Genomic DNA, 57,671 nt, shown 5'->3' on the forward strand with positions numbered 1-57,671 from the left:
GCCAATCTGAAGTTTTGTTCGAAAAGCATTGTGGCTCTGTTGCTATGGACGGCAATAGATCGGCAAGAAATCCCACCTGTAGTCGAATTTCCTTGTTGGGAACTCATTTAGTTGAGAAAATATTCACCGAATTTACTTGCCACGTCGACCACACGGTTATCGTCAGTTTGAATGGAGTTCGCGGGATTGCCTCCTCCAAGTTCAGCCTTAGGGGAGGTCATCCAAAAAGCTCGTTGCCAGGGCGTCATATCGGCCGGCAGCGCCTTTAACACAGTTTCAATCAAGGGAAGCGGAGTTCCGTCTTCTGCGAACTGAAAAGATGGGTACGCGTCGATGCCTTCATATAGGACAGAAAAAACCTTTCCGGTCCTCTTCCAGATCTCACCTATTCGCGTGATTTGCCAGGAACCTTTCTTCCACTGCGCATGTACAGACCCATTGTCCAGCAACGGATATTTCCGGGCAAACTCATCTTTGCGGATGTCATCGACCGCGCAAAACGGTTCTTCGAATTTGGCAAAATACATCTTCTAACCAACAACACTTGTTGAAACACACAGGTCTATACTGTCAGAAACCCAACTTCTTGAAAGTAAGATTGTTCACACACTGTAATACGCTCTTTAGTGAGGGCGCAGGCTCACGTTATTGAATTTTAATAATTTATTTAAAATTCAGTTCGAGGGGAAATCGCCATCTGCTCAGCGTGAAAGTCCACAATGCCGCAGATCGGGGCGACAATCATTGCAACATGAACGTATTGATCACACATCATGTATGAGCCGCGTAGAGGTCTGCATCGAATGGGTTATACGAAGACTGCATTATTGATGGCCGCAATGACGGCCTTGTTCATGGGGTTGGGATACCTTCTGGCAGGAGCGGGCGGCATGCTGTTCGCATTGGTGCTGGCAGCAGGCATGAACCTGTTTACATGGTGGAACTCAGACAAAATGGTCCTTCGTTTGCACAACGCAAGGCCAGTTTCATCTGGTGACCATACGGGGTTGTCCCAAATGGTCGGGGATCTTGCAAAGAACGCGGGCATGCCAAAGCCCGCTGTGTATTTGATTGAAACACCCCAGCCCAATGCATTTGCTACTGGGCGCAATCCCAACAACGCTGCCGTTGCCGTCACTACGGGGTTGCTACAGACCCTCACAAGGGATGAACTGGCGGGAGTTGTCGCGCACGAACTTGCACATATCAAGAACCATGACACTGCGATTATGACCGTAACTGCCACGTTCGCGGGTGCAATTACGATGCTAGCAAACTTCGCACTGTTCTTTGGTGGAAGACGGGATAGTGCCGTTGGTCTAGTGGGGACCATTGCGCTGATGATCTTGGCTCCTTTGGCTGCGGGTTTGGTCCAAATGGCCATTAGTCGGACAAGAGAATACGCCGCCGATCGCGTCGGCGCCGAGATTTGCGGTCGACCTCTGGCATTGGCGTCTGCCCTCGAAGGTATTCAGCAAGGCGCTGCAAGCATCGACAACGATGCTGCCGAGCGAAATCCAGCGACCGCACATATGTTCATCATCAATCCACTTCATGCGCACTCACGTGACAAGCTGTTTTCAACTCACCCGTCGACGGCAAATCGGATAGCTGCGTTGCGAATGCTAGCCCAGCAGTCGAACGCAGCCGACGAAAGCAGCAACACTCGAAGCACTAAACCATCATCCAGGACTGGCCCTTGGGGGTGAAGGTCGCATGCAGGAACTGTTTCTAGTGGGCCTTGTCAGAAGAAGTCATCTTTAAGCGGACAGGGCTTTTCCTAGCCTTCGCCACAAACAAACGCTCTCCTTTGACGTAATTCAAAACCGGCCTCGATTTTTTCCCTTGATGTCACAGGGCGTTTTTTTGATCTGAAGGAACGTTCAGGCGATGCTGTCCGGCTGGGAGGATTGACCATAAGTGGGAAAGCGATCCACCACTGGCATCGTTTCGGTATACACACGGTCTCGGATAAGCGCGAATATCCAGAAGTCCGGAAGGGTTGTTGACGTGTATGAAGTAACGTCAGCGCTGCGCATGCCCTGAAGCACAACGTCGACCAGAAGCAATTCCGGTTGCGTGCGGTCAAGGACTTGCTTTGCTGTTTTCAAATTGTAGGCACGCAACAATTTCAACGCCTTCTGGGTGGGTCAACAGTTCTAAGACAGTCGAGCGAGCTTCGTCCGGCGCGACAAAAATCATATGAACTGAAACCATCGTTCCGAACTCCTGATTGTCGCTGTGAACGAGGTTTTGGGTATGCGGTTTCATAATGACCGATCGCAAAGCGGTTGGGCCGCTGATTGAAGTTCATAAGGTGGGAGAGGTGGTTTTGAGCGCCCGTGTATGAGCGTGCGCCCAATTAGCAAGGATACACTTCCCAAGGCCAATCCCAAGACGAGAGCATTGGCAAAGAAGACGCCGCCAAACAGGGATGCGGCGATGTTTCCGGGCTGCTGAACAGCCGTTCCTGTCACGATTTCCAACCAGTCATAAAGGTAAAACGCGAATAGAACAGACAGGCCCACAGGCGTAACGATGAGTGCCGTCCCAAGGCAAATCAAACCGCGACCGAGCAAGGCTCGTGGCGTCTGTCCTTTGAGCACGAAGGCAGCTATTGCCCCAAAAATGCCGAGAGCGAAGACTAAGTCCACTGGAAAGGCCAGGTCACCCGAGACAGAGCGTGCGGCGGCCGAGATGAGAGGCAACAGGATGAAAGTGACGAACCCCGCGGCAAGAAGTCCGGTGAATGTTTCAGGCAAAGAGCGCGAAGTCAAAAAGTTACCGCGTTCTTGTTGATGGATAGGAACAAGCCCGGCCGGAGAAACCTGACCGAACTGTGCTGACAGTTTGTTTGGACGAGATGGCATCATGGCCCCGAGTTTTGTTGATGTTACGGCGGTTCAATTGGCCGCTTGTGCCCCTGAATTTGGTGAGCAAGCGTTTTGTTTCTTTTGGCACCTGGTCAAATTCTTGTGGAAGTTGGACAAGTTGAGTTGGAAGGATTGTTTAGAGCGTTTGGCTGAACGCGGGACGGACACGGTTGGCCTGCTCGCACCGCGACACTGTCAGCCATGGTGCCTGTTGAACCTCTGTCGCACGCGTGTTGTATTGGAATATGGCCGATGGGTATCGATAGATGCGCTGATTTCGAAACCCAATAGTTGCAAACTACTGAAAACTGAGCGGCCCGTCCCTAAATCGGAAGGGTTAGATTTCCACCTGCATGTCAGGTCAAACCGACGGATCCACCGTGATATCAGGAGAGCACATGTCTGCTTTTGACCAAACCGCGTCGTCTTTCACCAAAGCCTCGGATTTGCTGGTCGCAGCGCTCGAGGCGGAGGGCGTTGAGTATATTTTCGCCGTCCCAGGTGAGGAAAACCTGGATGTGCTGGAGTCTTTGAGAACGTCCAAGATTGAGCTTGTCCTGACCCGTCACGAACAGGGCGCAGCGTTCATGGCGGCGACATGTGGGCGTTTGACAGGAAAAGCCGGCGTCTGCATGGCAACACTGGGCCCCGGTGCCACAAATTTTGCCACACCCGCCGCCTATGCGCATTTGGGTGGAATGCCGCTGGTTATGATCACGGGCCAAAAGCCGATCAAAAAATCGAAGCAGGGCCAGTTTCAGATCATTGATGTGGTGGGATTGTTCGACCCGATTTGCAAGATGTCCAAGCAGATTGTGCATGGCAACACCATCCCCTCGTTAATCCGCGAAGCGTTTCGCGTCGCGCAAGAGGAACGTCCCGGTGCCGTTCTGTTGGAACTTCCCGAGGATATAGCGGCCGAAGATACCACCGAGCCGGTCCTGCAACCTCATCCGCGCTACTACGCCGTGGCTGGTGACACAGTTCTGAATGAGGCGGCTGAGATGATCCGCTCGGCTAAAATGCCTTTGCTTTTGTTGGGGGCGGGAGCCAATCGAAAGCATGCTCGCAGCGCACTCAGCCAGTTTGTGAATGACACGCAGATTCCGTTCTTTGACACACAGATGGGCAAAGGCGTTGTGGACGAGCGCTCAGATTTGTTTTTGGGAACGGCCGCTCTCTCCGACGGTGATTACCTACATTGCGCCATCGAGCGGGCCGATCTGATTATCAACGTGGGTCATGACGTGGTGGAAAAACCGCCCTTCTTCATGAAAGAAGGTGGAACCAAAGTGATCCATGTGAATTACAAGGCCGCGCAGGTTGACCAAGTCTATTTCCCGCAGGTCGAGGTTGTCGGCGATCTGGCTCAATCCATCGAGCGGCTGGGAAAGAAGCTTGATGGCCCCTTGGAGTTTGATCGCAGCTACTTTGAGCGGGTCAAACAGGAAACCGATATGCACATCTCGGCAGGAGCAGATGATCCGCGTTTTCCAGTGATCCCGCAGCGCTTTGTTGCCGATACGCGCAAAGTCATGCGTGACTGCGATATCATCGCATTGGACAATGGCATCTATAAAATATGGTACGCGCGAAATTATCAGGCCTACCAGCCCAATACAGTCCTGCTGGATAACGCACTGGCCACGATGGGAGCCGGCCTTCCCTCAGCCATGATGGCGGCCAAACTCTATCCTGACCGTCGCGTCATGGCGATATGTGGCGACGGCGGCTTTATGATGAATAGTCAGGAGGTTGAGACCGCTGTTCGACTAGGGCTCAATCTGGTTGTGACCGTGCTGAACGACAGCTCGTACGGGATGATCCGCTGGAAGCAGTCTCACGCCGGGTTTGAAGACTGGGGGCTGGAGTTCAAAAACCCTGATTTTGTGCAATATGCCAGTAGCTATGGTGCGACCGGTCACCGGGTAGAGAGAACTGAGGATCTGGTATCCACCTTTGAGCAAGCGTTTGCAGCAGGTGGCGTCCATTTGATCGATGTTCCTGTCGATTACAGCGAAAACCAACGGGTACTGATCGATGAACTGGCCGAAAAAGTCTGTTTAATCTGATCCGTTTTTCCAAGGTTGGTCAGTGCAACGTGGCTTGAGGTGGGCAGGGCGGCATGTGACCACTCGCTTCTTTACATCGTCGGTTAGTGAAGCTCAGACTGTAAGTCTCTGGAGCTTTTCGTAGGCTGGGCCATTGTTTCGGGCAATGACCGTAAATCACGAACGCGTCTTTCTCTGCGGCCAGTTTCATCAAGCGTTCTGCGCTGGCATTTGCCGCGGCCTCGTTCCAAGCCCCCACGAACTTTTCGTCAAATTCCTCCACTCTTGAAATCGCGTCGCTGGTCAACATCACCGCTCGTGATGGCAGTTCAACCAACAGTGCGATTTGCCCCGGCGAATGACCCGGCGCTTCCAACACTGTCAGCCCCGGACCAACGCGCACATCGCTTTCAAGCAGTATATAACCGCACTCTGGCCAGTCTAATGGTTGCGCGTTACCCCAGTACAGCGGCTTGGCGAGTTTGCGTTCCTTGGCAGAGATCAGGATCGGCGCCTCTGGAAATGCATGCAACCCGCCCACGTGGTCGATGTGGGTATGCGTGCAAACATGAAGTGTGACATCTTCAGAGGTTAACCCCAGCTTTGCCAACTGTGCTGCAGGCAGGTTGTCTGGTGTGCACTCAAGCACCTCGCCAAACTCATCCAATCGATCTTCTTCAGAAGCAGATTGGGCATTCTTAGCGTATTTTTCCGGGAGGCCAGTGTCGACAAGGATCGTTTCATTTTCATCCGTCTGGATAGCAAAACCCGAAATGCCGATTATGCGACCGTTGGAGTGAACTTTGAACAAACCGTAATCCAACACGGCAAGGCTCACCGGACGACCTTTGATAAAACCTTCAGCTTGCACTCGGTCTCTCCTCCGTTGTCAGGCAAGAACTTGACGCACAGTTCGAAAGTCAGTGCACATACGCAATTACGATACCAAATGGATGGCGGGGTGCCTCCCTGGGTAGTCAATCTAGCCAACCCACATTTAGTACCACAGAAAGATTCAAAAGTGTTCTCTTGGCCGTGTGCCGTTGTTGGTAATGCGTGCTAGCTTTGCGGTAACGACGGGGCAACGGTATTGACCAACGACAAGAAACACGATCCGCTGGATGAATTATTGCGCGCTCGACTGCGCATTCCGGTTGGCGCCGACCTGAGGCTAAGGGCGCTATGCCAGTTAATGAAGGGTGTTGACTGGATCAGTCGCACCACGACCGGCCAAGCGTTTTTTGCATTGAACGAAACCGAACGAATTCTGTTGGAACTGGATGAACGTACTGGGCACGACTTGGTACGAGCGGTGCTTGCGATGAATGGGGGAACTGTTGTCAAAGCCCACGGTCTTGAAAACATTCCAGCCAGCGGCCCCGTCATCATTGGATCGACACATCCAATCGGCACTTTCGATTTTTTGGCACATGCGGGAGCTCTGCTTGACCACCGTTCAGACTTGAAAGTCGTCGCCGGTCGCGAGGCCGAGCGGTTTCTTGGGCGCGATTTGATCGTACCGGTGGACTTGGACCGACAGGACAAGGTGCTGACAGCGCGCCAAACTCGGGCCGGCATGTTGGCACATTTGGAACAGGAGGGTGCGTTACTGGTTTTCGGCTCGGGCCGCGTGCCAACGTTGAAAGACGGGCTTCTGATTGAGCCGCAATGGCGAACCGGGGTTACTCGTGTATCCGCAGAAAGTGGAGCGCCGATTGTTCCGGCCTCGGCGAACATGCGTAATTCGCGGCACTACTACCGAACTCGACGATTGGCTGCGCTACTCGGTGGGGGAAACGACGAGTTCGGACGCAGGGTGGCATCCTTAAGGTACGTGTCAGAGCTGATTGCCAAACTGGGTGGAACCTACAATGTGTATTACGGCTCAATACAGCCTGCGGGAACAGCACCGGACCTTCTGAAAGAGCTATCAGAAGGATTGGTTCCTGGTCTTTACAAATCCTAGGGCGCTACAGCAGGGCGAAAGAAAAGATCGGTCAGCACCCTGGGTTGTGGGTGTCATTGAGAGTTAGGTCGCGCGTTAGTTTTAGCCTAAGACTAAAACTGAGCTGGTAGGATATGCCTTGGTTCAGGTTTCGAAACCAATACCGAAATTCGCTTCCGTTCATTCCTCCATCTAAAACAACTTCAACCAGGAAAGATCGCTTGCCAGCAGAGATACACTCAAGCTGACACGCACCACCGCCTTCGCCGAGTGGCGCGAACTTAGTGCGGCGTAAAGGACAGCTATACTGGCTTAGCTGAGACTGGTTCGAATTTGTCTGACAGCACCCATTCGACATCGAAATTGGGAAGTGTCCCTCTGGTCACGGTTGTCCCCTGATCTATATGTGCCGAGATCAGGAAAGGGCCGGCCGCTACTAAAAATGTCTTCGGAAGAATGGGCGGAGAGCGGAAGTTCGCAGCAGCCGCACGGGGACTCAGATTGCAGGCGAAAGCCAGACCTTAAATTCGCAATACGATGATTGCTCTACATTGGAGAGAAAGGTCGCTTCAGCAAAAGGCCATCTAAACAATGCGGCATCAAAATACACTCCCGATCTTCTTACTTGGTGCTGTAAACTGGCTTGGTGATCAAAAAGCTGGCGGCGCAAGAAAAATGGTACTCGTGGAATTTCCTTGCAGAACTAACAGGACGGTGTTGAGATTGTTTCTGTCATTGGGAGGCTGGTCGGATATTGATTTGGCCAACGCAATTAGATCCACTAGCGACTTTGAGCGACCGCCCCTAACGACGAATTGACGAGTATCGCGCTGGGAATTTCGGCACGACACATAGGGGAGGAAAGAAATTGAAAAATCTGACGATAACGCTGGCGGGATCGCTGATAGCATTTGCGGCTTCGGTAAGTGCGGCCCAAGCTGAGAAGCTGACGTTTTACTGCTCGGCACAGGAAGATTGGTGTCAACTCATGGCGCGCAGTTTCGAGGATGCCACCGGCATAGACGTCAATATGACCCGCAAGTCGTCGGGCGAGACGTTTGCACAAATTCGTGCGGAAAGTTCTAACCCTAAAGGCGATGTATGGTGGGGCGGTACCGGTGATCCCCATTTGCAAGCTGCCGAAGAAGGCCTGACGATGGAATACGTGTCGCCGATGCGTGACCAGCTTCACGACTGGGCGATCTCGCAGGCAGAAAGTGCAGGTAACAAAACCATCGGAATTTATTCAGGCGCACTCGGCTACGGCTACAACTCCGACCTCTTGGCCGCGAACAGCCTGCCTGAGCCCGCATGTTGGAAAGACTTGCTGAAGCCCGAGTATAAAGGGCACGTGCAAATGGCGAACCCGAATTCCTCGGGCACCGCTTATACGACGCTTGCCTCGATGGTTCAGATATTTGGCGAAGACGACGGCTTTGAGTTCATGAAGGGCCTACATTCGAACATCAACCAATACACCAAGTCGGGTTCAGCCCCAATCAAGGCCGCCGGTCGGGGTGAGAACACCATCGGTATCGTCTTCATGCATGATGCGGTCAAGCAGGCCGTATCAGGTTTTCCGGTCAAGGTCGTGGCCCCATGCGAAGGCACAGGCTATGAGATCGGCTCGATGTCGATCATTGACGGCGCTCGAAATGAAGAAGAAGCCAAAAAGTTCTATGACTGGGCGCTCAGCCCCGAGGCCCAGAACCTTGCGCTTGAGGTTAACGCCTTCCAGGTTCCGTCCAACAAAAATGCGGAAACCTCGGAAAGCGCACCTGACATGAGCCAGATCAAGCTGATCGACTATGACTTCAAAAAGTATGGCTCGTCAGATGAACGCAAGCGTCTTTTGCAGAAATGGGACGAAGAGGTCTCTGTGCTGCCTCAGTAAGTGACTGAAACCACGTCAAAAACGAACCACCCGGTTCTAATCTTCTGGATTGCTGCCGGGTGGATTGGTTTCTGCCTGCTGCCATGGTTCATGGTAGAGGATGGCATTTGGTCATTCGTATGGCTGGTCGATGGATATCCGTTCGATGAAGATTATGCGCCCGCCGCTTTTCTGGTCGGACAAGGCGAAAAGCTGTGGCTTACGCCGCTTTTGGTCCCGCTTGCGTTGCCTTTGTTGGTACTCGGCAAACCGAAGTCCGATCCGCAATACGCGCGCATCCTGATTTTGGCTGGTGCCTTGGGTTTTGGCTGGCTGATTGCGCAAGGGTTCTCAATTGGCATTCGCGGGTTCAATTTCGACTGGATGAAGGCGCTGTTCGGAGAACCGAAGATCCGCCAGTTCGGCATGGGATACGGCGCGATGATCTGCGCCACAGCGTTCCTGTTCCTTTTAACTCAGGGTATTGCGGCGCGCGGCGCCATCAATGGCGACGTTTTCGTCGTCAGCGCTATTGGTGGCGTAATCACCATTGTTACAGTTTTCGTCTTCTTTCCAATTGCGAAGATGTTGTTTGCCGCCTTCGTTACTGAAGACGGTGCCTATTCAGTTTCGGTTTTTGCCTCGAAGTTCTTTGATGACCGACTTTGGGGCTTGGGTTGTTTTGCCGGTGCCAAATGCGGTGCCGCGTGGAACTCTCTGTTTCTTGCAATTCTTGTGGGTTTCATCACGACCGTGCTTGGCCTTTGTTTTGCGCTTGTCGTCACACGGTCGGGATTCCGCTTTAAACGCGGGATGCGCGCGTTGACAGTCTTGCCGATTATTACGCCGCCTTTCGTGATTGGTCTGGCACTGATCCTGTTGTTTGGGCTTTCCGGGTCGGTCACCAGATTTGTTGCCGAGATCTTTGGCGTGCAGCCGACGCGCTGGCTATATGGCATGCCCGGGGTGCTGATCGCTCAGACGCTGGCATTTACGCCAATCGCCTTTCTGGTCTTGATCGGGGTGGTAGAAGGGGTGTCACCATCGATGGAGGAGGCCGCCCAAACCCTTCGAGCCAATCGTTGGCAAACCTTCAAAACCGTGTCCCTGCCTCTGATGCGACCGGGCCTGGCTAATGCTTTTTTGCTGGGGTTCATCGAATCTATGGCCGATTTTGGCAACCCACTTGTCTTGGGCGGAAACTTCGATGTGCTTTCGACTGAGATATTTTTTGCCATCGTCGGTGCGCAGTACGATCAGGGCCGGGCTGCTGTTCTAGCCATGGTGCTCTTGTTCTTCACACTTTCTGCCTTCTATGCGCAGCGCGCGTGGTTGGGGAAAAAGAGCTATACCACCGTTTCCGGCAAAGGCGACGCGGGTGTACATCCCTTGATGCCAAGGGGCCTTGCCATACCGGTTCTGGGCATTGCAGTTGCCTGGGCGGTTTTCACTGCTGTGGTTTACGGGATGATCATCTACGGAAGTATTGTCGAACTGTGGGGCGTCGATAACTCGCTGACGTTCAAGCACTACGTCACTGCCTTTTCGGTCCGCTTCGAGGAAGAGGGTATTCGCTGGACCGGAGCCGCCTGGGACAGTTTCTGGACCACAATCACCATCGCCGGCATTGCCGCGCCTCTGACGGCCGCCGTGGGGTTGGTCACCGCCTATCTGCTAACGCGGCAAAGTTTTGCGGGAAAGAATGCGTTTGAGTTTGGCACGATGCTCTCTTTCGCTATTCCCGGCACCGTTATTGGCGTCAGCTATATTCTGGCATTTAATGTGCCCCCAATCGAGATAACCGGCACAGGCGTTATCTTGGTCGTCAGCTTTATCTTCCGCAATATGCCGGTTGGGGTTCGCGCGGGTATCGCGTCGATGTCGCAGTTGGACAAATCCCTCGACGAGTCCTCGCTAACGCTTGGTGCGAACTCGTGGCAGACATTCAGGCGAGTGATCCTCCCGCTTTTGCGGCCGGCAATCCTGGCTGCGCTGGTCTACAGCTTTGTCCGGGCAATGACGGCGATTTCGGCGGTGATATTCCTTGTTTCCGCCGAGTATGACATGGCCACCAGCTATATTATCGGTCGGGTCGAGAACAACGATTACGGTCTTGCAATCGCATACTCCACAACGCTGATCTTCGTGATGTTGGCGGCAGTCGGGATGTTACAAATCCTCGTAGGCCGTGTTCAGATTGGGCGACGTACACAACTCGGAGCAGAGAAAACGACATGACCGAAACGACTATAGCAAGTAAGGCCGCGCCTGTTCGTTTCGACGGTGTCTCGAAAGTGTTCGGCAAGGATGTGGTGGCCGTCGACAGCATCGATCTGCACGTCCAAGCGGGCAAACTGGTGACGCTTTTAGGCCCCTCAGGCTGCGGTAAAACGACGACGTTGCGCATGATCGCAGGTCTGGAAATGGCGACCTCGGGCCGAATTCTGATCGGCGACCGAGACGTGACCAAATTACCCGCTACCGACCGTGACGTGTCGATGGTATTCCAATCCTACGCGCTTTTTCCTCATATGAGCGTGCTAGAAAACGTCATGTATGGGTTGACCTTTTCCGGCTTCGACAAGCGCGAGTCCCGATCGCGCGCGCTGCATGGGTTAGACTTGGTTGGCCTGAAGGGCTTCGATAATCGTTTGCCAAGCGAACTTTCCGGTGGGCAGCAACAGCGCGTTGCCGTCGCTCGTGCATTGGTTTTGGAGCCACAGGTTTTGCTCTTTGACGAACCTCTCTCAAACCTCGATGCGAAACTGCGTCGCCAAGTGCGCGAAGATATCCGTGCCATTCAGCAAGATCTCGGTTTGACCGTCGTCTATGTGACACACGATCAGGAAGAAGCCCTTGCCGTTTCAGACGAGATTGTCGTCATGCGCAACGCTGCTATCGCTCAGATCGGAACACCGCGTAAACTCTATGATGCGCCGGTTGACCGGTTCGTGGCCGATTTCATTGGTGAGGCTAACCTGATCAATTGCACTATCCTTTCTGTTGAAGGCGGTTTAGCCACGATCGAAATCGAGGGCTATCAACATACGCTCCCCTCTCGTGGTCTAACGCCTGGACCAGCAACGCTGGCCGTGCGCCCGTCACGGATTTTGATTGGATCTGATACCGGCATCCCGGCCAAAGTTGCCAAGGCGACCTATGTTGGCGTGCGGATGGAGTACACTCTGGCCGGTGCCTTCGGGCAGGTATTTGCTGTGCAGGACGACGTGGACGAACCGCTGGAAATCGGTTCGGATGTCAAAATGTCTTTTGCCGGACGCGGCCCCGTTCTGTTGCCGGAAGGGTGATGTGGGTAAGCTTTTAGTCGTCTCTCACCCGGAGGTCGTAGTCGAACCGGAGACACCGGTCACCGAATGGGGTTTGAGTGAAATTGGCCGCGCCCGAGCCGGCACATTTGCACAAAGTCAGACCATGTCGTGCGTGACAGATATATGGTCCAGCACCGAGCAAAAAGCGTCCGAGACAGCGGCTATCCTTGCAAAGCCTTTGGGGCTGGTCGCGAAATCCGATCCTGGACTGGGAGAGAACGACCGAAGCACTACCGGATTCCTTCCTCCCTCGATATTCGAGTCCGCCGCTGACACTTTCTTCGGGGCACCCAATTCCAGCTTTCGTGGCTGGGAAACAGCCCATGCTGCGCAATTGCGCATCGTTCAAACAGTCCTGTCAATCGTCAAAAACCACGACGGAAGAGATCTGGCCATTGTAACCCACGGCGCGGTCGGGACACTGCTTTGGTGCCATCTGGCAGGGAAAGAAATCGACCGGCGGTTTGATCAATCTGGGCAGGGCCACTTCTGGCGCGCGGATATTAAAACTCTTCAACCCGAATTCGGGTGGCGCCCGATTGCCTGAAAGGCGTCATTCGTTCCAAGCGTCTTCGCAGATCATTTTCAAGGTCTCGAACACGGCTGGTGTACCAGCGATCACGCGACCACCATCCCTGATCATCCCGTCGGCGTCCTGATCCTCGATCTCGCCACCTGCTTCGGCAATCATCAACTGACCGGCGAGGCAATCCCAGGCGTTCATGTGCTCTTCAATGTACCCCAAAAGACGTCCCGCCGCGACATAGGCCAACGAAAGCGCACCGCTTGCATTGCGATGATAGAGAGCGCCACGTTCGATAAGGGCCGCAATCACCGGAATGACCTTTGATGCTTCGACCCGGTTCGAATAACCAATTGAGACGGTTCCACTTGCAAGTTCCACGCTTGAGGCAACTTGCATGGCGTGTCCATTCAAAGTGGCACCTTCGCCTCGGATCGCCACGTAAGTTTCACCAACGTTTGGCTCGAAAATCACACCGACCTGCGTCTGACTGTCTGAAACGCCCGCTAAGACAATCGTCCAGGCCGGTATGCCATTGACGAAGTTTGTTGTTCCATCAATCGGATCAATCACCCAGTCAAAACCGCTGGAGCCAGCTTTTTCGGCGTGTTCTTCGCCATAAATCCCATCATCGGGAAAAGAGTTCATAATCTTTTGACGAATGAAGGTTTCGACGTTGCGGTCCGCCTCGCTGACCCAGTCCTGGGCGCCCTTTTGATCAATGACCAAGGTGTCTCTGGCAGCAAAATACTCTAGCGCAAGCGCACCCGCCTCTTCGGCTACCGCGACGGCGAAGTTTCTTCTTGCAATGATGTTATGCATTGATCCGCTCACTTCCTGCTGAATGCATCACCACATCTAAGGGAAGGCGTGTCGGAAAACAAAACAGTGTTTGTCAGGCTAAAATCCACTTTCTTCGCGTCAAATGAGTTTCTGTCGAAAGAATACCCCTATTAAAGCGCTCATTCACTTCCACACTGTGGAGTCGCACGTTGCTCGTGACCAACGTCGGCTTTCTTTGGAGAACGCTGCATCGCAGCGATTGAAGTTGTAACGACTGTCCGCTTTGGGCCGTTCACACCTTAGCGAAGTGGGGCAGTCGAATAGATGCTAAGATTGCTCCAGCGTCTGCGTTGAGCCTCATTTTGATCGATCCCGCACCACGCACCTATGTCTGAACTAAGGTTCCAAAAAGTATGAAGAGGCACATACCCCTCCACTTGAACCTTGGCGCTATTCCTCCGGGTCAAAATGTACGTTCATTGGACCTTCCCATTGAATCAACAGAATTGTTGGTTCATCGGTAGGAAACGCGTCATTATGATACTCTCTCCCAGGTTGATACCAATAGTGGCCGAGGGTTTGCAGCGGCACTTCAGCTTCACTTTCGCCTTTAATGTAGTGCTTAGCTGCACCGGATACGACAAGGCCGTGATATCCATGGGTATGCGAGTGCATGGCCCCCGGGAAACTTGGGGGGAATTTCATAAAGACCGCCGACGGACCTTTCTGGGGATTGCCCCACAAGACGGCAAGCTCAAATGGAGCACCGACGGGCTGGAAGAATTCTGCCTCTTCCAAGGCAATTCTGTATCAGTTTTTTGCCGTTTCGGCGTTGACAGACAAAGTTACTGTGCTGACAAAAAGGCCAGCCACGCCAGCAATCTTAGCGATTGAATTGAACATGTTTCTTGCTTTCATCAAGATGTGTCTGCGACTGTTACGGGGCGACTTCACCACGCCATCCGTGCGAGAACCCGATAGTGAAATTGGCTGGCAGTATCGCTGTCCGAAGATCAATGATGGATTGATACTCATCACTCTTCCAGAAATCTTCCAGAATTTCGCGGGATGGAAACCGTATCATGGTAAGACCTGCGCCCTCTGGCCAGTCTCCTTCAAACTTAGATATGGAGGAATCTCGCGCACCTATAACGAGGAGTTCGCCTTCAAACTTTTCCAGAACGTAATTGGCAGCTTTTGCATATTCGCCAAAATTTTTCATATCTCCTTGTTCTGTGAAACTGAACATCAGATAGGCTTCTTTTCCTGATGGCATGTCTGGATTCCTCTTAAGTTTCTTAGATTAACTTCTGTTACCGCCCTTCACAGGGCAAAGCCGTTTAGCCGCCATGAAAAACGGACAGGGCCATCCGGCGAACGTAGCCGGGGAAGGCCGTGTCATAGTTCTTCCAATCGGAATACTCGGGCATTTCGATTTCGTCGGGGATGGTAAAGAGCAGCTCAACAGGCGCTGACGGATTGCCGCTTGCAAAAGCTTCCTGAAAGCGGGCCTCTACCTTTGCTTGCAACTCGGTCAGAAACTCGGCGTTTTCCTTAAGCGCTTCGACGCTGTTGCCGTTTGAATGCCCGTTGATCGCATAGGCCGGTTTCCAACCCACAAGAGTATTCAAAACAACGCCTGAGCCCACGAAATTGGTGTCTTCCTTGAACTCATGCGGGGAAAGTTCCTGCGGCATGTACATGTCCACGGAAAACACGACATTGCTATCAGTGACACGTGCAACCGTGGTCGCAACACCATCTGCAACGGCGAGGTGATGGAGTTCTACGGTTTGATCGCCAAGATCCACCATAAGGGTATCGTCAAACGACGTTGTAACCATTGGCATAGGCATTAGCGGCGACAGCTTCAGAATATCGAGGCCGTTCTCCTGCATGATGATCGCGGCTCCGTTGAACACTTCGGTTCCCCCAATGTGGTCAAAGTGCTCGTGGCTAAGGGCGACATGCGTAACAGGCTTATCCGTGATCTTTGCAATCTCAGCGTTCAGTTCTTCAGCGCGTGGCGTGAAAGATGGGTCAGTTACGAGGACGCCGTTGTCCCCAATAACGACCAGGCTGGAGTAACCCATGGAAAAGAAGTGATAAACACCGTCCGCGATTTCTGTCATCGGGCTGGTCTGAGCATTTGCTGTTGTTCCCAGTGTGATCACTGCCGCGGTGGCACACAAAGTTGACAGTTTCATATCGGCACCTCAAAGCTAACGTTGTTCGCTTTAGCTAACAGCGTTAGCAAAGAAGTCAATAGGAGTCCTCAACACGCAGGAGAAGACGCCAAGCTATGGTGGGACGGCCAAAAGACATCGCACAGGAATACGAGGGGTTCACTACTCGCGACGCCATTCTCGCCGCAGCCGAGGCACTGGCGGGAGAAAAGGGGGCATCCGGTTTAAAAATAAGGGAAATTGCCCGACTTGTCGGTATTGAGCCTGCGTCTATCTACAAGCACTTCAGGGGTCTGGGAGCCTTATTGACGGCCCTCATCGGTGAGTCTCTGGCAGAAGAACAATTGTTGTTGGATCTGCCCGTAGAATTGGATGGAGAAGCCGCCATTCGGGAACTCAATAGGCGAACAACGCACTTTTTGGCGGCCAGAAAAGGAATCGTGAGTCTTTCACTGGACGACTTCGCGAAGGCTCACGATCCAACTCGCGATGCCTTTGATGAAAATGAAGCCATTATTGTTCACGGGCTGGATATCGAGGCCGAACTGATCAGCCGTCATCTCGGATTGGTTGCGCTGGGGCGCAAAAAGCTGGGGCAAATCGCAATTGCCCGCCGCTCGATGATCTTGGTTTTTCTGAGCGTTACATGGCTGAACGGAAAAGAAGTAGACGAAGACCGCGAGATCGAGATATCAGACATGGTTTCCGCGTTCATGCTCGGGTTGCAGTCACAATACTGAAGAGAAGCCCCGATTGGGTCCCGTCAAAAGAACTTGGGTTGAGGCGGGCAGGGTGCTCTCGTAGCCATCACGCATGATTAAGAAATCGCCATTCAAATACTTCAAAACCAGTTCAGAGGTCATTCGTCTTCCAGTGATGCTTTACATTCGGTTTCCGCTTTCGCTTCGAAACGTGGAAGACCTATTGCACGAACGAGGAATTGAGGTGAGCCACGAAACCGTCCGATATTGGTGGAACAGGTTTGGCCCGATGTTTGCTGCTGAGATTAGACAGAAGCGAGTCCGGTAACTGCGTGCATTCTCGAAATGGAAGTGGCATGTGGATGAGGTTTTTATGAAAGTGAATCGCAAAAGACGTTACCTCTGGCGGGCCTTAGATCATGAGGGCGAAGTGCTGGAAGCAGTCGCTACTAAACGCCGAAACAAGCAGGCGGCATTGAAATTCCTCAAGAATTTTATGCAGCGCCACTGTAAAGCGGAAGAGATCTTCACGGATCGTTTCCTACAAGGCTGCGCTCAGAGAAATGAACGCGCTTGAAAAACAACAGACGGGAAGGTGGCTCAACAACTTCGTCGAACCTCCCGTTTCGACGACGCGAACGCGCCGTGCAACGTTTCAGGCGCGCGCGAAGTTTGCAGAAATTCGCCTCCGTCGATTCCTTTGTCTACAACTATTTCAACCAGGAGAGATCTCTAACCAGCTGAGACTGGTTCAAATTTGACTAGCAGCACCATGCCGGGGCAAGGCTGGCTGTCACTTTCTTTACAAAAATTCAAAAATTTCGTGAACAAATTTACAAAATTTTGTTTCAATACTAGTAATTTATTGAGAAATTTTCAGTCCGATTTCCATTATTGGAATGCACAAAAGTGCGCTTTCGTCTGCTGGAAGAGGAGCCAAAGGACGGAAAATGGAAATGGGAGGAATACATGACTAAGAATAATGTCACGCGCCGCGGCGTGCTAAAGTCCGGTGCCGTTGCAGGTACCGGTCTGGCCCTGCCTACGATCTTTACGGCTTCGTCGGCCGCTGCCTTTACCAATGAGCCGACAGGGGCGTCTGTCACTCTGGGCTTCAATGTTCCGCAAACCGGACCTTATGCCGACGAAGGCAATGACGAATTGCTGGCGCAGCAGCTTGCGGTCGAACATCTGAACGGCGAAGGCGACGGTGGTTGTCTGAACACATTCTCGTCGAAGGCGCTGCAGGGGAACGGTATCCTCGGCAAGAAGGTTGGGTTCGTCACCGGCGACACTCAGACCAAGTCGGATGCAGCCCGCGCATCGGCCAAGTCGATGATCGAAAAAGACGGCGCAATCATGATCAATGGTGGTTCGTCCTCGGGCGTGGCCGTTGCGGTTCAGGGCCTGTGCCAAGAGGCGGGCGTCATTTTCATGGCCGGTCTGACACATGCAAACGACACCACGGGCAAGGACAAGAAGGCCAACGGTTTCCGTCACTTCTTCAATGCCTACATGTCGGGTGCCGCTCTGGCACCGGTGCTGGCGGCTGAGATGGGTAAAGAACGTCGCGCCTATCACCTGACGGCCGACTACAACTGGGGCTGGACCCAGGAAGAGTCGATCGTTGCCTCGACCGAAGCCCTGGGTTGGGAGACGGTCAACACGGTCAAAACACCGCTGGCGTCCACGGACTTTTCGTCCTACATCGCGCCGGTTCTGAACTCTGGCGCGGACGTGCTGGTTCTAAACCACTATGGCGGCAACATGGTGAACTCGCTGACCAACGCGATCCAGTTCGGTCTGCTCGACAAGGTTGCAAACGGCAAGGACTTCAAGATCGTCGTGCCACTGTATTCCGAGCTGATGGCCGCTGGTGCGGGCGAGAACATCAAGGGTGTTCTGGGGTCGATGAACTGGAACTGGCAGCTGCAGGATGAGGGCACAAAGGCCTTCGTGAAGTCCTTTGGTGAGAAATACGGCAAGCCGCCGTCCAACTCCGCACAGACCTGTTATGCACAAGTGCTGCTTTATGCGGATGCGTGCGAGCGTGCGGGCACCTTCAATCCCTGTGGTGTTGCCGAAGCTCTGGAAGACTTTGAGTTCGACGGGCTGGGCAATGGTCCCACCTGGTATCGCGGTGCCGATCACCAGTGCTTCAAGGACGTGCTGGTTGTACGTGGCAACGAGAACCCGACCAACGCGTATGACACGCTTGAAATCGTCGAGATCACGCCGCGTTCGCAGGTCGAGTACGATCCCGAGCACCCAATGTTCGCCGGTGGCGAACTGGGCAAGTGCAATCCGGGCGCGTAAGCCTTTTGGCGAATGTCTGACCGTCGTTCTCGGCGGTCAGACGACTTACGGCCAGGCCTATGGGCCTGGTCCCAACCACTCAATCCACACTGACCAACCCTGAGGTGGGCCCAATGGACGCCATCCTACTGCAAATACTCAACGGTCTGGACAAGGGCTCGGCTTATGCGCTGATCGCGCTGGGTCTTACCCTGATCTTCGGGACGCTCGGCGTCGTGAACTTTGCCCACGGGGCTTTGTTCATGATTGGCGCGTTCTGCGCCGTTACTTTGCAAAAGCTGCTGAACCTGAGTTTCGTGACCCTGGATGAAACCCAAAAAGACTTTCTGGGTAATCCGCTGAAGGTCGAAACGCCTTTTATCGAGGCCTGGTTCGGCCCCGAAGTCGGCGCAACGATTATCGACTGGTCCGTTCCGCTGGCCATCCTGTTTGCGATCCCGATCATGCTGCTGGTTGGCTATGTGATGGAACGCGGGCTGATCAAACATTTCTACAAGCGCCCGCATGCAGACCAGATCCTGGTGACCTTTGGTCTTGCGATCGTTCTGCAGGAAATCGTCAAGTATTTCTTCGGCGCCAACCCGATCCAGACCCCTCCGCCCGATGTGCTGAGCGGATCTGTCGATCTGGGTACCATGGTTGGTTTTGATCCCAATGCAATCATCTACCCGATTTGGCGATTGGTCTATTTTGGCTTTGCCGTAGGCATTATCGGCGCAGTGTTTTCCTTCCTGCAGTTCACCACCTTCGGGATGGTTGTCCGTGCTGGGATGGCTGACCGGGAAACGGTGGGCCTGCTGGGCATCAATATTGACCGCCGGTTTACCATTATGTTTGGCATTGCTGCCGGTGTCGCCGGACTGGCCGGTGTGATGTACGGGCCGCTCAACCCGCCGAACTACCACATGGGAATGGACTTTCTGGTCCTTAGCTTCGTCGTGGTTGTTGTTGGCGGAATGGGGTCATTGCCAGGCGCCGTTCTGGCAGGCTTTTTGCTGGGCATTCTGGAAAGCTTTGCCTCGACCACCTGGGCCACCACAACGATCCCAGGCATCAATCAGATCATCATCTACCTTGTCGCCATCATCGTGCTGCTGACGCGTCCGCGCGGGCTGATGGGGCGCAAGGGCGTGATGGAGGAATAATCAATGTTGGGACTGAATAAAAAAGACACCAGCCTGCTGATCGTCGTCGCACTCCTGACTTTGCTGGCGCCTTTCATCCTGAACCCGTTTCCAGAGGGCAGCGCCATGGCGCAGTTCAACGCGGGTTACCCGGATTTGATGCAGAGGTTCGTGATTTTCGGGATCTTTGCCATCGGGTTCAACATTCTGTTTGGCCTGACCGGGTACTTGTCCTTCGGTCACGCGGCCTTTCTGGGCGTAGGATCATACTCGGCAGTTTGGATGTTCAAACTACTCAGCTACAACGTCATTCCAGCCATCGCGCTGAGTGTCGTCGTCGCGGGCCTGTTCTCACTACTTATCGGGTTCATCAGCCTACGGCGGTCGGGGATCTATTTCTCGATCCTGACGCTGGCCTTTGCACAAATGAGCTTTGCGCTGGCCTACTCGGTACTGTCAAATCCCAAGTTTAACCTGACGAACGGGGAAACCGGCCTGCAGGTTTATGCGGACGATCCGCAGATCCTGCAGGGCGCTAACGCGCCGGATTTACCGCATCTGTTTGGATTGCCAATGCGCGCGACGTACACGATGGATGTGGGCGCGTGGAGCTTTGACTTCAACGCGGGTTACTACTTGTGCGCAATCATAATGATGGTCGTGTTTTACCTGTCTATCCGTATTTTCCGGTCGCCCTTTGGCATGATGCTGCGGGCAGTAAAATCGAACCAGCAGCGGATGAACTATACGGGTCTGAACTCCAAGCCATATACGCTCGCGGCCTTTGTGATTTCTGGCATGTACGCCGGTCTGGCCGGTGGTCTGATGGCCGCAATGGACCCGCTGGCAGGTGCCGAGCGGATGCAATGGACCGCTTCGGGCGAGGTGGTTCTGATGACGATCCTCGGTGGTACGGGCACGTTGATCGGCCCGGTTCTGGGCGCAGGTTTCATCAAGTATTTCGAGAACATCTTCTCGAAGATCAACGACAACGTCCTGCATAGCTGGTTCGCATTCCTGCCCGACGGGCTGGAGGATGCCGTGGTGTTCGTGATCCACCCGTTCATCGGCAAAGGCTGGCACCTGACGCTGGGCATCCTGTTCATGCTGGTCGTCATCTATCTGCCGGGTGGTCTTGTTGAGGGTGGACAACGTTTGCTCAAGCGCTTCAAGCGTAAGAAAAAAGACACCGACGATGCGCCGTCGGGCAAAACAGAACCGGCGGAATAAGGGGCGAGAAATGGCAATTCTAAGAGTCAAAGACGTCAGCAAGCGCTTCGGTGGCCTCAAGGCGCTGACAGATGTGAACCTCAATATCGAAGAGAACTCGGTTCATGCGATCATCGGCCCCAATGGCGCGGGAAAATCGACGCTGCTGAACTGTCTGGTGGGCAAGCTGATGCCAGACACCGGATCGGTGTTGTTCAACAACAACTCGGTTCTGGGACTCGAGCCGTTCCAGATCAACCAGATGGGCATCAGCCGCGTGTTCCAAACGCCTGAGATCTTTGGCGAGCTGACTGTGATGGAGAACATGCTGATCCCGATCTTCGCGATGCGGGATGGGGCATTCCGGATGCATGCCTATGAGACCATCGCTAGCGAACGTGAGGTCGTCGAACAGGCCGAAGTCATGCTGGAAGAAATGAACATGGCCGACAAACGCGAAATGCACGCGGCGTCGCTGTCCCGGGGCGACAAGCGGCGACTTGAGATTGGCATGTGCCTTAGTCAAAATCCGCGGCTGTTGTTGCTGGACGAACCTACGGCTGGCATGGCACGGGCGGACACCAACAACACCATTGATTTGCTAAAACAGATCAAGGATGAGCGCGATATAACTATCGCCATTATCGAGCATGACATGCATGTGGTCTTCAGCCTTGCGGAACGCATCACCGTTCTGGCGCAAGGGACGCCGCTGGTCGAAGATACTCCAGAAAAAATCCGTGGACATCCCAAGGTTCGTGAAGCCTATCTGGGCGAGGCGGCGTAAGGACAAGCTATGAACGAGAAACCCGACTTTTCGAAAAACGCCAATAGGGCAAGCACCGCGCCTGCGTTCCTGTCTGTATGGGACATGCATTCGTACTACGGAGAAAGCTATATCGTGCAGGGCGTCAGCTTTAATGTGCACGAAGGCGAGATTCTGGCCCTGCTAGGACGGAACGGCGCTGGCAAAACCTCGACACTCCGGTCGATTGCGCGGGTAGGCGATCCCGAAGTAAGGCACGGTGAAATCTGGCTGGACCACCAGCCACTACACAATATGACAAGCTACGAAGCGGCGTCTGTTGGTCTTGGCCTTGTACCGGAAGACAGACGAATTATCCCAGGGCTGACCGTTGAGGAAAACCTGCAGCTTGCCCAGATTGCACCGCCGGTCGGATGGTCCCTGGAGCGGTTGTATGAACTGTTCCCGCGTTTGGGCGAACGCAGGAAACAAGAGGGGATTACGTTGTCGGGTGGCGAACAACAAATGCTGTCAATCGCCAGAGCCCTTGCCCGGGATATCAAGGTCCTGCTTCTGGATGAGCCTTACGAAGGTCTGGCCCCGGTCATTGTCGACGAGATTGAAAAAACACTGGCCCACGTTAAGCAACAGGGTATGACTACGATCATCGTCGAACAGAACGCCGTCCGAGCATTGGAGTTAGCCGATCGCGCGATCATTCTGGACACCGGCACTATCGTATTTGATGGGACGGCGAACGAGGTGCTTCAAGACACCGGCCTTCGCGAGGAGTATTTGGCGATCTAGAGCAAGCTCGAAGTCTTAGGAATATTCTGGTTGCAAACGCCTTAGTTATGGTGACGCTCGAATTCTTCGGACGCTTGCGCTCCTACACTCATGATCAAGGCAACTAACTATGATCCGCCATATAGTCCTGACAAAATTCCGGTCCGACGTGACCGAAGAAACCATCGGGAAGATTTACAGGGGCCTCTCGAACCTGACCGACGCCCTTCCGGGTGCAGGTGGGTTCACTGGTGGCCGCAGCGAAAGCCCTGAACAGATCGAACGCGGTTACAAGCATGGGTTTGTGATTGATTTCGATGATTGGGCCGCATTGGCCAGCTACCAAAGCAACGAGAGGCACAAAGCGCTGGGCGCACAGTTGGTCGAAAACACCGTGGGCGGCATCGACGGAATTCTGGTCCTGGATTTAGAGGTCTGAGATAGTGAAACTGTTTCAGCCAAATTCCGAAGGGCCGATTGAAACTGTGTGCTGAACGGTGCAGCGTGGTGCCGCGCGCCCGTGTCCCTGTAAGCGTTCGGCGTCAAGTTTGCGATCTGCGGAAACGACCCTGATCAGCTTGATCATCAATGATTTGACGAACCCCATTTTACTGAAATCGCTGAGCCGACGCAGATGGTGCCAGGGCACAGACTGGGCCCACAACGGCGCATCCTTCCCTTGCGAAAACGGCAATAGTTGTACGTCGAACACCGGATTACTTGTCTTCCACCGGTCAATTTTTTATAATGCTTCGTACATTTTTTTGAATTTTTTGATGTTCACGAGTGTAATTGGTTTGCCCGAGTTGCGACAGCGAAGAGCGTGTTCCGGCGGCCAGTTCGGGGGTATTGATGACAAAGGCCAGCGATCCAAAAGCTCGCCCTGAAGTTGCCAAAAAAGACGCTAACAAAGTGTCGGGTGTTTATGACTTTGTGCAATCTCCTGAATGGCAGGAGGTGCTTGATAACGCTCGCAAACAGCAAGAAAATGATGCCCCGGCAGGCAAAAGAAACGGTGGCGCTGCGCAGCCGGCAGGGCCGGGCGGACAAAAACCGACGCAATCAACCGCTGGTTCGCAGCTGACAAACGCGCAAAATACATCGGCGGGCCAGCCTAAAACCGCCGGTACGCCGACCCAGGCAACCAATTCACGCCAGGTCGGTGAGTCGGTTCAAAATACCACGGCAGGGGGGTCTGGCAGCCAATCCGTCAACAATAACAGCCACGCGGCCGAAAACGTCCCCCGCGATGAACGAGACGAAGCAAGCGCCGCACTGCCCAATGGTGGGCCCGTGCCGGGCATAAATCCCGACAATATCCCAGAGGATCTGATCAACCCCGAGCCAAGCCTAAAACTGTCAGAGGATGAAGTTGCGGATCGTTTGCGCAAGAACCTTCTTGAAAGGATCGAAGACCAGAAACGTTCTCGGCGCAAAATGCGGTTGGGTATGATGGCGGCGGGATGCGGCATCGGTGTGGTTGCGTCGTCTTCGGTTTTTCTGATCCTGTCTGGATTGAGCGCGTCCGGCCCAAACGAAAATGTGGGCCTGACGAGCCAGGAGGCCATGGCGACAAGCGCGATCACGCAACAAGACGCCGAACTGGCCCAGCTTCCGGCGACCTCTGATGTAACGCGCGGCACGGAGGATCTGGCTGTAACCTCCACGACAGTATTCGATAAGTCATCTGAGTCGATTTCGTCTGACGATGACACAGGCGCGCCAGAAGACTTGGCGTCGCTGTCATTGCCCCTATTAGAGGCGTCCGGGCCGTTGGACGGCATCGAACCAGAGGTGTCACGCCTAGCTCCTAATGTCCGGTCTTTCGTGTCGACCCTTGTCCAGCCGCCGCTGCCGATAACCCCGCTAAGCTATCGACCTCGGGAAGAAGTGAACCTGGGTTTCGTCCGCTTTCAATCCACGCCCGAGATTTTCAGCACTTCTGTCGCTTTGCTTGAAACGACTGTGTCGGCGGCAGAACCCGAAGAGTTCCTGGAAGCCGCAACCGTCACGGCGACAGCAAGAATAACTGCAATGCGCTCACCCGTGATTCCGATCCAGCCTGGTGCATTGGAGCGTGCGGCATCGCGGGTGCCATTGGATGTCCACCAGATTGCGCCTGAGCTGGCGCGTGCGTATCAGCCGGACGTGGGCACCCAGACAGGCGAACCAACTGTTTCGGACCTTTCCCTGCCGGAAGACCTGGCTTTGCTTGAAATCGAAGAACCGCCGGAAGCGCGCGTTCTGGTTGAGCCCGGCGCAACGTCGTCGAACACGGTTGCATCGGACCTTGCCGTGCAGCAGGACGGCACAGGGATTTCTGCCGAGATCGCGCAACCGCTGCCATCCGAGCCTCAGCCGGAACCTGTAGAATTGGCGGCTCTGCCTGTTGCGCCGGAACTGTCCGGCGTGCCGTCTCCGCTGGTGACACCTGCCCCCTCGCAGACATCTTCCGCATTGCAGGTACCTACCCTTGCGCAGAGACCAGACCCGCTGGAAACGCCAAACTCGCCCCAAGCACCACTTCCGTTGGATGCCGTGGTGTCATTGGCGCCCTTGCTGCAAGAAGCTTCAGCGCCATCAAAGCCTATCGAACGCTCAGCTTTGCCGGATGAGGCAATCACCCCATCAGAACCAGAGCCGGCACCAGCAAATTCTGTGGTGGCCTTCCGGATCTATGCGCCAACCAACGTGCCGCAGGGTGTTGTTGATTCTATGGTGACCAACCTGACGTCGACGGGGCACGAGCTGAACGGACAGGCCCGTGTGGGGTTTGGGATCACTCAGTCAAACGTTCGCTTCTATCACAAGCAGGACGAGGAAAGAGCGGCCGCACTCGCCAGGGATTCGGGCGCATTGCTGCGGGACTTCACAGGGGCCAACGTCAAAACCCCTAATGGGATCATTGAGTTATGGTTGGCAGGGGAAGGTTCGGGCGTCGCCGCGGTCAAGCGGACCACTACGCGATCCACGAGCAGTGCCCAATCCCCCAACCGCGTCAATCGCCTGAAAAGTCAGGTCTTGAGCAAACTAAAAAAAGCGACAACCCAATAACTGTATTTTGAGCTATACTGAAAAGGACTGATTCAATTTTGTGTACTGTTAATTATTTCCGACGAGGTATCCACAATGACGGATAGACGACTTATCGGCATCGTAACTGCTCTGCTATTTTTGTCGACGACCCAAAACGCGCGTGCCGAGATTACGCTTGAGCACCTGCTGGTCATCGACCAAATGCTGTCCACCAATGACATTCAGGCACTGTATTCCTACCTCGACAAAAACCCCCAGCTATTGAGCGGCGATGATGAACTGTCGCTGGAGCTGCGGAGCTTTCACGAGGTCGCGTCGGTTGGAGATCTGGATTTCAGCTATGCCTCCAGCGCACCGGCCAGCGACGAGAACCGTTCGACTGAGAATGCATTCGCCGCGTCGCTGCAACACTGAGCCGGATGTCGGAAATGCTTGCCCTTGAGCGATCGAACATTCCTACGATCGCTTATGTCATCGAGCCGCGGTTTTCTGGCGGGACTTCTGCGGCTGTGGCCGCCGAATTGCCTGTGGCCGCCGAATTCGGGCAGGTGGTCGTCCACGCGATCACATCCAAAACATTTGGCACCAAGCAGCAAGTCTCGCCGGTTTTACGGCGGGTGCTGGACGAATTGAATATTCCGATCATTTGGGACGCGCCGCGGATCAGCGCGGATTTCGTATTTTTGCACAACCCGTCTTTTCTGAAATTTCAGGACACGCTTGGCACAAGGATCATTGCGCGCGAGCTGTACGTGATCACGCATGAGAATTTTCTGCGTCCAGGCGGGGCAGAGGGGTTTGATGTTTCAAACTGTCTAAGCCAGATCGAAGCCTCAACAATTTCTCTCAGGAAAACACTCGCACCGATATCACCGTATAACCGAAACGGTGTCGTTGACTGGTTGGCAACGTCTCGCGTGGCGCGGCAATGGGACGTTTTGGGCTCTGACTGGTTCAACATTTGCGAGACCGAGATGAGCGCCCCGTGTGAAACGCCACAGGACCGCCGTGGGCGTCATTCACGACCCGGATTCGAGAAGTTCCCGGTTATTGCTGATTTGGACAGCTGTTTTCCAAGCCACTCTCAGTGCAATGTAATTCTTGGAGCCGATGCCTTGTTGAATGCCCGTGTTCTTCGCGCGCATTGGACCTTGCTTCCCTTTGACGCCATAACTGTGCAAGAGTTCTTTGGAATGATTGACTTTTTTGTATATTTCACGGCACCGACCTGGCAAGAAAGTTTTGGTCGCGTTGTGGCCGAGGCGGTTGCCGCAGGTAAGGTTGTTCTGACCAACCCCGATACTGGTGCCACGTTCGGAAATGCCGTCTTGACTTGCCAGCCCTCTCAGGTGGACACAATCATTGCCGACCTGATCGCCCAACCGCAAAAATACCATGATCAGGTGGCCAGATCGCAATCGGCGCTGCAGAACTACTCTGCAGGTAAATTCAAGGCGATGCTGTCGGGGGTTTTGTCCGCCGACAGCGAGGTGAATAAATGATCTATGTCGAAGTCGGCACACGCTCATTGCGGTCGTTTGACACGCAGTTGATCTTTGCCGAGCAGCTTGCCGCACGTAGCTTCAATGTGTGCATTGATGCCGATTATCTGCCCGAGGATGCAGGGCGTGGCAGGATTTACGAGGCAGCCAAGTTCCTTGTCGACCCGGGCGAGAACAAGGCGCAGACCGTATTCGTGCTGGGTGCCGAAGAGATCGACGATTTTCTTCTTGCTTCGCTGCGGAACAAACAGCTCGACCCGAGTGTTCCGGTTGTTGCGACGGGCCGCTTTTTGACCCAGCAAAGCTATATCGCGGCCAAGGCCCGGCTGGCCTATGCGCTTGGGCGCGAAGCCCACGTGATTGACCTGACAGATTTTCAACCACGTCCAGTGCTGCCATCGACCTCAAGCCCTTTGGTGGCGGATATTCGGCCCGTATCGCGGCGGTCCAAAAGGGTGGTGCCGAACGTGACCCTTGTGTTGGGTTCGATGGAGTTGGACAACCCCGAGACGCTGTCCTGCTTTTCCCGCATGAGCAGCCAGGGTGGCTATAACCTGAAACTCATCGTCAGCGGCGCGCAGAATGAGGCGATCAAGGCGTCGCCGTTTCACGATTTGCCGACCTATCTGTATACCGGGCTGTCGCCGCTGACCTTGGCAAACTCGACGGATATTCTGGCGATGTTCGGTCACGGGATCGCCGGGGTTCGCATGGCCGCTTTTGCGGTCGAGCTGATTGCAGCCGGCGGTGTTGCGATCGACTGTACCGACGATGAGGTTCTGATGTCTTCGGGCGCACCTGCTTTGCTTGGGCCCAAGACTCCGTTCGCGTTGGATGGGTACCTGATCGGCAATGTGATCGGAAACGTGCCGCAAATTGTCGAACAGGCCTCGAAATCCCAGTGGTTGCACACAGTTGACATTTCGCGCCTGGAAACCGCTGCAGGTCTGCAGCCGAAACAGCGTCAGACAGAACAGGACAAGCGCAAAACCCTGTTTTTCCCGACGAACGGCGTGGGGCTGGGCCATGCGCAGCGGTGCAGCATCATTGCCCGTGAAATGCCGGACACCCTGACAAAAATGTTTGCGGCCTTTCCCAGCTGCGTCCCGCTTGTTCGCCGTGAGGGTATCGACTGTATCCCTCTGGTTCAGCGCACCGATACAAAGACCAATTCAGATGGCAATGACGTACTGACGTATCGGCGTCTTGGTGCGGTGCTTCAAGAAAACGACACGCTGGTTTTTGACGGCGGCTACGTGTTTGACTCCGTCTACCGGGTGATCCGTGAACGTAAGTTGTCGGCGGCTTGGATCCGGCGCGGGTTGTGGCCTGAAGGCCGGTCCAGGCAGACTATGCTGCGCCGCGAAAGCGTGTTTGACCGTGTCATCGTGCCTTCCGAGGCATTTGACGAGCTGAACGACGCCTACAGCTATGGTGACCATGTCCATTATGTCGGGCCAATCGTGCGTCAGGTGGAACAGTCCGCCGCGGAAAAAGAACAGCTCAGGGCCCGGCTGGCGGAACGTTTCGGGCGCGACTTCAAGCAACTGGTTGTCAGCATGCTGGGTGGCGGCGTCGCATCGGACAGGTCTGCGCAATTGCAGGCGATCTCGGGCATCCTTGAGGCGCGCGATGATTGCCTGCACCTGGTTGTAACGTGGCCCGGAAGCACGGTTCAGCCTGCCACATTCGGTTGGAAAAACACCCACGTGGTTCAGACACTGGAGGCGACCAAGCTTAGCCTCGCCGCAGACGTGGTCATATCTGCGGCCGGATACAACTCGGTCCTTGAGATGCTGTACCATCGCATCCCGGCGATATTTATTCCGCAGTCAGCACCCTATCTGGACGATCAGGAACGGCGCGCCGCAGCTATGGCCGACCGAGACTTGTGTGCCGCCATCACCGAACGCGAATTCATGACGCTCGAGCGCACAGTGGCAGATTGGCTGGATCACGACGGAGCCGAATTTTACCGATCTGCATTGAATGGTTTTGAGCTGCCCAAAACGGGGGCAGTCAAGGCCGCCGAATTGCTATCCGAATTGGGGGCGCGGATATGACCAGTTATCTATGGTTCGAAATCCTCAGCAGAGCGTCGCCAAATCGACCCGAGCCGCTGGACGATCTGATCAATGAGGATCGTGACACCAAGCCGCTTGGCAAGGTTATCTTTCCGAATATGCGGCTGGCCCCCTCGCTCATGCTGTGGGACCGGGAGCCCGGCGGCCCGGTGCATATCGGCGTGCGGGTGCATGAACCACCAGAAACGCCATATCGTATCGCAAGGCTGTTGGCCGCCGCCGCGATGGAGCGGGAGGTTTTTCCCGTCATTCTCAGCCGAGTGGACTATTGCGGGCTTGAACGGTTCGGGTTTCGGGTCGAACGCGTTCCCGAAGAGGCTGCTGCAGCCCAGGCCGCCGAGGAAGAAATCAGAAAATACTGGGATCTGGCGATTATCATTGACGGGCATGAAATCGGTCTGTTGGGCTAGCAAGGCGCTGATTTAGGGTAAGGAGCGTCTTGTGAAAATCATAACCGGCGGACAAACAGGCGTTGATATGGCGGCTTTCCAGTTCGCTTTGGAAAACGACATTCCCTATGGCGGCTGGGTTCCGAAAGGCCGCTTGAATGAGGCGGGCCGCATTCCGGATCGCTTCTCTGGTTTGAATGAAACACAGTCCGCGGATGTCGCCGAACGCACTAAGCTGAACGTTTTGGCCTGTGACGCTTTGCTGGTGTTTGTGGATGGATCGACCAGTCCGGGAACGCAGTTGACGATCGATTTTGCGCAAGAGATCGGAAAGCCTTATCTGGTCGTTGATCTAGGGCAGGGGCTTGAGGCGTGTGCGCGCCAAGTAAAGCAATGGGTCATGGCGAGGCCTATTACGATATTGAACATCGCTGGCCCCAGAGAAAGTGAAGCCCCCCAGATCGGAGCCAAAGTGACAGCGATCTTACGTCAATCGATTTTGCCCCAAAGCCCCGAGGCATAGCCAAACTTTGGTTCCGGCTATACGACGTTTCGCCAGTAGGCGCGGCACCCGACGGTTGCTAGGGTTGGGACAACCAGATTGCGAAGGCCAAGTTTCATGTTTGCAAAAACCGCCGGACAGATTGATTTTGACAAGGTCCTGATCGTCGATGACCATCCACTGTTTTGTGATGCTTTGTCGATGACGCTGCAAAGTGTCACTCGTATCGGTGAAATCCACACCGCAGATCGATTGGAAAACGCGATTGCTCTGATTGCCGGTGGGTTGCGACCAGATGCGGTCATACTGGACCTCAACCTGCCGGATGTGGACGGGCTTGAAGGTTTGGTGCGTGTCAAAGCGGCCACCGATGCACCGGTCATCGTGGTGTCGTCGATTTCAGAGAACCGTGTGATCAGTCAGGTGATCCGTGCGGGTGCCTCAGGTTATGTCCCCAAGCACAGCCAGCGAGACGTGTTTCGTACAGCTTTCGAGACAGTTCATTCCGGAGACGTCTTCGTGCCAGACGGTTTTGCACTGATTGACGACGATGCGGATACCGAACACAGCGACGCCGCCAATCGGCTTGCCACTTTGACCAATCAGCAATCGCGCATTCTGCAGCTTATCTGTGAAGGCAAACTGAACAAGCAGATTGCGTTTGATCTGTCCATTGCCGAAACCACGGTCAAGGCGCATGTAACTGCAATCATGCGTAAACTCGGCGTGCAAAGTCGTACGCAGGCCGTGCTGCTTGCCAAGAAGGCTTCTCTTGCCAGCGTCTTGCAAGAATAAGCCCTCGCGCCATATCATATGAAGACGTTGCGCTTCAGGGAGGAGGGCAGGATGAACCAAGCAGTCGGGTGGGCGACAGCTGCTGCCCGTGCGCCAGGTATCGTCAAAACGGGCTTTGTACATCGCGACACGGATCAGGCGATCGAAAAACTCGCCGGATCGTTGGGCGATGATCTTTTGTCCTTGGTTATTCTGTTCGTGAGCTCAGGCGCGGATGCGGCGGCGGTTATTTCCGAGGCAGTCGATGCTTTTGCGCCAACGCCTGTGATCGGATGCACCACAGCGGGCGAGCTTGCAGATTGCGGCTATGGCGAAGATCAGATTGTCGCCATCGGATTACCGTCTTCGCATTTCGAGGTGCGCACCCTGTTGGTGCCCGACCTTGGGAATTTCTCAGCGCAGGACATCATCGACCAGATGATCCGCAACCGTAACGAAATGGCGGCGTCCGCACCGGATTGGAAACACGAGTTTTCCTTTTTGATGATCGACGGGCTGTCGACGAAAGAGGATGCGCTGACGTCGGAACTCGCCGTTGGATTGGGGCCGGTGCCCTTGTTCGGCGGGTCCGCAGGGGACGGAACCCATTTCGGCGCGACCTATGTGTTGATGGACGGTCAGGCCATGCAAAACGCGGCGATCCTGACACAGGTTCGCACGCGCTGCCCGATCAAAGTGTTCAAGACGGATCACCTGGTACCAACGGCGCGGCGTATGGTTGTCACCAAGGCCGATCCGGCAAACCGTATCGTGCAGGAAATCAACGCCGAGCCAGCCGCGCGCGAATATGCCCGTCTACTTGGTAAAGACCCTGAACAGCTGACGACCTTTACCTTTGCGGCCCACCCGCTGGTTGTGCAGATCGGCGGCCAGCATCATGTACGGGCCATCCAGCGCGTCGCGGGCAATGGTGACCTTGTGTTCTTTTCCGCGATTGATGAAGGGCTGGTGCTGACGCTGGCTGAACCTCGGGACATGGTTTCGCATCTCGAGGAAGAAATCGCTGCGTTGACACAGGCCACCCGTCCGGACACGATCCTGGGCTGCGATTGCATCCTGCGCCGGCTGGAAGCACAGGAAAAGCAAAAGACGGGCGAGATTTCGCGACTGCTTGCCGAGAACCATGTTGTCGGGTTTTCGACCTATGGCGAGCAATTCAACTCGATCCATGTGAACCAGACGCTGACCGGCGTCGCGATTTACCCTCCGGAAGACGGGTAGGCGATGATTGAATCCCTGACCGACCCCAATGATCCGCTTGATCGGCAAAATGAAAAGCTGCTGAAAATCGTCGCGGCCCTGATGCGGCGGGTTGAAGAATCCACTGATGCCTCGGGTGCGGCTTATGCTCAGTTTCAGCGGGCGGCCATGTTGGAACAGGAAGTGCGGGCCCGGACAGATGACCTTGAGCGGGCGTTGGACTTGCTCAACGACTCGAACGCGCGCTTGGCGCAGGCCAATCAGGAAACCGAAGCCGCCCGCGCAAACCTCGCCAATGCGATCGAGGCGGTGCAGGAAGGGTTTGCGCTGTTCAACCGGGATGAAGAAATGGTCCTGTGCAATAGCCGCTTTGGCCTGCATATGCCTGACATCCAAACCAAGCTGACACCGGGGCTGCGGTTCACCGATTATGTCGGGTTGGTCAGCCAGTCCAGGTTCCTGTCCCTACCTGGAGTAGTTTCCCCAAAAGACTGGGTGCAACGACGCATGGCGCGCCATGCTGAAGATCACGTCGTCTTCAACATCCGCCTTAGTGGCAACCGCTGGATGCAGGTGTCCGAACACCGGACGCCGGATGGCGGTACCGTTATTTTGCAGACGGATGTAACCGACATCATGCGGGTCGAACGGCAGGAAAGGGATCGTATCCTAGATGACCAGGCCCGGCTGATCCGCGCGACACTGGAACATATCGATCAGGGGGTTTGTATCTTTGACAGCAAGCTGCGTCTGGTCGGGTGGAACAACCGCGCCAGCCAACTTCTGGCCATTCCCAATGCGCAATTTCAGATGGGCGCACCGTTCCAGACGTTGTTTCACCGGTTAAGCGCGACAATCAGTTTTGAGGGCGGCGTGAGCGACGCTGACCTGCTGGCCTGGGTCAATCGCTCGACCGAACGTCCGCCGCTGCAATTCCAGATGCACAGCGGTCGTGCCAAGATTTTGTCAGTCTTTGCGCAGGAAATGCCGGATCAGGGATTTGTGATTTCTTTCACTGATGTGACGGAAGACAGAAAATCCGCGCAAGCCCTGGTCGAGGCCAAGGAACTGTTGGAACAGCGCGTTGCATCGCGGACAATGGAGCTCGCGGACGCGCTGAACGAGGCAGAACGCGCGAACGCATCAAAATCGCGCTTTGTCGCGGCGGCCAGCCATGATCTGTTGCAACCTCTGTCGGCTGCAAAACTCTACGTCTCGACCTTGGGCAGTGGATTGGACAAGGCCGATGCGCGCGCAGTCGCGGTGAAAGCAGAGAGCGCCCTAAACAGTGTCGAACACATTCTTGAGGCGCTGCTGGATATTTCGAAACTGGATTCCGGGCGGGCATCGGTTCACTTATCCTCAGTCCCGGTCGGTGAGCTTTTTTCCCAGATGGAGGACGCCTTTAGGCCTATGGCGCAAGCCAAGGGGCTTGGGTTGCGATTTGTCGGCACTGATACAGTTGTCAGAAGTGATGCCAGTTACCTGCGGCGCATTCTGCAAAACCTGCTGTCAAATGCGATCCGTTACACGGAAATGGGCAGGGTTCTGGTCGGTGTAAGACGACTGGGGAAGACCGTTTCGATCCAGGTTTGGGATACAGGGATTGGGATCGCGCCAGACCAGAGAGACGTTGTTTTTCAAGAATTTAAACGTATTCATTCAGACGCCAGTGCGGCCGAAGGGATGGGTTTGGGCCTTGCCATTGTGGAGCGCGCCTGTGGTTTGCTGAAACATCCGATAAATTTGCAGTCCGAACTGGGGCGCGGAACCGTTTTTTCAATCACGGTTCCATCAGCAGGCCAGGCACGCGATGCGCTGAATAGCGGTGAGCCGTCGATACAGTCGCGCTCGGACGTGCTGCACAGGACGGTTGCCTTGCTGATTGAAAACGATGACAACCTGCGCGGCGCGCTGTGCATGACGATGGAAAACTGGGGCGTTCAGGTATTGGAAGCGGCCAGCAAAGATGAGGCGGCAAACCTGTTGCACGAGATCGGGATTTTACCGGATGTCATTGTCGCCGATTTTCAACTGGACGGCGGCAAGACCGGGACCGAAGCCATTGCCGAACTGACGCGCGAATTCGGGCAACTGCCCGGTTGCATCATTTCTGCTGATCGTTCGACCGAATTGGCCGCTTCTTGCAAGACGGCAGGCTACCTTTTGCTGCACAAGCCGATTGATGCACGAAAGCTAAAATCCGTGTTAGAGGCTTCGGTCAGTTGACAGGTCAGGGCGTTCGTTGCCTACCTACCGTTCGCATCATCTGACGGAAATAGAGCTTTGGTGCCAGACGGTTTACCAGATTGGCGATCTGTGCGATCCGCCCGACTGGGATGTAGTCTTTACGTCGCCGGTAACCTTGCAAGATTACCTGCGCCGCCGCTTCCGGCTCCATGTAGTCGATACCATCCGAGGCAGAGCCGGGACGAACGAACCCAGCGTCTGCGGCCTCCGGTCGCCCGATATTAGTCGCCACAAAGGATGGCGCGGCGATGGAAACGCGAACCCCGTGGGCGGATTCCTCGGCGCGAAGGGACTTAAAGAACCCCTCCATCGCGTGTTTGCTGGCTGCATAGGCGGTTCGATGGATGAGCGGTGCAAAACCCGCGACGGAAGAGATCGCAAGGTGCGTACCCTTGGCTTTCCTGACCGCGTCCAGAAAATCCTGAGCGCAAGAAACTGCAGCGAAATAGTTGATTTCGAACAAGTTTCGGTGCGAGCGCATATCGCTGTCCGAAAACGCGGAAATCTGCGAGACACCTGCATTGTAGATCACCAGATCTATGGAGTCCCTTGCCGCAATGATCCGGGTGCAGTTGTCTTTGCATTGATCAGCGTCGGTCAGATCACAGGCATAGGTGCTGACGTCATCCAGATTGGCAAGCGCGTCAAGTTCTTGCCCCGGTAAATCAATCAATGCGGTATGCCAACCGTCGGCCCTTAGCGCAGCGGACAATGCACGGCCCAGCCCTCCGGCTCCTCCTGTAATGACAGCGGTTGGTTTCATTGGGTAGCCTCCCACCAGCGATCGAACGCCTCGGCACTCGTGAATTTGGGGTGATAGCCGAATTCGCCTTTCAGCGCGGCGTTGTTCAACACAGGGCGATACAGAAGAAAACGCACTTGCTCTGGGCCATAACGCGACAGACGCAGCGGGCGGGCAATGGTCAGAGCGGCCCTGACCACCGCCGGAGATAGCCGACGCAACGGTTTGCTCATCTGTGATGCGATCTGTGAGATGGTCAGCGCGCCGTCGCCTGCAACATTGAAAACGCCGGCAGGCCCCTCCGTGGCCGCACGAACCAGGATATCGGCCAGATCTTCATCCCAGATGAACACAAACGGGCTGTCTGACCCTTTCAGCCCCAGCAGACGGGGTTTGTGAAACAGGGCCGTTATCTGATTTTCAACCTTTGGCCCCAGCACAGTCCCCACGCGCAGAACAACCTGTTCGAGGCCGGGCGTGGTTTGTCTGGCTTCGGCCAGCATTTCTTCGACCAGCCGCTTGTGCCAGGAATAGGCAAACTCCTGATTGCCTCGTATCGCATCCGTTTCGCGCAAGGGAACCGGGTTATCGGCATGATACCCATAAGCGGCCCCCGAAGAGGTAACCACCAGACGCTTGACCCCGGCGGCAATCGCCGCATTCAGCACATTTCGGGTACCTTCGACATCAACCTGATATTCATGGTCTCTGGTCGAGCTCGGACCGGGGGTCACGATGGACGCCAGATGAACAATGGTGTCCGGTTCTTCGGCCATAATGACGTTGAGAGGCGCGTTGCCGGTGACATCTATCCGTACGAACCGTGCATTTTTCGGCAAGTTGGCGGGTTCTTGAATATCGGTTGCGGTGATCGTGATGTCGGCACGACCGCCCAACCGATGCAACAGGGCAGTGCCCACCGCACCGGCGGCACCGGTGATCAGGATGTGGCGCATTCGAGCACCTCTCGTCTTGCGAAGAAGGCGGCCAGAGCCAACCCCGAGATTGCGTGCCAGATGCCCCAAAGTGCGGCGGCCACCGCCATTCCGCCAAGCCCTCCGAAAAAGGCGAAAATCAGGATGAGGCCAAGGCCCGAGTTCTGTATCCCAGTTTCGATTGTGACAGACCGGCGGTCGCGTTCCGACAGATTAGCGGCCGTCGCGGTCAGATACCCGCCCATAAAAGCCAGCGCGTTATGCAGGATGACGATTCCGATGATCGCGGTCGCAAAATGTCGGAAAATTCCCCAGTTCGCGGCGAGCGCCACCAGGATGAAAGTGATAAAGATCGCCATCGAGAGCCACTGCATCGGGCGGCGGATTTTATCGGCGACGGCTGTGAAGCGCGCATTGACCAGCATGCCAAGGATCAGGGGCAAGATAAGCATGAAGCCTACCGTAATGGCTACTGCGACTGGGTCGATTTCTGTCCTTTGCAGGATTTCTCGTGTTGGGGCGTAAAGATTCCCCCACAGCGCAACATTAGCGGGCGTGATGATGATCGCGCCGACGGTTGCGAAAGCTGTCATCGACACCGAAAGGGCCACGTTTCCGCCAGCACGGTGCGTCATGAAATTCGAGATGTTCCCTCCCGGGCAGGCCGCTACAAGGATCAGCCCCATCGCGACCGACGGTAGTGGATTGACCACCAGCAGCATCAGAAAGGTGAGTGCGGGTAGAACCAAAAACTGGGATGCCAGCCCAACAAGCAACGGTTTCGGTCCGCGCAGGATCCGGCGAAAGTCATCCATCCTAAGATCCAGCGCGATTGAGAACATCACGACGGCAAGGATGACGTTCAGCAGCTTTAGGTTGCCTGCATCGAAGTTCAGCGCGACATCGTCGATCCCGTTCATGACTGGGCCGCTTTCAACGCCGCGATCTGTCGGGTCACTTCACCGCGGTAGGTCGCTTTGTCGACGTAGTAAGCCATCCGGGGCAGGTCGATATAGTTCATGCCGCCGGTCGCACGTTCGAATTTTTGGGATTTGGTCGAGTGAATGGCCTTCGCGGCAGAGTTTCCGGATCTTAGTCCCGCGATGTAGCGCGCCACCATCTCGGCCTGTTCGTGCCGTCCTTGCCACCCAAGGCCTGACGCCTCGATCATTCCCAGAATGAACAGATCATCGCGGGTTGGGTGCATGCAGTTCAGGTACAGGTGCGGGGCGTCGCCCTGCCAGTTCAAGTGTGACTTATCGATGAACGGGTAGTGCAGTTTATATCCGGTCGCGGCCAGAACCATGTCATATTCAACACTGGTGCCATCACGGAAATGGACGGTCTTGCCGTCAAATCTTTCAATGTCAGGGCGCACCTTCAAATCGCCATGCCCGGCGTGGAACAGGATCAGCGAGTTGACGACGGGGTGGGACTCGTACAGGGCGTAATCTGGCTCGGGAAAGCCATATTTCTGCGGATCACCCACGAACCATTTCAGGATTGCACCGTCGACTTTTCGTTTCAGCCACATGGGCAGATTGATCTTCCCGCCCAGCGTGTCGGCCGGAACACCGAAGACGTATTTGGGTACAAAATAGTACCCCCGGCGCATCGAGATATCGCAGGACTGCCCGTGGTGAATGGCGTCAACCGCGATATCGCAGCCCGAGTTTCCGGCCCCGATGACCAGAACCCGCTTGCCTGTGAATTGCGTAGGATAACGGTAGTCCGAAGCGTGGATCAGCTCGCCTGAAAACTCTCCCTCAAACTTGGGTAGGTTGGGTTCGGACAATGTGCCGTTGGCGATCAGGATACCCGCAAAGATCTGGCAGTGCTCAGTGCCTGCCTTGTCACGCCATTTCACCTCCCATCCGCCTGCATCCAGCGGTGTGGTACTCAGGACCTCGGCACCAAAGTGATAGTGCTGGTACAGGTCAAATGCGTTTGCGAAGTCGTGGAAATACGTCTTGAGCTCGCGATGTGATGGATACTCCGCCGTTTCTTCCTGCATAGGGAAGTCGGTGAATTCGGTCATTTTCTTGGACGATATGAGGTGGGCGGTCTCGTACATCGTAGACCGAGGGGCATCGATGTTCCACAGACCACCCACATCGTCAGCCAGTTCAAATCCTTGAAATGGCACTCCCTGCTCAACAAGTGTCTTGGCCATTGCCAGACCCATGGGCCCAGCTCCGATCAGAGCAAAACACTCTTCCGGGCGGGCCTTCACCGTGACCGGCTGGCCCGCTCCGACTTGCACCTGTTCCATTCGTTTCTCCTCCTGCGACATTATTTATCTTGAACGATCGTTCGAAATAAGGCAAATTAGTTTTTGAAATGGCACAACACGCTGTAAAAGAAAGAAAAAGAGCACCTTCGCAGCGATCCATTGCGGCACGGGAGCGTATTCTTGACGCTGCGGAACTGGTCTTTGCCGAGCAGGGATTCGACGGTGCCTCGATTCGCGACATCGCCGAGCGGGCGCAGGTTCAGAAGGCCAACGTGAACTTTCACGGCGGTCCAAAGGATGAGCTTTTTGAACGCATCGTTGCGCGTCGCGCCAGTGAACTATCGCAAGAGCGCCGTGAAACCATCAGCCGATTGGAGGAGTGCGGCGATTGGGACGCCGCGGACCTGATGTCAGCCTTCATGAGGCCGTTGTTGACCCGCGCATTCAGTAATGATCCACAATGGCTGGCCTATGCGCGCATTGTGGCGATCGTTTCCGCTGATGCGCGTTGGCATGCGCTGGCGAAAACCCATTTTGATCCCGTCGCCTCGCTGGTCGTTCACAAGCTGTGCACAAAATACCCCGAGGCCGACCCGGCGAACGTTGCCGGGGCGCTGGTTTTTTCGGTGTCGTCCATGCTGGCGTTGTGCACGTCGGAATGGCGGATCAGGGCACTTTCCGGCCCTGACCAAAAACGCGACGCCGAGGGTGCAATCCGGAACCTGTTGCAGTTCTGTCATGCTGGGCTCACCGGTGTTTTGGATCCGTCCGGGTAATCCAGCGACCATCAAACAGCTTCGCCCCAACCCGCTCAACTTGAAGTTACGCATAGGACCATATCAAATGGTCCCGTGCGTTATTATCTAGTGATTAACAAAGATTAACGATTTGGAGCGTGGGGTGACATGACAGAGAAAAGGGACCGCCTGACCGCGGAGGAGGCGAGGGGTCTGCGGACGGCCAAAGAGCTTGAGGCGCATCTAGCGTGGTTGGACACGTTCACGCCCGCCGCTTTGGGTGTTTTGGCCATAGCCTCAGGTATTTACACTTACCTTGGCGTTTCATCATTGCTGGAAGACAATGGCGCGGTGACCTTCTTCGCAGCGGTCGCCTATTCGATCGCAGTGTCCGTCGGCATCTTTGTGTTCTGGAGCTATATGCTGCGCTTACTGCCGTCGATGCGCACGGCCAGCGGTTTCATAGGCCTGACGATCTCGACGATCGTTGGATCGGTTGCAATCATCGCCATGTCCAGCTGGCTTAACGCTGCTGCCCTGGCCGGCGCGGCTGCGGTCGAACAGCACCTTGAAAACACCGTGCGCGACTACCAGGCGGCGCTTGAGCAGGCGCACGACATTGCACTCAGCGGTCAGGCGCTGGGGCGCGAGGTCGAACGCGCGCGTCAAAGTTTCGAAGAACTGGCCGAGCTGGAGCAATCCGGTGATCTTTCGGGCACGGCGGGCCGTGGAGCAGTGTTTCGCGTGCTGACCCAAAAGGCCGAAGAGCTGCGCAATCTGGAAGAGCAGATCGCCAATCAACAGCCGCTGATCGAAGATGCGTTCCAGCAGGGCAACGAAATCCTCGCCCGAATGCGTGAGCTTACCGTTGCCCCGGGGCCGGTTGATCGCCGGTCGGTTCAGTTTTCCGAAGAAAGCGTCAAGCTGGCCGGCGTGATTTCGCGTCTGAACCAATACAACGTGGCGCCGCTTGTTGCGCGCGCTGCCGGGGATTTGCCGTCGTCGGTCGTGCTGCCCGAACTTGATGGGCGCAGTTCCGAGGTGCGCGATGCCCAGTCATCGACCATCAACTCGGTCCTGAACGCACTTGATCAGCGTGGCAAAACCCTTCGGACCGCTGCTGAAGAGGTTCTGGAGATCGAGCCGCCAATTGAGACGGCTTATAATCCCATTTCCAGTGCAGATGCGGTGATCAAGTATGCGCACAACTTTGTGCCGTCCTGGGCCGGAGCCATCGCAATCGACCTGCTGCCCGCCGTTCTTGTGTTCGTGCTGGCGATCACCCAAGCCGCCATCCGAAGCGGGAAGGACGGTATGAGCATTGAGGATACGCTAACGCTGTCTGACCTGCGCGCGGCCATGAATGCGATGAAAGATGTCGAGGCAACGATGGGCGTCGCAGATGCCGCAATTCTGGATCGCGCCGCGCCGAAAAAAGACGAAACATGATGGGCTTCCTGTCCCGAATTGATGTGCGCAGGGGGCTGCGATACGTGCTGGTGTTCCAGCTGGTGATCGCAGGTATTCTGATCCTGTCGGATGTGGCCGACGTTGTCTCCAACCCGTTTAAGCCAAGGGTTGAATTGCCGACCGGCCCCATCTCACCTGGGGATCAGCGGCGCGAGTACCGCACCGACCGCACCGATCCGTCGCTGTTGCCGCAGGACCAACCGCTGGATGTGCCGGTGCCTCAGAGCTTTCCCACGCGGTTGGAATTTACTGAAAAACAAGCCGGTGATCTGGGGCGGGTCCTTCTGGTGAGCGGTCAGATCGAAACAGGTGATGCTGATCGGTTCGATACTTATTTGTCCGAGATGCAAGAACAACCCGACCTGATCGCGCTGCACAGCCCGGGCGGCCAAGTGTCCGAAGCTTTGTTGATCGGCGCGCAGATACACGAGGCCGGGTTGTCATCGGCCGTACTGCCCGGCGCGGTCTGCATGTCCGCCTGTCCATATATTCTGGCAGGTGGGGTCGCGCGTATCGTGTCACTGCAAGGCATTGTCGGACTTCATCAGCATTATTATGACCAACCGCGCCTGATCCCCGTGGTCTTTGCCGTTGAAAGCATCCAAAAGGGGCAGGGCGAGACGATGCAGCATCTGATCGACATGGGTGTCGATCCTGCATTGATGTTGTATTCTCTGAACACGCCGCCGGATCAGATCTATGCCCTGGTAGAAGATGAGCTGACAAGCACCGGTATTGCAACGCAAATTCTGGAATAGCAAAAAGGACCCGACGCGCGGGTCCTTCTTATCAATCCTGCAAGACAGAGATAAGCGCCTCGGCCAGCCGCAACGAGGAATATCCGTGCCGGGATGGTGTCAGACCCAGCCGCACAACGACCATGTCATGGGATGGAAATACGCCGATAAACTGCCCGTCATGCCCCTGAAGCCAGACGGCATCTTCATAGGGTGGTAACCCACCCGGAGAGTCCAGCCACAGATGACCTTTGGCGTACATTCCGTCAGATGCGGCAACCGGCTCAAACATCCAGTCCGTAAAACCCTCGGGCAGGATTTGTTGGTCGTTCCATTCGCCTTTCTGCAATAGAAGTTGCCCAAAACGCGCCCAGTCGCGCGCAGTGGCATACATATAGCTGGACCCGACAAATGTGTCCGCCGCATCGGTCTCGAGCACGACGGATGCCATGCCCAATGGTTCGAACAGAGCCTCTTGCGGATAGGTCAGACTGCCATCGGTCAGTTTGTCCTGCCAGACGCGCGACAGGGCTGTGGTTGTCCCCGAAGAGTAGTTGAAATCCGCCCCAATCTCACTTTCCGCCGGGCGGCCCGAGACAAAACCTGCCATGTCATCATTAAGATACAGCATCTTGGTCACGTCCGAGACGTCGCCATATTCCTCATTCCATTGCAGGCCACTGGACATGGCCAGCATGTCCTTAAGGGTGATGTTTTTGCGTCCGTCCTGTGCCCAGTCCGAATAACTGTCGGTCAGCGTATCCTCCAGAGACATCTGGCCAGATTCGATCAGGGTACCGATCAAGCCCGCAGTAACTGTCTTGGTCATCGACCACCCAAGCAAAGGCGTGTTTTCGTCAAACCCCTCCGCATAGGTCTCGCCAACGATACGCCCATCCCGCACGACAACCACGGCGCGGTATCCTTCGCCCAGAAGTGTGCTATCCGCCAGGATACGCGCGATTTCAGGGTCTTGTGACAGTTGAACTTCGGTACCGACGGGCCAGATTCCAGTGGGCAAGGGCTCGATCGTGGTCAGGGTCGCGTCGCTGAGCGTCGCGTCATGGACATTGGTGCAGCCAAGCCCCTCGCGATATTGCGAGGTCGCGGGGGCAAAAAACCGGAAAATCCGTGCCGTCACGGTTTGGGCTTCAGCGTCCACGTCGATCGAGATCTGCTTGAGCAGTGGGTGCCCCGGGGCCTGAACATCGACGGTCAGAACGTCTTCCGGGTCGCGCCCGGCAATGAAGACGTTGGAACAGACGATCTTGGCCGAATAGTTTGTTCCCACCTTCAATAGGTCAGGCGGGGCGATCAGCAGATAGCCCACAATTGCGACGACACCCAGAATAAGCGTGCCTGCGATGATTTTCAGCGCTTTGATGATCAATCGACTTTCTGAACCGGTCGTGCCGGCCCCCTCCCGTTTGTCTCCGGATTTCGTCCGAGTTAAGAGCGTATCGTCTTTGGTTGCCACCATTCCGTCGCGTAGGTTCCGGCCAATTTCAACTGTGGACCCGCCTTTTTCGTTTCACTTGACCAAAGCCTTGGGGTCGTCCTTGATGGTGACAAGCCCTGTCGGTCACGCCGGTAACTGAACCGGCAATTCCGATATCCTGGGCGCAATCAGGGAACGTTCGCTTGAATGAGCCCTGTTTGGATGGACGCAAGTGAAACGATTGCATGTCTGAAATCGAGATCTGGCTGGAAAAAAACGGCCTGTCAAAATACGCCGAGGCCTTCGCCCGTCATGAAATAGTGGTGGGTGATCTGCCTGAGCTGACAGAAGACGATCTTGTCGCAATTGGACTGCCGCTTGGGCCAAGGCGACGGTTTGCAAAAGCCTTGCGCGAACAATCCGGGGCTGGCGTTCCGTCACTACATTCGACCCTCAGCCCGACAATCGTTGCCGAACGGCGGCAGTTGACTGTCATGTTCATCGACCTCGTCGGATCCACCGAGATCGCGCAGCGCTTGGACCCCGAGGATCTGGCCGAGGTTCTGCGCCTGTTCAAGGAAACCTGCGCGGCGGCTGTGGCTGCGTATGACGGCCATATCGCAAGTTATTATGGCGATGGCATTATGGTCTTTTTCGGCTTTCCGCATGCGCATGAGGATGACCCCGAACGCGCGATACGTGCGGCGCTGAGGATCATTGAGGAAATGCCGGAAGTTCGGACCCACGCAAAGCTCGAAGTGCGGATAGGGATCGCGACGGGGTTGGTCGTTGTCGGCGACCTGCGCGGTGAAAACATGTTCGAAGACGGCACCGCCATGGGCGAAACGCCAAACCTGGCAGCGCGCCTTCAGGCTATGGCCGATCCGGGCACTCTGATCGTCGCTCCGACCACGCACCAACTGGCAGGCGACGCGTTCGAGTATGTTTTGCGCGGTGCGTTCAAACTCAAAGGCTTCGCGAAAGAAGTTGAGGCCTGGCAGGTCACAGGAACACGAGAGACGATCAGCCGGTTCATGACGACGGACAATACCGCGTTGCGCCCGTTGATTGGACGCGACCCGGAGTTTGACATTCTGCGCAGCAAATTGGCGCTGGCCCGGGCAGGCCAGGGGCAGGTCGCATTGGTATCCGGCGAAGCAGGTATCGGTAAATCCCGCTTGATCGAAGAGCTGCGTTTGGGTGTTGCCAAGGCAGAAGCGTTGCAAGTGCGGTTTCAGTGCTCACCATATCATGAGACAAGTGCGCTCTACCCTGTGATCCGTCAGATTGAAAACGCTGCGGACCTGCGTGTTGAAGATACAGGAAGTGTCCGGCTCAGGAAAATTGCCAAACATCTGGAAGATCCGCCTGACCACAGCGTGAAGCTGGCAGCGGCACTTTTGTCTGTCCCATTCGAAGACCAACTTGGTTCGCTGGATCTGACACCACAGCAAGTCATGGATCAGACCCTGGACATGTTAGCCGGTCAGCTTATTGCACGGGCCGCGCGAAAGCCCATACTGTGCCTCATTGAAGACGCGCATTGGATTGATCCGACGACGAAAACCTTGCTTGACCGGATCGTGGACAGAATTCAGGAAGTACCGGTTCTGATCGTCATGACGTACCGGACGGCTTTTGATCCGGATTGGGCCGCCAAGCCCAACGTCACTCATGTCCCTCTCCGGCAGTTGGATTTCGCGCAGGTCCGCGAGATTGTTCATCAGGTGGCTGGGGATAAGCCGATCTCGCCCGAAATGTTCGGCGTGATCGCGGGGCGGACGAACGGTATTCCCCTCTATGTTGAAGAGGTGACAAAGGATTTGCTGGAATCTGGTCAATTGGCCGATCGGGCAGATGCACTTGGGTTGGATGGCGCGCCCGGTCCCGCGCCTTTGGTCCCCAGCACGTTACAGGATGCGTTGATGGCGCGATTGGACCGTTTGAGTTCGGCGAAAGAAGTCGCACAAATCGGTTCCGTGATCGGTCCGCATTTCACCTATCAATTGATTTCCGGCGTGTCCGGGTTTGGAGATAAGGCGTTGCGCGCGGGTCTGGATCTGCTGGTCGACGCGGGCATTGTGACCGTTACGCAGAAAAAGGCAGAAGAGACATTTGCCTACCGTCACGCTCTTATTCGTGACACGGCTTATAACAGCCTCCTGAAAAGCGAACGCCGCGGGTTGCATGCGCGCGTAGCAGAGGCCTTGCATCACGGAACGCATAGTCACGCAGATGCAGGCCCCGAAGTTCTGGCGCACCACTACACCATGGCGAAAATGCCCCGCGAGGCCATCGAACAGTGGCACCTTGCAGGCCAACGCGCAGCCAAGCGCTCTGCGAATGTCGAAGCGGTGACCCAGCTGGGACATGCAATACAGCAGTTGCACGAATTGGAAAGCACCGTTGAACGCGACCGCAAAGAGGTCGAGATTCAAGTGCTTCGCGCGGGCGTGACCCGTTCGACGGCCGGCATTGCCGCCGACGAAACGGGCGCTGTCTATGCCCGAATTCGAAAGCTGTGCAATCGGCTGGACGAGACCGAGAACCTGTTTCCTGTTCTCAATGGCCTTTATTCGTTCCATTTGGTGCGGGCCGAATACGATTTGGCGAAGGACGCGGCGCGGCAAATCCTCGATCTGGCAGGTCAGTCTGACGAGGCGCATCATGTCATGATTGCCCATCGCGCGATGGGGGCGGTTTTGCTGCATATCGGTGATCTGGACGCGGCGCATGAACATCTACAGTTGGCGCTGGACCTCTATCAACCCGATCTGCATGGACGGCTTGCTTATGTCTACGGATCCGACCACGCAGCGATAACGTCGTGTTTTTTGAGCATGGCGCTGTGGTTGAAAGGCGATCCTGACCGAGCCGTTGATATCCAGCGAAGGGCCGTCGATGCCGCCAAGGACCTAAAGCATGCCCACAGTATCGCCCAGGCGCTGACCTATCTTTGCATGTTGCATACTTTGCGTCGTGAACCGGATCATGTTTTGAAAGCCGCTCAACAGCTTGAAGAGGTGTCCGAGAGGCACTCGTTTACCTTCATGACTGTTACTGCCAATCTGTGGCGCAGTTGGGCGACTGCTTATGATGTGCCGACCTTTAACAACATCAGCGCGGTACGTCAGGCGGCCGAGGCCTGGTGGGACAGCGGTGCGGGGAACTACAAACCGTTCCTTTTGACTTTAATCGCCGAGCTGATTTTGAAAGCCGGTGAACCCGAGGGTGCCCAGCAGGTATTGTTCGAGGCACGCAAGCACCAGAAACTAACCAACGAAGGCTGGGCTCAGGTGGAAACGGACCGGGTTCAGGCGCGTTTACTGCAGCAGCAAGAGGCCGCGAAGTAGCGGTCGCTCCAATCTAAAACCCGCTGACGCGTTCAACCAACCAGTACATCGACACGCAGCCGATGGCATATCCTGTGACGGGTACGGCGACTACGCCAGCCCTTTGGGAAATTGTGGGCAGCGTAAGGCGCCACACCAAGATCAGGGCCGACAGTCCGGCAATAAACAAAAGTTGCCCGGCCTCGACCCCAATGTTGAAGGCCAGCAGTGCGGCGAAGATATCCTCAGTTGGAACTCCAATATCGGCCAGCGCGCCGGCAAATCCCAGCCCGTGCAACAGCCCGAAGCAAAAGCAGACGATCCAGGGATATTGTTCGGACAGGCGCAGCTCACCATCTTTTCGGTTGAGGATTTCCAGAGCGAGGAACACGATTGACAAGGCGATCACGGCTTCGACCGGAGGGCCGGGCACGTTCAGCACGCCCAGAGTGGCAAGCGCCAGCGTAATGGAATGCGCGACGGTAAAGGCGGTCACCGCCCCGACCAACCGCCATGGATCGCGCACCAGCACAAACAAGGCAAAAACAAACAGAAGGTGATCCCAACCTTCCAGAATATGTTCGAACCCAAGGCGGAAATAACTGCTCAGAACCGACCAGGTCGTTGGCTGTTCTGGTATGATCAAAGCAGGCGTCTCGGGCGTGAACCGAAAAGTGGATGGTTCCGACGAGATGGGTTGGATGCGCAGCAGAACGTCGTTTCGTTGTTGCTCCAGCCCTTCAATGGTGATGGTGTGACCGGCGATATCGTCCTCGCATTCAAGAACCCAGGTCGCGATCCAAGCCGTTCCGTCGGACCGTGGCTCGGGTCCTCGGTTTTGGGCACAGTGAGCGGGTAATATGGCATCGATACCCATGGGGCGGCCATTCACATCAGGCTTGCGCCATAGCACTTGCCAGGTGTTGCTGGCCAATTGCCGCAGGTCCAAATAACCGGGGTCAAGTGCATGTGCATGTCCCGCTTGTGCGGCGACCATCAGCCAGCCCGAGAATAACAGGCAAAAGAGCCGCTTCATTCGACCGACTTGTCCATGTCGGGTGTTTCGACCTGGTAATTCGACGCCAGGCTTTCATATTGCGCCTGCGCTAGGTCCGACCCGGCTTCGCGGCGCCATTCCAGTAAAACGGTATCGCGGATATCTTCCAGCTTTGGCAATATGGGGTCTTGTTTGTCTGTAACGCGAACGACGTGGATGCCATATGCGGATCGGACTGGGCCGGACCAGTTGCCTGGCTCCAACGAATTCAGAGCCGCCGAAAAGCCAGTGCCAAAGTTTGCGTCCACCGCGCGCACTACCGTCAGGGGCATCGACTTTGGAAGCAAAGTTGTCGCTCCGATGCTGCTCCAGTCCTGCTGAGTGTTTGCAGCCTCGATCGTGCGTTCGATGGCATCCGGATCGGCGTTCTCGTTCAGGTAGATCTGATCAAAAGCAATCTGTGCCGGTTTGGTAAACCGTTCCGGATTCTCGTTCAGAAAGGTCTGCAACACTTCGGGCTCGGGTTCGATCGAAGCTGCGATTGCGTCAGTCAGAAAATCCATCTTCTGCGCCAGGCGTGCGCGGATGACCTGATCACCTTGATCCAGCCCCAGCTTGCGTGCTTCGCGCACAAGAACTTCTTCGCGGATCGCCCCGTCTATCAGGGCCTGTAACTCGTCTTCCGTCGGTGGGCGGTTCCAGCTGTTTTGGAAACGTGTTTTCAGAAGGGCGACATCGTTACCATCGACTGTGATCGTGTCGGTTTCTTCAACGACGTCCTGTTGCGGGGAAACCCATGCAAACCAAGCGAAAATGGCAACCCCGATCAAAATGAAGTGAAATAAAGGCTGTTTTAGAATTTGCATGAGGGTTCTCAATGTCGTGTCGCAATATTGCCGGGCGGGGTTGACCGCCCGGCAATGTCTTTAGTGTATTGATCGGTTATTCGCTAGGTGTATACCAGATTGGCGACGAATACGCGCGCTCTTGATGGATCAGCTGCGCCTCTTCCGGCAATTCAATACCGAACCGGACCTTGTCGTACAGGACCCAACGGGGTGTGGGGATTTCAAGCGCCCGGACATAGTAGAAGGCCCGCGCATTTGGATCAAAGTCTGGATCGGCCCAAACCGACACAAGCTCGGCGGTTCCAATCGTGTTACTCCAGCTGGCGGTTTCGATATCGACGGTGTTGCCGACAGCCGGGACTTTGCCGTTTTCATCAGCAGCCCGGTCATCCGACCATGCAACGTCGTAGACTTTCTCGTGCAACTCTCCTTCGCCATCGAGCCACCCTTTTACGACCTGTACCCGGTCCAGATTGGCCCCAACCGGATCGCGTAGCGCTGCAATCAGGAATGAAGGCGCTCCATCACCTTCGTTAGGGCGTAAGTCCGAGCCCATCGGAACGCCTTTGGTGTAGCCAACGTCCGCAAGGAACCGGGTCTCAAGATCTGCTTCGTCAAATTCCCATCCACCAAAGAACCGCAGACCGATCCGAGGACCAGTCGTGGCATAGGTTTCACGCCGTTTGAAAGCATCAAAGATCGCGGAACGCGTGTTCTCGGTGGCCCAGACGGCAGTGTAACCAGATGCGACAAGAAGGTCGCCGGGGATTTCGCCAAGATCATTGGCGATGAAGGGGTGCTGGATTCTTGTGGCCGACGGTTCAACGCTGACGGATTTTCCGAAAAAGTTGTCCTCTTCAGCTGTTGCCAGCGATGTGTGGCTGTCTGTTGCCCCACCCATTCCGAACTTATAAGGGTTCACCCCGAATTTTTCTTCCAGCATCAGGCCACGTTTCAAGGCTTCTCTGGCATATTCACCGGCCAGCATGTCCTCTGTTTTCAGCTCGGTAATGTCGAGGTTGCCGACGTCCCAGTTTTCATAGTCCGCAAATTCGTCTTCCGGGCTTAGGAAGGGGTGTGCTTCTCCGTCGCCTTTGATTTGGGTGACCTCATAATGCGGCTCCCACTTGGCGCGGTTCTGCACGTATTCTTCGTCTACCTTGCCGCCGTGATAAGTATCCTCAGTGGGGAACATCCAGCCATTTGACAGGTTGCCGTTATGTGCAAAAGCAACCGCGCGACCGCCGGTTTTACCCTGATATTCTTCAAGCCACGCATAAAGCGCCTTGGGGTCGGTGTCGCCGTAAGGAGGCTGAGTCACGGGTGGCACCATTTGCAGTGCCCGAATTGGTCCGTCACGTAGCATGACATTGCGGTGCAGGTTGAACCCCTTGGGAACGGACGTCCATTCAAACCCAATAAAGGCGGTGAAATTGCCGGGGTCGTTGTGCCGTTCCGCTGCCATAACGATGTTTTCCCATGTAAATGCGAATGCGTCCGCGCCTGGGCTGTATGACTCAAGTAGGATTTCCGGCAGGGTCATTTGAGAGAAATTTGTAATAATGTCGAAGGCCGCTTTCCCGGCTTCTTCACCGCCTGCTTTGTATCCCTCGTACCACTCCAAGCCTTTTGGGTCACCAATAACGCCAGGTTTACCGGCCTGCAGGTCCGGGGCGAAACCCATCAAATCAGTATGATCCGTCAGCACCATCCAATCCAGGGGCCGCGCCAGCCTGACGGCCTGACCGGTTGACGAAATAACTTGTTCCCCCTTTGCGAACCGCCATGCCTCATCAGGAAGCAAGGTGTTTCCGAATGCGCCCGCATCCAGCGACAAACCGGTGTGCAGGTGTGTGTCACCCCAGAGTGGCCGTTCAGGAAATGATCGGTTGGCGTAAGGCGAATATGGGCGGTCGGCAAAGGTGCCCTCGGCAGCCTCTTTGCTGGGGACCGCGTCTGCCCATACAAGTGATGGTAATGTCAGCAAAGAGATCAAACAGGTTGTAAGTCGAAGCATTGAATCCTCCCCAGGTCGTCGCGCAAATCGAATATCGTAAATTCAGTATATTCATTTCTTATAATGTATTGGACGAACTTTTGTACTGATTTTTCTACCATGGGACCTGCATCCAGCGCAGGCCGGTGCCTTTTGCGGGTGGGGGTGCTTGGATAACCAACTCAAATACAGCTCGAATACGGGTAAGGTCGCCCCGAAAGTTGTAGCGAAACAGAAGTATCCACGCCGGTTTTGTGGTTTATGCTTGCAGGCCCGAACCGTCGCATACCGCATCGGAAACTGTGGTGCGATCACGCCAGGGTATACCCCTGCGCGCCCAGTTGGTTCTGGCAGGAGTTGAGAAATGGATCGAACAAGGCAACGAATTCCAGTGGCTTGCCGAGTTCGGTAGCAAGGATCACATTAGTTGAGGTCGCAAACTTGTCCACGACGCTGTCTTTTATCCGGCCGAGCCTTTCGTCTACAAAAGGAACGTCCTGAAGACCGGTCCAGTAAACCACATCCAACACCTGACCTTGCGTACCTTTCTCAAGGACGAAATCCTCGTACGCCTGTGCAAATTCATGTGCTACCGGATCATCGGCGATCTCGGGGCCGTAGACGTCGCGGATCACCTCCAGCGCATGCGCTGCGATGCCATGCCCTTTGATCCCCCGATATGCCAGGCCAAGGCCGACGACCCCTGCACCTAACGCGATTACCTTGCGACGGGAAAACTTCATGTAACCGCCTCCGATGCGCGAAGCGCCAGCGCCGAGATTGTCAGCGACGGGTTGGCGGGCGAACAGGTGGGGAATGCACCCGAGCCAAGTACAAAGACGTTGGGTGCGGAATGTAGGCGCAGCCTGTCGTCAACGACTGAGTCTTCGGCGGAAACGCCCATCCGGTGCGTGCCCTGGATATGAGCGTCAGATGGCAGAATGTCTGAAAACCACAGATGTTCGATTGTGTCCGGAATTATGTCGGGCAGACCAGTCTTTACTCGCTCTATACCGCGTTTGGCATAGTCGGAATATCCAGTCCATTCGATGACTGGTTCATCATCTTCCAAAATGACGCGGTTTTCGGCGATGGGAAGATCTTCAACTGCTAGGCGCAGGTTAATACGGTTTGCCCATTTGCCGGGTTCTTTTCGGATCGATACAGGTGCGTTTATGGTTTCGATGAGCACCGCTGCGGACGTTCTACGATCTACGTCATGGTAAAAATGATAGCCAAGTCCGGTTTCCGATGTGCCACCAAAAAAAGCCTTTAGTTTGGCTGTGTCCACTAGGACTTTCACTGCCGCTTGTTCGTGAAGGTACCGTCCTAGCGCGTCATTGCGAACGTCCGAGCGTTTCAAAATGGCTGCGTTGAATATTGCATTGGTACCCAGCGCAACTGTGTCGGCGCGAAGGCGCACTTCATTGCCATCGTTACTTTTGACGCGAATACCGCGTGCGCGTCCGCCTTCGATATCTACCGCCCTCACTTCGGTGCCAAGTAGGTAGTGCGAACCAGGATGGGTGAGTTTGTCGAAACTGTTCAATACGGTAAATTTGGAGTCGATAGGACACGTCCGACATACCCCGTTTGCACAGCACGTTGGTCGTGAACCGCCGTTTGACGTCGCGTTGGATGCAGGTACCCATAGGGGCGAAGATTCCTGTAAAGCAGCATCAGCACGCGAAGGAGTATGTGCGGGGTAGGGAAATGGCTTTCGGCGTGGAAGAATATCCTGTGACTGACCGCCGGCAACTTCGATGATATCTTCGACACGTTCCCAATAAGGTTCGAGATCATCGTAACTAATAGGCCAGTCAATACCGACACCAAACTTGCTGTTCAGGGCAAAGTCGTTTGGATGGAACCTGGGTACATTGCCCCACCAGTAATTCGAGTTTCCACCAAGTAGAGTGTAGGCGAGCCAATTTTTTTTCAGCCCGGACGTGTTTCTTTGTGTAAAAGCTTCTTGAACCGCGGGGCCGTTTTCGATCTGGTCTGAATGAGTGTATTCATCGCCCTTTTCGACGAACAACACATTCAGGTCCGGCGGAAGCCCATGACCGAAGAACATCGCTGAGAAACTGGATCCTGCGATTATCACGTCCCATTCACGAGAGCTGGCTTCGTCTAAAGATACGCGCTGCATGACAACAGGTTGACCTTTTTACTCATCAAACAAACAAGTGGCTGAAAATCAGCGTAGAATAACAATTCTGCATAGTATGGCATGAAAATGGCCGCGCGCAAGTCAACTGGCCGATAGGGCTATGATCATTGATGGGCAAAGGCGGCCTAATTCGCAAATTGAATAAACATTGGGCGACTCCGGCGCGCGCAGATGCGGTTTGAGGTTGCTGATTGGTGCCCATCACGGGCAGATTGCTGGTGAGGGCAAAGGGACGGACCAGCCAATGACACAACAATCCAAGGGCATGGCTGTCTTTTTGACCGGCAGTTTGATGCGGCACGTGACCCGAATGTCGCTGACCACCAGCATTGGTCTTATGGCAATCTTTGCCGTGGATTTCGTGGACATGGTGTTCATCTCGATGCTGGGCAACGACGCGTTGGCCGCAGCGGTCGGCTATGCGGGCACGCTTTTGTTTTTCACCAACTCGATCAATGTGGGGCTGTCCATCGCAGCCGGGGCTCTTGTCGCCCGCGAGTTGGGGGCCGGGCGGCCCGAAAAAGCCCGGCAATTCGGAACCAGCGTTGCCCTTCTTGGTATTCTGATGGGATTGATTGTGTCTGCCATGGTCATGATTAATATCAAGTTTCTGCTGTCTTTGCTGGGCGCGCAGGGTGAGGTTCTGCAATTGGCCGCACGGTATGTCAGCATCATTCTGCCGACCATGTGGGTGATGGCTGCGGCAATGACGGGTATGGCTGTGTTGCGTGCGCACGGTGATGCGCGCCGGTCCATGCAGGCTACGATTTACGGCGGGCTGGCAAACGCAATTTTGGATCCGATCCTGATCTTTGCTGTTGGTCTTGGCCTGGATGGGGCGGCGATTGCCTCGGTCATTGCGCGTATCTGTATGCTGATAGCAGCGGTCCGGCCCGCCGTGCGCGTGCACCGTGGATTTGCGCGACCGTCGCTGAGGCACTTGAGGGAAGACCTCCAGCCGGTGCGGGCGATTGCGATACCGGCGGTTCTGACCAATGTCGCCACGCCGGTCGGCAACGCCATCGTGATCCGTGAGGTTGCGCAGTTTGGCACCGATGCCGTGGCAGGCATGGCCGTAATAGGACGGCTGATGCCTGTTGCCTTTTCCGTCGTGTTTGCACTGTCCGGGGCCATAGGCCCGATCGTGGGGCAGAACTTTGGGGCAGGGCAATATGGTCGGGTGAAGGGTGCATTCCTGGCAGGCGTAAAATTCACCGCCGTCTATGTGGTTCTGATGGCGGCGGTGCTGTTCGTCCTGCGTGCCCCCATCGCCGACTTGTTTCAGGCCCAAGGCGAGACGCGGGCGCTGATCTATCTGTTCTGCGGGCCGTTGGCCCTGGCGTCGTTCTTCAACGGTGTGATCTTTGTTGCGAATGCAAGCTTCAACAACCTTGGCTATCCCATTTATTCCACGTGGGTTAACTGGGGGAGACATACGCTGGGCACGTGGCCCTTTGCGGTCGCCGGGGCCTATTTGGCTGGCGCTCCAGGTGTGTTGTTGGGGCAGGCGCTGGGCGGTGTGATATTTGCTGCAATCTGCTGGGTAATGGTGCGCGGCGTTGTCTCGGGCCTGACTGCGCCAACAGAGATCGACCCATTTGCCGGGCAAAGCCGGCTGCAATCCCTGTTTGGGCGCAGGGGGTGGTGAACTGTCCCGGGCGCTGGAACACCAATGATTTTTGGTCACCAGAAGCGACTTTTGTCTCCTTTTTTGCAGCCAAGGCATCCTCATTTGCCAATTCATGAATTCGTTGTAAGCTGAACTTATGATTGCAAAAAACGCCAAGTTGTTTCGGGGCGTTGATTTAAATAGCACCTTTAACGACCGAGGATGAGCAATGTCCGGAAGTCTTTTGAAGTACACGCGTGTTCTTGAGATTGTCGGAGACACGATCAAAGTCAGGGTGCCTCTGGACGGATCGACTGACGCAGCAGTGCGTTTCAATGATCTGGCCGTAATCGAAACCGTGGACGGCCACAAGACACTGGCGCAGGCCATTTTTATTGACCGGGATGTTGTCACCCTGCAGGTGTTTTCCGGCACCAAGGGCATCTCGACCGAGGCGACGGCGACGTTCCTGGGCCACCCGATGCAGACGCCATATTCCCAGAACATACTGGGCCGCGTTTTTGACGGCGCGGGTGTATCTATTGATGGTGGACCTGACCTGTCGTCTGAGCCGCGCGTGGATATTGGCGGGCCAACCGTGAACCCGGCGGAACGCGCCGTGCCCAACAAGATGATCCGGACGGACGTGCCGATGATCGACGTGTTCAACACACTGGTCGAAAGTCAGAAAATCCCGATTTTTTCCGTCTCGGGTGAGCCGTTCAACGCGTTCCTCAGCAGAATTGGTGTTCAGGCGGACGCGGATATCGTGGTGTTCGGCGGGCTAGGGTTGATCTTTGACGACTACTTTACCTTCAGGACGTCCTTCGAGGATGCGGGCGTGTTTTCCCGAACAGTGATGTTCGTCAATCAGGCGATGGATCCGCTGGTCGAACGGCTGCTGGTACCCGATATGGCACTGGCCGTGGCCGAAAAATTCGCGGTAGAAGAAGGCAAGCGCGTTCTGGTCCTGCTGACCGATATGACCGCCTACGCCGATGCGATGAAAGAGGTCGGGATCAGCCAGGAACGCGTACCCTCGCAGCGTGGATACATGGGGGACCTCTATTCCCAACTGGCCCGCCGGTACGAAAAAGCCTGTGACTATGCCAAGGGCGGATCGGTCACTGTGCTGACCGTGACAACGATGCCGGGCAATGACGTGACCCATCCAGTGCCGGATAACACGGGCTATATCACCGAAGGGCAGATCTATCTGCATTCGGGCGTGATTGACCCGTTCGGCAGTCTCTCGCGCCTCAAGCAGAACGTGATTGGCAAGACAACGCGCGAGGATCACGGGCAGATCATGAACACCATGATCCGGTTCTATTCCGAAAGCCGAGACGCCGCGCAGAAACAGGCGATGGCCTTTGACCTGTCGGATTATGACCATCAGCTGCTGAAGTTTGGCGACCTGTTCAAGACCCGTTTCATGGACATCAACGTTTCAATCCCGCTGGAAGATGCGCTGGATTTGGGGTGGAAAACTCTGGCCGAGTGTTTCGCACCTGGGCAGCTACTGATGAAGCAGGCCCTGATCGACAAGTATTTTCCAAAGGATGCCGATGGCGCGGTTGCAGCTGAATAAATCGTCGCTCGCGCGCGAGCAGACGCAGCTGAAAAGCTATGAGCGGTTCCTGCCATCGCTGGACCTTAAGCGTCAGCAATTGATGGCAGAGCGCGCGAAGGCGCGCGAAGATGTGCAGCGCCTTCAGGATGAGGTGCAGGAACTGGCGCAAAAGGTTGGAGAAAAACTGCCGATGCTGGCGCAGCAAGGCATTGATCTGGACGGGTTGGTCGAGCTGAAAGACTACAAAGTCAAAGAGGTCAACGTCGTGGGGGTTAAGATGCCTGCGCTGGACCGGATTGAGGTTGCGGTGCGTCCGTATTCCTATCTGGCCAAACCTCATTGGGTCGATGCGGCGGCCCGGTTGCTGCACGATATGATCGAGGCGCGTCTACGGGTCAAAGTGGCCGAAGAGCGGGTGAAGATATTCGATAGGGCTGTGGCCACCATCACCCAGCGTGTCAATCTGTTCGAAAAGGTTCTGATCCCGCGCGCCAAAGCCAACATCAAGAAAATCCGCATCTATCTGAGTGATGAGCAGATGCAGGCCGTCGTGCGCTCGAAAATCTCGAAACGCAAACATGCGCAGGAGGCTGTGTCGTGAGTGTTGCGAGGCTCAAAAAACTGTCGCTGGTCGGGCAAGCAGGCCAGAAGGCTGCGACCCTTGAGGCGCTGCAGAATCTGGGCTGCATGCACGTCCTGCCGCTGGCTTCGCCACCCGCTGAGCCGGAAAAGATCAGTGAGCGCGGCGCGCGCAATGCCTATAAGGCGCTGCGATTCCTGCATGACGTGTCCGAACCGCGCCGCCAGATACAACGCGACCCCGGTTTTGAAATGGAGCAGTTCGTCAAGGATGTGCTGGACCTGATGCAACGGACCCGTGACATGACGGACCAAAGGGATTTTCTGGCCAACCGGATCGCGCAGGTTCGCCCTTGGGGGGACTTGGATTTTCCACCCGACGATGTTTTAGCGGGGAACCGGTTGTGGTTTTATCAACTGCCACTGAAGTATCGCGATGCGTTGGAGGCCTTGGATATACCCTGGGCCATACTCGAGCAGGACCATAGGTTCATCTACGCCGTACTGATTGTGCCAGATGAGCCGGATGACGATATCCTTCCGGTTCCGCGCACGCACACCGGATCATTGCCCATTCACGAGCTTGAGGCACAACTGGAAGAAGCCGAGATCGCGATCGAAGCGCTTGAGGCTGAACGCGTTGCGCAAACCCGATACCTAACACTGATGCGCCGGAACCTTTCGGTTGCCGAAAGCGCGGCTGAGCTGGCCCATGCCACGCAAAAGGTGCGCGACGAAGAGGCGATGTTTGCCCTTCAGGGCTGGGTGCCCGAGGATCGTATAGATGCGGTTCTGGACATGGCAAACGCTAAGGATGCCGCTGTGCTGATCGAAGAACCCGGCCCCGAAGACAGCCCGCCTACTTTGTTGGAACAACCAGAAAAGCGCAGTGCTGCCGTGGACTTGGCGCTGTTTTATCAAGTGCCGGGTTACAAGGACTGGGACCCCAGTGTCATCGTCGCCGTTTCATTTGCGGTCTTCTTCGCAATGATTGTAGCCGACGCGGGATACGGCGCGATTATCCTGTTGGGCCTTTTACTATTCTGGAAGCGGCTTGATGCAACACCGGGTGAACGATCCTGGCGACGATTTGGGGTGATCATTTCCAGCGCAACAATCCTGTATGGCGTCCTCGTCGGCAGTTATTTCGGCGTGTCGCCAGCCGAGGGGTCGTTCTGGTCCAAGCTCAAATTGCTCGACCTGAACAATTTCGGTGCGATGATGATGGTCTCGATTGTCGTTGGCGTTTTGCATTTGGTACTGGCCAATGCGCTTGCCGCACGGGCGGCATGGGGGCACCGGAAGGCCATCGCCAATCTGGGCTGGATCGCTGCGCTGATTGGCGGGTTCGTTCTGTGGCTCAGCTACATGAAAGGTAATTCTCCGGTGCCGGGCGCGGCATTTATTGGGATCGGTGCGCTGGCCATCGTCTGGTTCTCAAGCGAGCGGGTCATTAATAAGCCCACCGACTGGGTTTGGCGTCTGATCGAAGGGCTGCAAAGCCTTGCCGGGGCCATGGGCGCATTTGGCGATGTGCTAAGCTACATGCGCCTGTTTGCGTTGGGTCTGGCCTCGGCCTCACTGGCGATCACGTTCAACGATTTGGCGGTTTCAGTCATGCATTCGCTCAAGGGGGTGGGCGTTCTGTTCGCCTTGCTGATCCTGATCATCGGCCATATTCTCAACTTCGCGCTCGCCATGATGAGCGGCGTCGTCCACGGTTTGCGTCTCAATTACATCGAATTCTTTAAATGGGGTCTGCCGGACGAAGGCATTGTCTTTCGACCGTTCGCCCGCAAGGAGGTTCAGGAATGAATGAGCTTGTTTTGACATTGGGTTGGCTTGGCATCTACGCGCCCATGGCGCTGGGCGCAGCCGCCAGCGCCGTCGGATGCTCGATCGCGGGCATGGCCAGTATTGGGGCCATGACGGAAACCGACGGCGGCTATGGCCGCTTTGTCGGCGTTTCGGCCTTTCCTTCGACGATGGTGATTTATGGCATCGTCATCATGTTTACCCTAAACCGCGAGGTGACGCCTGAAAACGCGGGCGGTTTGTTCGGGATTGGTA

Annotated in this window: 49 protein-coding genes and 2 pseudogenes (1 of these 51 running past the window's edge); 34 read left to right on the plus strand and 17 right to left on the minus strand. The window is 55.4% G+C overall.

All coding sequences use genetic code 11. The features are described from left to right. Positions 1-107: 107 nt before the first annotated feature. The gene (locus AC2FIO_RS00005) at positions 108-527 is read right to left on the minus strand and encodes a hypothetical protein (protein ID WP_496694873.1); all 420 of its coding nucleotides are present in this window, start codon (positions 525-527) and stop codon (positions 108-110) included. Between the two features lie 276 nt (positions 528-803). Between AC2FIO_RS00005 and htpX the strand changes: the two genes are divergently transcribed. Beyond that, complete coding sequence (gene htpX / locus AC2FIO_RS00010; RefSeq protein WP_496694874.1) at positions 804-1,709, plus strand: zinc metalloprotease HtpX; 906 nt, start codon at positions 804-806, stop codon at positions 1,707-1,709. Between the two features lie 174 nt (positions 1,710-1,883). Here the strand turns inward: htpX and AC2FIO_RS00015 are convergent, their stop codons facing one another. Further along, positions 1,884-2,111: a hypothetical protein gene (locus AC2FIO_RS00015; protein WP_496694876.1), complete on the minus strand. Its 228-nt coding sequence runs from the start codon at positions 2,109-2,111 to the stop codon at positions 1,884-1,886. Positions 2,112-3,271: 1,160 nt separating this feature from the next. Here AC2FIO_RS00015 and AC2FIO_RS00020 point away from each other — a divergent pair. Next, positions 3,272-4,945, plus strand: a complete 1,674-nt coding sequence (locus AC2FIO_RS00020) for an acetolactate synthase large subunit (RefSeq protein WP_496694878.1) — start codon at positions 3,272-3,274, stop codon at positions 4,943-4,945. Between the two features lie 19 nt (positions 4,946-4,964). Here AC2FIO_RS00020 and AC2FIO_RS00025 read toward each other — a convergent pair whose 3' ends face one another. Beyond that, a complete protein-coding gene (locus AC2FIO_RS00025) occupies positions 4,965-5,795 on the minus strand; it encodes an N-acyl homoserine lactonase family protein (RefSeq protein WP_496694880.1) in 831 nt (276 codons plus the stop codon). Positions 5,796-6,014: 219 nt separating this feature from the next. Between AC2FIO_RS00025 and AC2FIO_RS00030 the strand changes: the two genes are divergently transcribed. The 6 genes and pseudogenes from AC2FIO_RS00030 to AC2FIO_RS00055 all read left to right on the plus strand — a co-directional run bounded on the left by AC2FIO_RS00030 (position 6,015) and on the right by AC2FIO_RS00055 (position 12,618). After that, the gene (locus AC2FIO_RS00030) at positions 6,015-6,890 is read left to right on the plus strand and encodes a 1-acyl-sn-glycerol-3-phosphate acyltransferase (RefSeq protein ID WP_282150813.1); all 876 of its coding nucleotides are present in this window, start codon (positions 6,015-6,017) and stop codon (positions 6,888-6,890) included. A gap of 133 nt (positions 6,891-7,023) precedes the next feature. Beyond that, positions 7,024-7,164: pseudogene (locus AC2FIO_RS00035) on the plus strand (IS6 family transposase); the annotation flags it as partial. A 573-nt stretch (positions 7,165-7,737) separates the two neighbouring features. After that, positions 7,738-8,763, plus strand: coding sequence for an ABC transporter substrate-binding protein (locus tag AC2FIO_RS00040; RefSeq protein WP_496694882.1), 1,026 nt, complete (start codon positions 7,738-7,740; stop codon positions 8,761-8,763). Next, positions 8,764-10,980 (plus strand): ABC transporter permease, encoded by a 2,217-nt coding sequence (locus tag AC2FIO_RS00045; RefSeq protein WP_496694884.1) that lies wholly within the window; start codon positions 8,764-8,766, stop codon positions 10,978-10,980. It abuts the gene before it with no gap. Then, positions 10,977-12,050: an ABC transporter ATP-binding protein gene (locus AC2FIO_RS00050; RefSeq protein ID WP_496694885.1), complete on the plus strand. Its 1,074-nt coding sequence runs from the start codon at positions 10,977-10,979 to the stop codon at positions 12,048-12,050. The genes AC2FIO_RS00045 and AC2FIO_RS00050 overlap by 4 nt, the downstream gene beginning before the upstream one ends. Position 12,051: 1 nt before the next feature. Next, entirely contained in the window at positions 12,052-12,618 is a 567-nt protein-coding gene (locus AC2FIO_RS00055; protein ID WP_496694887.1) for a histidine phosphatase family protein, read from the plus strand. A gap of 6 nt (positions 12,619-12,624) precedes the next feature. On the opposite strand, the gene AC2FIO_RS00060 is transcribed toward AC2FIO_RS00055, so the two are convergent. The 4 genes from AC2FIO_RS00060 to AC2FIO_RS00075 all read right to left on the minus strand — a co-directional run bounded on the left by AC2FIO_RS00060 (position 12,625) and on the right by AC2FIO_RS00075 (position 15,584). Further along, a complete protein-coding gene (locus tag AC2FIO_RS00060) occupies positions 12,625-13,416 on the minus strand; it encodes an inositol monophosphatase family protein (RefSeq protein WP_496694888.1) in 792 nt (263 codons plus the stop codon). A gap of 411 nt (positions 13,417-13,827) precedes the next feature. Next, positions 13,828-14,175: a cupin domain-containing protein gene (locus tag AC2FIO_RS00065; RefSeq protein WP_496694890.1), complete on the minus strand. Its 348-nt coding sequence runs from the start codon at positions 14,173-14,175 to the stop codon at positions 13,828-13,830. A 139-nt stretch (positions 14,176-14,314) separates the two neighbouring features. Further along, positions 14,315-14,653 (minus strand): DUF1330 domain-containing protein, encoded by a 339-nt coding sequence (locus tag AC2FIO_RS00070; protein WP_496694892.1) that lies wholly within the window; start codon positions 14,651-14,653, stop codon positions 14,315-14,317. 64 nt (positions 14,654-14,717) lie between these two features. Next, on the minus strand, positions 14,718-15,584 hold the full coding sequence (locus AC2FIO_RS00075) for an MBL fold metallo-hydrolase (protein WP_496694894.1): 867 nt from the start codon (positions 15,582-15,584) through the stop codon (positions 14,718-14,720). 95 nt (positions 15,585-15,679) lie between these two features. On the opposite strand from AC2FIO_RS00075, the gene AC2FIO_RS00080 reads away from it, so the two are divergent. From AC2FIO_RS00080 to AC2FIO_RS00160, 17 genes and pseudogenes are all read left to right on the plus strand, one after another. Then, entirely contained in the window at positions 15,680-16,303 is a 624-nt protein-coding gene (locus AC2FIO_RS00080) for a TetR/AcrR family transcriptional regulator (protein WP_496694896.1), read from the plus strand. A 73-nt stretch (positions 16,304-16,376) separates the two neighbouring features. Further along, a pseudogene (locus AC2FIO_RS00085) lies at positions 16,377-17,005 on the plus strand (IS6 family transposase); the annotation flags it as partial. Between the two features lie 228 nt (positions 17,006-17,233). Continuing rightward, positions 17,234-18,580 (plus strand): substrate-binding protein, encoded by a 1,347-nt coding sequence (locus AC2FIO_RS00090; RefSeq protein ID WP_496695637.1) that lies wholly within the window; start codon positions 17,234-17,236, stop codon positions 18,578-18,580. A gap of 113 nt (positions 18,581-18,693) precedes the next feature. Then, positions 18,694-19,725, plus strand: a complete 1,032-nt coding sequence (locus tag AC2FIO_RS00095; protein ID WP_496694897.1) for a branched-chain amino acid ABC transporter permease — start codon at positions 18,694-18,696, stop codon at positions 19,723-19,725. 3 nt (positions 19,726-19,728) lie between these two features. Further along, the gene (locus AC2FIO_RS00100; protein WP_496694899.1) at positions 19,729-20,934 is read left to right on the plus strand and encodes a branched-chain amino acid ABC transporter permease; all 1,206 of its coding nucleotides are present in this window, start codon (positions 19,729-19,731) and stop codon (positions 20,932-20,934) included. A gap of 10 nt (positions 20,935-20,944) precedes the next feature. Further along, on the plus strand, positions 20,945-21,700 hold the full coding sequence (locus tag AC2FIO_RS00105) for an ABC transporter ATP-binding protein (RefSeq protein WP_282118831.1): 756 nt from the start codon (positions 20,945-20,947) through the stop codon (positions 21,698-21,700). A gap of 9 nt (positions 21,701-21,709) precedes the next feature. Continuing rightward, entirely contained in the window at positions 21,710-22,465 is a 756-nt protein-coding gene (locus AC2FIO_RS00110; RefSeq protein ID WP_058274761.1) for an ABC transporter ATP-binding protein, read from the plus strand. A 109-nt stretch (positions 22,466-22,574) separates the two neighbouring features. Then, positions 22,575-22,883, plus strand: a complete 309-nt coding sequence (locus tag AC2FIO_RS00115; protein WP_496694902.1) for a Dabb family protein — start codon at positions 22,575-22,577, stop codon at positions 22,881-22,883. A gap of 413 nt (positions 22,884-23,296) precedes the next feature. Further along, positions 23,297-25,498 (plus strand): hypothetical protein, encoded by a 2,202-nt coding sequence (locus AC2FIO_RS00120; protein WP_496694903.1) that lies wholly within the window; start codon positions 23,297-23,299, stop codon positions 25,496-25,498. 75 nt (positions 25,499-25,573) lie between these two features. Next, positions 25,574-25,894: a hypothetical protein gene (locus AC2FIO_RS00125; RefSeq protein ID WP_282118828.1), complete on the plus strand. Its 321-nt coding sequence runs from the start codon at positions 25,574-25,576 to the stop codon at positions 25,892-25,894. Between the two features lie 14 nt (positions 25,895-25,908). Then, positions 25,909-26,982 (plus strand): glycosyltransferase family protein, encoded by a 1,074-nt coding sequence (locus AC2FIO_RS00130; RefSeq protein ID WP_160116495.1) that lies wholly within the window; start codon positions 25,909-25,911, stop codon positions 26,980-26,982. Continuing rightward, a complete protein-coding gene (locus AC2FIO_RS00135) occupies positions 26,979-29,045 on the plus strand; it encodes a glycosyltransferase (protein WP_496694905.1) in 2,067 nt (688 codons plus the stop codon). The genes AC2FIO_RS00130 and AC2FIO_RS00135 overlap by 4 nt, the downstream gene beginning before the upstream one ends. Further along, on the plus strand, positions 29,042-29,476 hold the full coding sequence (locus AC2FIO_RS00140) for a hypothetical protein (RefSeq protein ID WP_496694907.1): 435 nt from the start codon (positions 29,042-29,044) through the stop codon (positions 29,474-29,476). The genes AC2FIO_RS00135 and AC2FIO_RS00140 overlap by 4 nt, the downstream gene beginning before the upstream one ends. Before the next feature lie 31 nt (positions 29,477-29,507). Continuing rightward, entirely contained in the window at positions 29,508-29,978 is a 471-nt protein-coding gene (locus tag AC2FIO_RS00145) for a putative molybdenum carrier protein (RefSeq protein WP_496694908.1), read from the plus strand. 96 nt (positions 29,979-30,074) lie between these two features. Continuing rightward, positions 30,075-30,752, plus strand: coding sequence for a response regulator (locus AC2FIO_RS00150; protein ID WP_282150869.1), 678 nt, complete (start codon positions 30,075-30,077; stop codon positions 30,750-30,752). A 51-nt stretch (positions 30,753-30,803) separates the two neighbouring features. Continuing rightward, positions 30,804-31,973 carry an FIST N-terminal domain-containing protein gene (locus AC2FIO_RS00155; protein WP_496694910.1) on the plus strand — a complete coding sequence of 390 codons (1,170 nt, stop codon included), beginning with the start codon at positions 30,804-30,806 and terminating at the stop codon, positions 31,971-31,973. Between the two features lie 3 nt (positions 31,974-31,976). Continuing rightward, positions 31,977-34,181, plus strand: a complete 2,205-nt coding sequence (locus AC2FIO_RS00160) for a PAS-domain containing protein (protein WP_496694912.1) — start codon at positions 31,977-31,979, stop codon at positions 34,179-34,181. A 4-nt stretch (positions 34,182-34,185) separates the two neighbouring features. On the opposite strand, the gene AC2FIO_RS00165 is transcribed toward AC2FIO_RS00160, so the two are convergent. From AC2FIO_RS00165 to AC2FIO_RS00180, 4 genes are read right to left on the minus strand one after another with little or no spacing between them, the layout of a single operon-like run. Continuing rightward, positions 34,186-34,965 carry an SDR family NAD(P)-dependent oxidoreductase gene (locus AC2FIO_RS00165; protein WP_496694914.1) on the minus strand — a complete coding sequence of 260 codons (780 nt, stop codon included), beginning with the start codon at positions 34,963-34,965 and terminating at the stop codon, positions 34,186-34,188. After that, the gene (locus tag AC2FIO_RS00170) at positions 34,962-35,900 is read right to left on the minus strand and encodes an SDR family oxidoreductase (RefSeq protein WP_282118820.1); all 939 of its coding nucleotides are present in this window, start codon (positions 35,898-35,900) and stop codon (positions 34,962-34,964) included. Before AC2FIO_RS00170 ends, AC2FIO_RS00165 begins: the two co-directional genes overlap by 4 nt. Then, positions 35,885-36,799, minus strand: coding sequence for a bile acid:sodium symporter family protein (locus AC2FIO_RS00175; RefSeq protein WP_496694916.1), 915 nt, complete (start codon positions 36,797-36,799; stop codon positions 35,885-35,887). Before AC2FIO_RS00175 ends, AC2FIO_RS00170 begins: the two co-directional genes overlap by 16 nt. Further along, complete coding sequence (locus tag AC2FIO_RS00180) at positions 36,796-38,151, minus strand: flavin-containing monooxygenase (protein ID WP_496694918.1); 1,356 nt, start codon at positions 38,149-38,151, stop codon at positions 36,796-36,798. The genes AC2FIO_RS00175 and AC2FIO_RS00180 overlap by 4 nt, the downstream gene beginning before the upstream one ends. A 68-nt stretch (positions 38,152-38,219) precedes the next feature. On the opposite strand from AC2FIO_RS00180, the gene AC2FIO_RS00185 reads away from it, so the two are divergent. The 3 genes from AC2FIO_RS00185 to AC2FIO_RS00195 all read left to right on the plus strand — a co-directional run bounded on the left by AC2FIO_RS00185 (position 38,220) and on the right by AC2FIO_RS00195 (position 41,077). Further along, positions 38,220-38,888 carry a TetR/AcrR family transcriptional regulator gene (locus tag AC2FIO_RS00185; protein ID WP_496694920.1) on the plus strand — a complete coding sequence of 223 codons (669 nt, stop codon included), beginning with the start codon at positions 38,220-38,222 and terminating at the stop codon, positions 38,886-38,888. Between the two features lie 129 nt (positions 38,889-39,017). Further along, positions 39,018-40,298, plus strand: a complete 1,281-nt coding sequence (locus AC2FIO_RS00190; RefSeq protein WP_496694922.1) for a hypothetical protein — start codon at positions 39,018-39,020, stop codon at positions 40,296-40,298. After that, positions 40,295-41,077: a COG3904 family protein gene (locus AC2FIO_RS00195; RefSeq protein WP_496694924.1), complete on the plus strand. Its 783-nt coding sequence runs from the start codon at positions 40,295-40,297 to the stop codon at positions 41,075-41,077. Before AC2FIO_RS00190 ends, AC2FIO_RS00195 begins: the two co-directional genes overlap by 4 nt. A 31-nt stretch (positions 41,078-41,108) precedes the next feature. On the opposite strand, the gene AC2FIO_RS00200 is transcribed toward AC2FIO_RS00195, so the two are convergent. Beyond that, positions 41,109-42,533, minus strand: coding sequence for a serine hydrolase domain-containing protein (locus AC2FIO_RS00200; protein ID WP_496694926.1), 1,425 nt, complete (start codon positions 42,531-42,533; stop codon positions 41,109-41,111). 206 nt (positions 42,534-42,739) lie between these two features. Between AC2FIO_RS00200 and AC2FIO_RS00205 the strand changes: the two genes are divergently transcribed. After that, positions 42,740-45,847: an ATP-binding protein gene (locus tag AC2FIO_RS00205; protein ID WP_496694928.1), complete on the plus strand. Its 3,108-nt coding sequence runs from the start codon at positions 42,740-42,742 to the stop codon at positions 45,845-45,847. A gap of 13 nt (positions 45,848-45,860) precedes the next feature. Here AC2FIO_RS00205 and AC2FIO_RS00210 read toward each other — a convergent pair whose 3' ends face one another. From AC2FIO_RS00210 to AC2FIO_RS00230, 5 genes are all read right to left on the minus strand, one after another. Next, positions 45,861-46,862 carry a HupE/UreJ family protein gene (locus AC2FIO_RS00210; protein ID WP_496694930.1) on the minus strand — a complete coding sequence of 334 codons (1,002 nt, stop codon included), beginning with the start codon at positions 46,860-46,862 and terminating at the stop codon, positions 45,861-45,863. After that, the gene (locus tag AC2FIO_RS00215) at positions 46,859-47,689 is read right to left on the minus strand and encodes a peptidyl-prolyl cis-trans isomerase (protein WP_496694932.1); all 831 of its coding nucleotides are present in this window, start codon (positions 47,687-47,689) and stop codon (positions 46,859-46,861) included. Before AC2FIO_RS00215 ends, AC2FIO_RS00210 begins: the two co-directional genes overlap by 4 nt. Positions 47,690-47,765: 76 nt before the next feature. Further along, complete coding sequence (locus tag AC2FIO_RS00220) at positions 47,766-49,688, minus strand: DUF3604 domain-containing protein (RefSeq protein WP_109311954.1); 1,923 nt, start codon at positions 49,686-49,688, stop codon at positions 47,766-47,768. Between the two features lie 290 nt (positions 49,689-49,978). Next, positions 49,979-50,410 carry a hypothetical protein gene (locus tag AC2FIO_RS00225; protein WP_282168619.1) on the minus strand — a complete coding sequence of 144 codons (432 nt, stop codon included), beginning with the start codon at positions 50,408-50,410 and terminating at the stop codon, positions 49,979-49,981. Next, positions 50,407-51,819, minus strand: a complete 1,413-nt coding sequence (locus AC2FIO_RS00230; RefSeq protein WP_496694935.1) for a GMC oxidoreductase — start codon at positions 51,817-51,819, stop codon at positions 50,407-50,409. The genes AC2FIO_RS00225 and AC2FIO_RS00230 overlap by 4 nt, the downstream gene beginning before the upstream one ends. Before the next feature lie 265 nt (positions 51,820-52,084). On the opposite strand from AC2FIO_RS00230, the gene AC2FIO_RS00235 reads away from it, so the two are divergent. From AC2FIO_RS00235 to AC2FIO_RS00255, 5 genes are all read left to right on the plus strand, one after another. Then, a complete protein-coding gene (locus AC2FIO_RS00235; protein ID WP_282168617.1) occupies positions 52,085-53,488 on the plus strand; it encodes an MATE family efflux transporter in 1,404 nt (467 codons plus the stop codon). A 190-nt stretch (positions 53,489-53,678) separates the two neighbouring features. Beyond that, on the plus strand, positions 53,679-55,040 hold the full coding sequence (locus AC2FIO_RS00240; RefSeq protein WP_109311955.1) for a V-type ATP synthase subunit B: 1,362 nt from the start codon (positions 53,679-53,681) through the stop codon (positions 55,038-55,040). Next, on the plus strand, positions 55,018-55,623 hold the full coding sequence (locus tag AC2FIO_RS00245; protein WP_496694937.1) for a V-type ATP synthase subunit D: 606 nt from the start codon (positions 55,018-55,020) through the stop codon (positions 55,621-55,623). Before AC2FIO_RS00240 ends, AC2FIO_RS00245 begins: the two co-directional genes overlap by 23 nt. Then, positions 55,620-57,416, plus strand: a complete 1,797-nt coding sequence (locus AC2FIO_RS00250; RefSeq protein ID WP_282168615.1) for a V-type ATP synthase subunit I — start codon at positions 55,620-55,622, stop codon at positions 57,414-57,416. The genes AC2FIO_RS00245 and AC2FIO_RS00250 overlap by 4 nt, the downstream gene beginning before the upstream one ends. Continuing rightward, on the plus strand, positions 57,413-57,671 hold the 5' portion of the coding sequence (locus tag AC2FIO_RS00255) for an ATP synthase subunit C (RefSeq protein WP_496694940.1). It continues 185 nt past the right edge of the window; only the first 259 of its 444 coding nucleotides appear in the window; its start codon is at positions 57,413-57,415; its stop codon lies off the right edge, out of view. The genes AC2FIO_RS00250 and AC2FIO_RS00255 overlap by 4 nt, the downstream gene beginning before the upstream one ends.

The sequence above is a fragment of the Ruegeria sp. CDSB086 genome (assembly GCF_059611065.1).

What these genes read in the sequence shown, in the direction of transcription:
- AC2FIO_RS00060 (WP_496694888.1), bottom strand. Translation starts at nt 13,416, where the DNA reads ATGCATAACATCATTGCAAGAAGAAACTTCGCCGTCGCGGTAGCCGAA.
- AC2FIO_RS00245 (WP_496694937.1), top strand. Translation starts at nt 55,018, where the DNA reads ATGGCGCGGTTGCAGCTGAATAAATCGTCGCTCGCGCGCGAGCAGACG.
- AC2FIO_RS00240 (WP_109311955.1), top strand. Translation starts at nt 53,679, where the DNA reads ATGTCCGGAAGTCTTTTGAAGTACACGCGTGTTCTTGAGATTGTCGGA.
- AC2FIO_RS00165 (WP_496694914.1), bottom strand. Translation starts at nt 34,965, where the DNA reads ATGAAACCAACCGCTGTCATTACAGGAGGAGCCGGAGGGCTGGGCCGT.
- AC2FIO_RS00105 (WP_282118831.1), top strand. Translation starts at nt 20,945, where the DNA reads ATGGCAATTCTAAGAGTCAAAGACGTCAGCAAGCGCTTCGGTGGCCTC.
- AC2FIO_RS00220 (WP_109311954.1), bottom strand. Translation starts at nt 49,688, where the DNA reads ATGCTTCGACTTACAACCTGTTTGATCTCTTTGCTGACATTACCATCA.
- AC2FIO_RS00095 (WP_496694897.1), top strand. Translation starts at nt 18,694, where the DNA reads ATGGACGCCATCCTACTGCAAATACTCAACGGTCTGGACAAGGGCTCG.
- AC2FIO_RS00190 (WP_496694922.1), top strand. Translation starts at nt 39,018, where the DNA reads ATGACAGAGAAAAGGGACCGCCTGACCGCGGAGGAGGCGAGGGGTCTG.
- AC2FIO_RS00090 (WP_496695637.1), top strand. Translation starts at nt 17,234, where the DNA reads ATGACTAAGAATAATGTCACGCGCCGCGGCGTGCTAAAGTCCGGTGCC.
- AC2FIO_RS00235 (WP_282168617.1), top strand. Translation starts at nt 52,085, where the DNA reads ATGACACAACAATCCAAGGGCATGGCTGTCTTTTTGACCGGCAGTTTG.
- AC2FIO_RS00210 (WP_496694930.1), bottom strand. Translation starts at nt 46,862, where the DNA reads ATGAAGCGGCTCTTTTGCCTGTTATTCTCGGGCTGGCTGATGGTCGCC.
- AC2FIO_RS00180 (WP_496694918.1), bottom strand. Translation starts at nt 38,151, where the DNA reads ATGGAACAGGTGCAAGTCGGAGCGGGCCAGCCGGTCACGGTGAAGGCC.
- AC2FIO_RS00140 (WP_496694907.1), top strand. Translation starts at nt 29,042, where the DNA reads ATGACCAGTTATCTATGGTTCGAAATCCTCAGCAGAGCGTCGCCAAAT.
- AC2FIO_RS00155 (WP_496694910.1), top strand. Translation starts at nt 30,804, where the DNA reads ATGAACCAAGCAGTCGGGTGGGCGACAGCTGCTGCCCGTGCGCCAGGT.
- AC2FIO_RS00135 (WP_496694905.1), top strand. Translation starts at nt 26,979, where the DNA reads ATGATCTATGTCGAAGTCGGCACACGCTCATTGCGGTCGTTTGACACG.
- AC2FIO_RS00100 (WP_496694899.1), top strand. Translation starts at nt 19,729, where the DNA reads ATGTTGGGACTGAATAAAAAAGACACCAGCCTGCTGATCGTCGTCGCA.
- AC2FIO_RS00150 (WP_282150869.1), top strand. Translation starts at nt 30,075, where the DNA reads ATGTTTGCAAAAACCGCCGGACAGATTGATTTTGACAAGGTCCTGATC.
- AC2FIO_RS00230 (WP_496694935.1), bottom strand. Translation starts at nt 51,819, where the DNA reads ATGCAGCGCGTATCTTTAGACGAAGCCAGCTCTCGTGAATGGGACGTG.
- AC2FIO_RS00215 (WP_496694932.1), bottom strand. Translation starts at nt 47,689, where the DNA reads ATGCAAATTCTAAAACAGCCTTTATTTCACTTCATTTTGATCGGGGTT.
- AC2FIO_RS00080 (WP_496694896.1), top strand. Translation starts at nt 15,680, where the DNA reads ATGGTGGGACGGCCAAAAGACATCGCACAGGAATACGAGGGGTTCACT.
- AC2FIO_RS00130 (WP_160116495.1), top strand. Translation starts at nt 25,909, where the DNA reads ATGCTTGCCCTTGAGCGATCGAACATTCCTACGATCGCTTATGTCATC.
- AC2FIO_RS00005 (WP_496694873.1), bottom strand. Translation starts at nt 527, where the DNA reads ATGTATTTTGCCAAATTCGAAGAACCGTTTTGCGCGGTCGATGACATC.
- AC2FIO_RS00170 (WP_282118820.1), bottom strand. Translation starts at nt 35,900, where the DNA reads ATGCGCCACATCCTGATCACCGGTGCCGCCGGTGCGGTGGGCACTGCC.
- AC2FIO_RS00020 (WP_496694878.1), top strand. Translation starts at nt 3,272, where the DNA reads ATGTCTGCTTTTGACCAAACCGCGTCGTCTTTCACCAAAGCCTCGGAT.
- htpX (WP_496694874.1), top strand. Translation starts at nt 804, where the DNA reads ATGGGTTATACGAAGACTGCATTATTGATGGCCGCAATGACGGCCTTG.
- AC2FIO_RS00225 (WP_282168619.1), bottom strand. Translation starts at nt 50,410, where the DNA reads ATGAAGTTTTCCCGTCGCAAGGTAATCGCGTTAGGTGCAGGGGTCGTC.
- AC2FIO_RS00115 (WP_496694902.1), top strand. Translation starts at nt 22,575, where the DNA reads ATGATCCGCCATATAGTCCTGACAAAATTCCGGTCCGACGTGACCGAA.
- AC2FIO_RS00125 (WP_282118828.1), top strand. Translation starts at nt 25,574, where the DNA reads ATGACGGATAGACGACTTATCGGCATCGTAACTGCTCTGCTATTTTTG.
- AC2FIO_RS00160 (WP_496694912.1), top strand. Translation starts at nt 31,977, where the DNA reads ATGATTGAATCCCTGACCGACCCCAATGATCCGCTTGATCGGCAAAAT.
- AC2FIO_RS00075 (WP_496694894.1), bottom strand. Translation starts at nt 15,584, where the DNA reads ATGAAACTGTCAACTTTGTGTGCCACCGCGGCAGTGATCACACTGGGA.
- AC2FIO_RS00050 (WP_496694885.1), top strand. Translation starts at nt 10,977, where the DNA reads ATGACCGAAACGACTATAGCAAGTAAGGCCGCGCCTGTTCGTTTCGAC.
- AC2FIO_RS00195 (WP_496694924.1), top strand. Translation starts at nt 40,295, where the DNA reads ATGATGGGCTTCCTGTCCCGAATTGATGTGCGCAGGGGGCTGCGATAC.
- AC2FIO_RS00070 (WP_496694892.1), bottom strand. Translation starts at nt 14,653, where the DNA reads ATGCCATCAGGAAAAGAAGCCTATCTGATGTTCAGTTTCACAGAACAA.
- AC2FIO_RS00175 (WP_496694916.1), bottom strand. Translation starts at nt 36,799, where the DNA reads ATGAACGGGATCGACGATGTCGCGCTGAACTTCGATGCAGGCAACCTA.
- AC2FIO_RS00110 (WP_058274761.1), top strand. Translation starts at nt 21,710, where the DNA reads ATGAACGAGAAACCCGACTTTTCGAAAAACGCCAATAGGGCAAGCACC.
- AC2FIO_RS00205 (WP_496694928.1), top strand. Translation starts at nt 42,740, where the DNA reads ATGTCTGAAATCGAGATCTGGCTGGAAAAAAACGGCCTGTCAAAATAC.
- AC2FIO_RS00120 (WP_496694903.1), top strand. Translation starts at nt 23,297, where the DNA reads ATGACAAAGGCCAGCGATCCAAAAGCTCGCCCTGAAGTTGCCAAAAAA.
- AC2FIO_RS00185 (WP_496694920.1), top strand. Translation starts at nt 38,220, where the DNA reads ATGGCACAACACGCTGTAAAAGAAAGAAAAAGAGCACCTTCGCAGCGA.